Consider the following 56051-nt stretch of genomic DNA (forward strand, 5'->3'; position numbering starts at 1 on the left):
TCCAGCGGCGGGTTGGTGACCTGGGCGAACGACTGCACGAAGTAGTCGAAGAGCAGCCGCGGCCGCTTTGACAGCACGGCCACGGGCGTGTCGGAGCCCATGGCGCCGAGCGGTTCGGCGCCGGTGCGTGCCATCGGGCCCAGCAGGATCTTCAGTTCCTCGGTGGTGTAACCGAAGGTGCGCTGGCGGATGTTGACCGAGGCCGCGGTGTGGACCACGTGCTCGCGTTCGGGGAGGTCCTTGAGGTCGATCAGGTTGTCCTTGAGCCATTCGGCCCACGGGTTCGCGGCTGCGACCTCGGCCTTGACCTCCGCGTCGTCAATGATCCGGCCGGCCCCGGTGTCCACCAGGAACATCTTGCCCGGCGATACCCGGCCCTTCTTGACCACCTTGGAGGCTTCGACGTCGATCACGCCGACCTCGGAGGCGAAGATGATGAGGCCGTCCTCGGTGATCCAGTACCGGCCCGGGCGCAGCCCGTTGCGGTCCAGTGTGGCGCCGACCAGGTTGCCGTCCGTGAAGGAGACGGCCGCCGGGCCGTCCCACGGCTCCATAAGCATCGAGTGGTACTCGTAGAAGGCGCGGCGGGCCGGATCCATGGTGGCGTGGTTTTCCCACGCCTCCGGGATCATCATCATGATCGAGTGCGTGATGGGCCGGCCGGAGAGCCAGAGCAGTTCCGCAACCTCATCGAACGAGGCGGAGTCCGAGGCGCCCGGGGTGCAGATCGGGAACAACTCTTCGGGTGAGTCCCCCAGCAGCGGGCTGGACAGCTGCGATTGGCGTGCCCGCATCCAGTTGCGGTTGCCCTTGACCGTGTTGATCTCGCCGTTGTGCGCGATGGTGCGGAACGGCTGGGCCAGGGGCCACGACGGGAACGTGTTGGTGGAGAAGCGCGAGTGGACGATCGCGAGCTTGGTCTTGAAGCGCTTGTCCGAAAGGTCCGGGTAGAACGGCTCCAGCTGCGCGGTGGTGAGCATGCCCTTGTAGACGATGGTCCGGGAGGACAGCGACGGGAAGTACACGCCGAACTTGTTCTGGGCGCGCTTGCGGATCCGCCAGGCGCGGGAATCGAGCTCGTTGCGCTCGAGGGTTTCGCCGGTGCTGGAGGCGAAGAAGGGCTGCGAGAAGTACGGCATGCAGGCCCGGGCCATGGCCCCGACCAGGTCGGACATGATCGGAACTTCGCGCCAGCCAAGGACGGTCAGGCCCTCGTCCGCGGCGAGGCCTTCGATGCCGGACCGGGCGGCGTCGGATTCGCGCTGCTCGGCGGGCAGGAAGGCGGTTCCCACGATGTACTGGCCTGGGGCCGGAAGTTCGAAGTCCGTGACCGCGCGGAAGAATTCGTCCGGCACCTGCATGAGGAGGCCGGCGCCGTCGCCGGTACCTTCATCGGCGCCCACGGCACCGCGGTGCTCGAGGTTGCGCAGGGCGGTCAGGGCGGCGTCGACGATGTCATAGCCGGGCTCGCCGCGGAGCGTGGCGATGATGGCCAGGCCGCAGGCGTCCTTTTCGTTCTCCGGGTTGTAGAGACCGGCAGCGGCCGGGATCGCCGCGAACCGGCTGAAGGGTGACGCGGCAGCCGAGGTCGGGTCCGGATCGGACCAGCTGGGGCTGTGAAGAGTTTGGGTCATTGGAGACGTCCTTCCTCCTGATCGTGCGTATGGGAGGGACAACATTGGCCCCACTCGGCACGCCGGTGTGATGGGCGCAACAGAGTGTTTTTCTAACTGGAATTGTAGGCCAGCCCGGCCTCCTGTAGTAACAGTTACGCAGGTGCTGGCCCGGGCTTGCACGGACAGCGTCGATCTGCTGTCCGCAGTAAGCCCTCTTGCCACGACGCTGTGGAGTCGGGTCCTGCGAGCGGTGGCTCCGCAACCCGAGATACCGGCGCTGAGCTACTTGGTGCCCTCAGCCTCCGGCGCGGTGCCAGTTCCCTGGCGGCCGGATACTCCGGCTGCCGGAGCTCCGGCGGCGGGCGCGGTGCCGCCGGTGGAGTCCTTGTCCGCATCCTCGGATGCGCGAACTGGTCCGCTTTGGTTATTCCGGAGATTAGCACGGGATTCACTATCTGAGACAGCAGAGTCCGCATGCCGGATGGTTGTTGCGTCCGCGGGAACGGTGGCGCGCTCGCCCTCGACGGCGTCGTTCGCCCCGACGTCATTTGCCCCGGCGGTGGTGCTCTCAGCGACGGTGGTGCGGCCGGCGTCGACCGCTTCAGCGTCCGTCTCTGTCTCCGCCGCTTCTGTCTCTGCCGACGTTGTCTCCGGCGGCGTTGCCTCTAGCGCCTTTGTCCCGGCCGGTTCACGGCCCGGGAGGAACGGGGTGTCCGGCCCGGAGGGCTTGCGCAGGCCCAGGAGGATGAAGGCGAGCAGGGCTCCGGCAAAGACAATGATGCTGGTCCAGACATTGAGCCTGGTGGTGATCCCGAAGAGGCTGATCTGCTCGGCGTCGTCGATCCGCATGGCCTCGATCCAGACGCGGCCAAGGGTGTAGTACATGGCGTAGACGCAGAAGAGGCGGCCACGGCGGAAGCTGAATTTCCGGTCCAGGGCCAGCAGGATCAGTACGCCGGCCAGGTTCCATAGCGACTCGTAGAGGAACGTCGGGTGGAAGAGCGTGTCAGCCGGCATGCCCGCCGGGAAGTTCGGGCTGTTGGGATCGATCTGCAGCCCCCAGAGAAGCGTGGTGGGACCGCCGAAGAGTTCCTGGTTGAAGTAGTTGCCCCACCGGCCAATCGCCTGGGCGAGCAGCAGTCCGGGGGCCGCGGCGTCCATGAAGGCGCTCAGCTTCACCCCGGCCCGCCGGCACCCGATCCAGGCGCCCACTGCGCCCAGCACGACGGCGCCCCAGATGCCCAGGCCGCCGCGCTGGATCTGCGGAATCAGTGACAGATCGCCGGTGCCATCGAATCCTGGACCAAAGTAGGCATCGGGCGAGGAGAACACGTGGTAGAGCCGTCCGCCGATGATGCCGAAGGGGATGGCCCAGATGGCGATGTCCCAGACGCTGCCCTCAGGTGCGCCGCGGCGCGCCCAACGGACGGAGGTGAGCCACAGGCCGGCAATGATGCCGGCGAGGATGCACAGGGCGTAGGCGTGGATGCGCAGGGACCCCCACGGCAGCGGGATGTCGAATCCGGACCAGCTCGGGCTCGGAATGCTCGCGGGAATCATCGCCGCCGCGTGGAGGACTGACTGCATTGCTTACGCTTCTTCCTTGGTAAGGCCGGTGCTGAGGTCTTTCGTCAAGGACGCTACCGCATCCACGCCGCCGTCCCGGATGGCCGCGACGAGGGCGGTGCCCACAATCACGCCGTCCGCATACTCGGCGATCTCGCGGACGTGGCCGGCGTTGGAGACGCCGAGGCCCACGCAGACGCGTTCGGCGCCCGCGGCATGCGCGGCTGCGACAACGTTCCTGGCCGCCGAGCTGACCGAGGTCCGGGCGCCGGTGACGCCCATGATGGAGACGGCGTACACGAAGCCGCGGCTCGCATCGACTGTGCGCTTCATGCGTTCCGGGGAAGAGGAGGGTGCCACGAGGAACACCCGGTCCAGTCCGTACTTGTCGGAAGCTGCCATCCATTCGGCGGCCTCGTCCGGGATGAGGTCGGGCGTGATCAGCCCGGCTCCCCCGGCCTCGGCCAGGCGGCGGGAGAACTCATCCACGCCCATCCGGACCACGGGGTTCCAGTAGGTCATGACCAGCACGGCGGCGTCGGTCTTGCTCGTGATGCCGCGGACGACGTCGAAGACCTCCCGGACGCGGAAGCCCTTCGCGAGGGCCTCCGTCGTGGCCGCCTGGATGACCTGGCCGTCCATGACCGGATCGGAGTACGGGATGCCGATCTCGATGAGGTCAGCGCCGTTCTCGGCCAGGGCGATGCCGGCGGCAATGGTGTCTTCAACGCTTGGGTAACCGGCGGGCAGGTAGCCGATCAGGGCCGCCCGGCCGTGGGCGCGTGCGCGGTCAATCGCCGCTGCCGACTTGCTGGCGTGCTGCGCGGCGTTCTGGTTGCCGTCCTGGCTGGTGCTCACAGCTGTTCCCCCTCTTTGGCGATTTCCGCTTCAGGTGAGTCCTTGTCCAGCAGGTCGAACCATTCCGCGGCTGTCGCCACGTCCTTGTCGCCGCGGCCGGAGAGGTTCACGATCACAATCTTCTCGGCTGCCGTGCCGGCGGCCGCGCCTGCCGCGACCTCCGCCTCGAGCCGCTGCCCCACTTTGATGGCACCTGCTAGGGCGTGGGCAGACTCGATGGCGGGGATGATGCCCTCGGTGCGGCACAGGAGGCGGAAGGCCTCCATGGCTTCGCTGTCCGTGATGGGCTCGTAGCTGACCCGGCCGATGTCGGCGAGGTAGGAGTGTTCGGGGCCGACGCCGGGGTAGTCCAGGCCCGCCGAGATGGAGTGCGACTCGATGGTCTGGCCGTCGTCGTCCTGCATGAGGTAGGAACGCGCGCCGTGGAGCACACCCGGCTTGCCGAGGGTGATGGTGGCTGCGTGCCGGCCGGTCTCGACGCCCTCGCCGCCGGCTTCGAAGCCGTAGATCTTGACCGAGGTGTCATCCAGGAAGCCGTGGAAGATCCCGATCGCGTTGGAACCACCGCCAATGCAGGCGCAGACGGCGTCCGGAAGCCGGCCCGTCTGATCCAGGATCTGGGCCCGGGCTTCCTCGCCGATCACTTCGTGGAAGTAGCGGACCATTGCCGGGAACGGGTGCGCGCCGGCGGCGGTGCCCAGCAGGTAATGCGTGTTGCCCACGTTCGCGACCCAGTCGCGCAGGGCCTCGTTGATGGCGTCCTTGAGCGTCTGGGATCCGTTGGTCACGGGGATGACCGTAGCGCCCAAAAGCTCCATCCGGGCCACGTTGAGGGACTGCCTGCGGCAGTCCTCGGCGCCCATGTACACCACGCATTCCAGGCCCAGCAGGGCTGCCGCCGTGGCGCTGGCAACACCGTGCTGGCCGGCACCGGTCTCGGCGATGACGCGGGTTTTGCCCATCCGCTTGGCGAGCAGCGCCTGGCCCAGGACGTTGTTGATCTTGTGCGAGCCGGTGTGGTTGAGGTCTTCGCGCTTGAGGAAGATCCGCACCCCGCCGGCGTGCTCGGCGAAGCGCTTGGCCTCGGTCAGCAGCGACGGGCGGCCCGAGTAGTTCTTGTTCAGGTCGGCGATCTGGGCCGTGAACTCCGGATCGGCCTTGGCCTTCTCGAAGGTGTCCTCGAGCTCGTCAAGGGCCGCGATGAGCGACTCGGGCATCCACCGGCCGCCGTAGTTCCCGAAGTAGGGACCAGGGGCGTGCCGCAGGGACGGTTCGCCCTGCGCGGGATGCTCCTGGGGGCGGCCGCCGTGCAGGAACGCGTCCACGGCACTTTCGTCAGAGCTGGCTGCTGGCGCATCGACCATCAGTCTCACCATCCTGTTCCACTGCTAGCTTTGCGGATCTGCAGACGAGATCCGCCCATTGTCCGGGCAAATTGCGGGCCCGGTACCGCTTACGGTCCGGACGGAGGCGCCAGGACCGGCCGGTCTCAGGCGCGCGCGGCGATTGCCGTTGCGCCGGCAGCCATGAATTCGGCGATCCGCTCGCGGGGCGTCGCGTCACTGACCAGCGCCTCGCCGACCAGGACCGCGTTGGCGCCGCGGGCCGCGTAATGTTTGACGTCCTCGACGTCGCGCACACCGGATTCGGCGACCACGAGGGCGCCGGCGGGAATGCCGCCGGCCAGCTCCGCGAACAGGGAACGGTCGACGTCGAGCGTCTTGAGGTTGCGAACGTTGACGCCGATGATCCGGGCCTCCGCGGCTACCGCGCGCTCGATTTCCTCGGCGGTATGCGTCTCGACCAGCACATTCATGCCGAGTTCGCGGCTGAGGGCGGCAAACTCGTGCAGTTGGGCGTCCGAGAGCGAGGCCACGATCAGCAGAATCAGGTCGGCACCGTGGGCCCGGGCCTCCCAGATCTGGTACTCGTCAACCATGAAGTCCTTGCGCAGCACCGGAATGTCCACTGCGGCCCGGACCGCGTCGAGGTCGGCGAGGGAGCCGCCGAAGCGGCGCTCCTCGGTCAGGACGCTGATCACGGCGGCCCCGCCGTCGGCGTACTGCGCGGCGAGGGACGCGGGATCGGCGATGTCCGCGAGCCGGCCCTTGGACGGGCTGCGGCGCTTGACTTCGGCAATGACCTTAAGCTGGTCCCGGGTGCTGGAGGTCCCGCCCAGGGCGCCCCAGGCGTCACGGGCGGGCGCCGCCGCGGCGGCACGCTCCTTCAGTTCCGCGAGCGTGACCAGACGCTGGCGCGCCTGCATATCCTCCCTGACACCGGCATTGATGTCGTCGAGAACGCTCACGCTCAGTGGCCGGAGTTCTTCAGCTTGCTGCCGCCGACGCCGTAGCCGGCCTTGCGCATGGCCCAGCCGGCGAGCAGGCCGATCACCATGACTACCGCGCCCGCGACAAAGATCGGGGTGTTGGCGATGACGAAGGCGATGGCCGCAATGAGCGCGCCGACCAGCATCACGATCACGCAGGTCCATGCGGCCGGGCTGTTGCCGTGGCCCGGCGCTTCGCTGTGGTCGACGTCGTCGTAGACGCCCCTCGGCGCAGCGGACGTGGATGCGGAAACAGTGGCTTTGCTCATTGAAATCTCCTCAGGATGAATACTGCTTACATTCTGCCATTTTTTGACAGTGTTGTTGCCCGCGTTACTGGGCGCGCCCGCGGCACCGGTTCAGGTGGGGTCGTCACCGCGGGACAACCGGTCCCAGCTGTCAATCTCGTCCGCGGGGGCGGCGGCGGCAGTACCACCAACTGCAGTCCCGCCGGCGGGGCCGGCGGCTGCCGCGTCATATTTGGTGCGGCTCTTCCAGTAACGGCCGGCCGGCACGATCGCCAGGGCGCTAATTCCCAGCAAGGCACCGGCGACGACGGCGAGAACAGGGAACACCGTCACGTCCACCTGGACGCTGCTGCCACTGATCCCGGTGGCAGCCGCGATCGATCCCTGTGCAGCGGACAGCGGGTCCGCCAGCACGACGGCCGCCGCGGCGACGATCCCCGCGGCTGCGAGGAGGATGATCGCCGTGATCAGCCAACGGGACACGCGGCCGGCGATGGAGGCAGCGAGGCCGCCGGCGAGGGCAACCAGGGCCAGGGCAGTTACGGAGGTCGCTGCCTTGCTGCCCTGGACCTGCAGGCCGTCCTGGCTGGCCACGGCCCCGCCGAGCTGCGTGGGGTCAAGGTGCACGGTGAGCCAGGTCTGGGTGGTGGTCCCGAACACGGCCAGCGCCAGGGCGGCGATCACCAGGACCAGGGTGGACTTGCGGGCCCAGCCGGGGACGGCGGACCGCTTGGTGATCTTCACCGTGTTCTTGGCGGAGGCTTCCGGCTTCCCCATCAGAGATCCTTCCCGGCGTCGGGTGCTGAGTCGGTGACTGCGTCAGCGGTGATGTTGTGCAGCGAACTGGCCGTGTGCACGGCGCGGAGCGGGGCGGCGGCCTTGTTGACGGTTTCCTGGGCCTCGGTGGGGTTGACCGAATCTGCCACGATCCCGCCGCCGGCCTGGACGTAGGCGCGTCCTTCCCGCAGCAGGGCCGAACGGATCGCGATCGCCATGTCCATGTCCCCGGCGAAGTCCAGGTAGCCCACCACGCCGCCGTAGATGCCGCGCCGGTGCGGTTCAAGTTCGTCCAGGAGGCGCAGGGCCCGCGGCTTCGGGGCACCGGAGAGGGTGCCGGCCGGGAACGTGGCCTTGAGGACGTCGTAGGCCTTGGCGGCCGGGGCCAGTTCTCCGACCACCGTGGACACCAGGTGCATGATGTGGCTGAAGCGTTCCACTTCCATGAATTGCGTGACGTCGACGGACCCGGCGACGCAGACCTTGGAGAGGTCATTGCGGGACAGGTCGACGAGCATGAGGTGCTCGGCGCGTTCCTTCTCGTCCGCCAGCAATTCCTCGGCCAGCGCCTTGTCCGCCTCCACCGTCTTGCCGCGCGGCCGTGAGCCGGCGATGGGGTGGGTGATGACCTCGTCCCCGGTCACGGTGACGAGGGCCTCCGGCGAGGAGCCGACGATCGTGTACTCGTGGCCCGCGGCGTCCTCGAAGCTGAAAAGGTACATGTAGGGGCTGGGGTTGGTGTTCCGCAGGACCCGATAGACGTCGAGGGGATCGGCGCCGCACTCCATTTCGAAGCGGCGGGAGATCACCACCTGGAAGACCTCGCCGTCCACGATCGCTTCCTTGCCGCGGTCCAGGGCGGCAAGGTACTCGGATTCGTCCCAGCGTTCCTGCACGCTCGACGCGAAATCCAGGGCGGCGGTTTCGAGTACGGAGACAGGCTGCTCCACGGGACGGCTGATCTTTTCCAGCAGGGCTTTCACGCGGGCGACGGCGTCGTGCCAGGCGTCATCGACGCGTTCGGTGCTGTTGTCGAAGTTGATGGCGTTGGCGATCAACAGGACGGTGCCGTCCATGTTGTCGTGGACCGCCATGTCCGTCACGAGGTTGAGGGCCATTTCCGGCAGTTGGAGGTCGTCCTCCGGCGGGCTGGTCAGCTTCTCCCAGTGCCGGACGGTTTCCCAGCCCAGGAACCCGACCAGGCCGGACGTGAACGGCGGGAGCCCGTCGAAGCGCTCGGTGCGGAGCGCCGCGACGGTGTCGCGGATGGCGTCCACCGGGTTGCCGTCCAGCGGCACACCGACCGGGGGCTCACCCAGCCAGTGCGCGCTGCCGTCCTTGGTGGTCAGGGTGGCCCGGGAGCGGGAGCCGATGAAGGAATAGCGGGACCAGGCTCCGCCGACCGCCGCCGATTCCATCAGGAACGTCCCGGGCTGGCCCTGGGCGAGCTTGCGGTAGAGCCCGATCGGGGTTTCGGCGTCAGCCAGCACCTTGAGCCGGACGGGGATGACGCGGCTGTGGCCTGCGAGTTCACGGAACTCTTCGAGGCCGGGGCTGATGATTCCAAGGTCCTGCATGGCTGTACTTTCCGCCTGTTCTTTAGGTGGACCTGCCACCGGATCCGGTTATGGGATCCTGCCTTGGGTCCGGTTCGTGAAGCTGTGGCAGCGCCGGAGCGCTCTGCCTGTGTCCTTTGCCTGTGTCCTTTTGCGAGAGGCGCTTAGCCCCCGTGGCCGACGACGGCGTCGAGTTCGCGGCCGTCGAAGCAGGTCCGGGTTCCCGTGTGGCAGGCCGCGCCGACCTGGTCGACCCGGACCAGCAGGGCATCGCCGTCGCAGTCCATGGCGAGCGATTTGACCCATTGCACATGCCCGGAGGTGTCTCCCTTGCGCCAGTACTCCTGGCGGGACCGCGAGAAGAAGGTCACGCGTCCGCTCGTCATGGTGCGGTGCAGCGCCTCGTCGTCCATCCAGCCCAGCATCAGTACCTCGTGGGTATCGAACTGCTGGACGATCGCGGCCACCAGGCCGGCACTGTCCCGTTTGAGGGCGTCCGCCAGTCCGGCCGGAAGGGGGCTGCCGTCGACGGGGCTGCCGTCAACGGCGCTGTCATTGACGGGGCTGGGGGCGGGGGCGGGCTGCTCAGACATCAGATCAAGTCTAGTGCCTCCGGGCTGGCCGCCGGCCTGCTGGCCATCCCGCCGCTTAACACTGGCGCGCCAATCGGGCTGCCCGTCACGGTCCCCCGCCAGATGATGCCGCCAGGCACGGTTGCAGCGGCGATTCCTGTGCCCACGCACGGCCGTCTCGTGCTAGTTTCACAAGTGATGCATTTCGTCGAACCGTCCCGAGAAGTCCTGGCCGAAACCCTGCTGGCGGCCGGCCCTGATGCCGCCACGCTCTGCGCAGGTTGGCTCACCCGCGATCTTGCCGCGCACCTGTACCTGCGCGAGCGGAAAATCGGCGTCGGACTGGGCCTGCTGATCAAACGCCTCTCCAAGGCCTCAGACCATGCGACGGCCGAGCTGGCGCGCACGCTGAAGACCCCCGAGGACTACGCCAAGCTAATCAACGACTTCCGCGCCGGTCCCCCGGCCCTGTCTCCGCTGCGGATCAAGGCATTGGACGAGAGCTCCAACCTGATCGAGTACTTTGTGCACACCGAGGACGTCCGCCGCGCCGTGGACCGCTGGGCCCCGCGGGCCCTGGACCAGGCCTACTCTGACGCTCTGTGGGATGAGCTCGTGAAACGGGCCGCGATCCTGTACCGCGGCGTGGATCTGGGCATTGTGCTGGTGAGCCCCTCCGGTCCGCGGCATGTGGCCAAACGCGCCCCCGTGTCGGTGGCCATCGTCGGCGAGCCGGGCGAGCTGCTTATGCACGCCCACGGCCGCACCCGCCACGCCCTCGTGACGTTCGAAGGCCAGCCGGATGCCGTCGCGCTCCTGCAGTCCGCCGAAGTCGGTCTCTGACTGCCACGCCCGCCCCCTGCCCGTCCCCAGTCGTGCCCAGGACCTCCGCAGAACCAAACAACGCGGGCGGGTGGGGATTAGCGGACTTCGAAGCCTGCCTCGCGGATCGCGGCCTTGACCTGCGCGATCATGTCCAAGGGGCCGAAGTGGAAGACCGAGGCCGCCAGGACGGCGTCTGCCCCTGCTGCCACGGCCGGCGGGAAGTGCTCCGGCTTTCCGGCGCCGCCGGAGGCGATGAGCGGGACCTTGACCCCTGCCCGGGCCAGGCGGATCAGTTCCAGGTCGAAGCCGTCCTTGGTGCCGTCGGCGTCGATCGAGTTCAGCAGGATCTCACCCACCCCGCGGTCGGCCGCCTCCCGTGCCCAGGCGATGGCATCGATTCCGGTCCCCTGCCGTCCGCCGTGCGTGGTGACCTCGAAGCCTGACGCCGTGGGCTGCGAGCCCGGACGGGTGCGCCTGGCGTCGAGGGACAGCACCAGGACCTGGGAACCAAAGTGCCGGGTGATCTCGTCGATCACGTCCGGCCGGGCCACGGCCGCGGTGTTGATGGCGGCCTTGTCCGCGCCGCAACGCAGGAGTTTGTCCACCTCAGCCACGCCGCGGACGCCGCCGCCGACCGTCAGCGGGATGAAGACTTCCTCGGCGGTGCGGCGAACGACGTCGAACGTGGTTTCCCGGTTGCCGGAGGACGCCGTGACGTCAAGGAAGGTCAGCTCGTCGGCGCCGCTGTTGTCGTAGCGGTGCGCCAGTTCCACCGGGTCCCCGGCGTCGCGGAGGCCCTCAAAGTTGATGCCCTTGACCACGCGGCCGGCATCGACGTCGAGGCACGGGATGACGCGCACGGCAACAGTCATGACTTCTCCTGGTAATTGCTGGCGGGGTAATTGCTGCAGGGTGATTGCTTGAGGGTATTTCTGGCGGGGACCCGGCGGGTGGGGCGCTCAGATCCGGAATGCTCAGATGCGGCAGGCGTGGATGCTGCTGACCAGGATGGCGCGGGCGCCGAGGTCGTAGAGCTCGTCCATGATCCGGTTGGTTTGCCGCTTGGGCACCATCGAGCGGACGGCCACCCAGTCCGAATCGCGCAGCGGCGAGACGGTGGGCGATTCCAGGCCCGGGGTGAGTGCGGCGGCCTGCTCCACGAGTTCCTTGCGGATGTCGTAGTCCATCATCACGTACTGCCGCGCGACGAGAACGCCCTGGAGCCGTCGGATCAGCACCTCAGTGGCCGGGTTCTGCTCGCCCTTGCGGCCGATGAGAACCGACTCTGAATTCAGGATCGGCTCGCCGAAGATCTCCATGCCGGCGGCCCTGAGCGTGGTGCCGGTCTCGACGACGTCGGCGATCGCGTCCGCGACGCCGAGGCGGACGGAGGATTCCACGGCGCCATCGAGGCGGACCACCTTGGCGTTGATGCCGCGCTCGGCCAGGTAGCCGCGCAGCAGTCCGTCGTAGCTCGTGGCCAGGCGCTTGCCCTCCAGCTGGGCGACGCTGCTGAAGTCGCCTATCGGGCCGGCGAAGCGGAAGGTGGAAGCGGCGAAGCCCAGCGGCAACAGCTCTTCAGCCTCGACCTCTGCGTCGAGCAGCAGGTCGCGGCCGGTGATGCCGACGTCGAGCGTTCCCTGGCCCACATACACGGCGATGTCGCGGGGGCGCAGGAAGAAGAACTCAATATCGTTGTCCGGGTCCACCATGACCAGCTCGCGGGTATCGCGGCGCTGGCGGTAGCCGGCCTCGGCCAGCATGGCCGCGGCAGCTTCGGACAGGGATCCCTTGTTCGGGACGGCAACTCTAAGCATGGGAAAAGTCTCTCTTGGGTGCGGAAGGGGTCTGTTGGGGCACGTCGGCCACGCGGTGCACGGGGTCCGCCAGCGAAGTCATGGCGGTTTCCGGTGCGGGCGCGGCTAAAGATGCTTGTAGACGTCTTCCAGGGTGAGTCCTTTGGCGAGCATCAGAACCTGCAGGTGGTACAGCAGCTGCGAAATTTCCTCGGCTGCGGCTTCATCGGATTCATACTCGGCAGCCATCCAAACCTCGGCTGCTTCCTCCACGACCTTCTTGCCGATGCCATGGACTCCGGAATCCAGTTCGGCGACGGTGCGGGAGCCTTCCGGGCGGACGGCTGCCTTTTCACTCAGTTCTGCGAACAGCGACTCGAAATTCTTCACGCCCCCAAGCCTACTTGCTCCCGGCGCGGGAACGTCCGCCGGGCCGTTGCATGACGGCGAGGATGTGAGGCGACACACATTCAACACAGCCAAATCAGCCAACACGGCCAACACAGCCGGCGCGGGGGGGCCAGGGTGGCGCCCGCGCCCGCCGTGGCTGCAGCTTGGGGGCTCAGCCGAACTGCTTGAGGGTCACTGCGGTGGCCAGGGCAGCGGTAACCGCCTCGTGCCCCTTGTCCTCGGTGGATCCCGGCAAGCCGGCCCGGTCGATCCCCTGCTGCTCGGTGTCGCACGTCAGCACGCCGAAGCCGACAGGGACGCCGGTGCGGACGCTGACCTCGGTCAGGCCCAGGGTGGCTGCCTCGCAGACATATTCGAAGTGCGGCGTGCCGCCCCGGATGACGACGCCGAGCGCCACGACGGCGTCGAAGTGCGGTGCCAGCCGGGCCGCAGCGACGGGGAGCTCAAAGGTGCCGGGCACGCGCAGGACTGTCGGCTCGCTGATCCCGGCGTCCTTCGCGGCGCGCAGGGCGCCGTCGAGCAGTCCGTCCATGATCTGGGTATGCCAGCTCGCGGCCACAATGGCCAGCTTGAGCCGTGAGGTTTCCTCCGGCTTGAAGGTGCTGAGGTCGATCTGGGGGGCGCCGTGGCCGCTCATAGGGTATCCCTTGCTGTTGAGGTCTGGTGGTTGGGCCGCTGGCCGGCCGCCCTCCCGGCCGTCCTGGGCAGGACAGCCGGGATGGCTGGCAGGTGAAGCGGGCGAAGCGGGTCGGGGCGGCCTGCGGTGGCCGCCCCGGTCAGTCGCGGTCGGGCTCGAATCCGGGCACGCCGGCCGCGGGCGCGGTTTCAACGTCCAGGACAAGGCGGTGGTCCATCCGGTCCTTCTTCGTCTGCAGGTAGCGGAGGTTCTGCTCCCGGGACGGAACCTCCGTAGGGACCATCTCCACCACCTTGACGCCTGCCTGGGCGAGCCGGTCCTGCTTGTCCGGGTTGTTGCTCAGGAGCCGGATCTCGTGGAGTCCCATCTCCGCGAGGATCTGGGCCGCGGCCTTGTAGCACCGCGCGTCGACCGGCAGCCCGAGCTGCTCGTTGGCCTCCACGGTGTCAAACCCGGCCTCCTGCAGGGCGTAGGCCTTCATCTTGTTCGCCAGGCCGATCCCGCGGCCTTCCTGGCCGCGCAGGTAGAGCAACGTGCCGCCGAGTTCGTTGATCAGCTCGAGGGCATAGGCCAGCTGTTCGCCGCAGTCGCAGCGGTAGGAACCGAACACATCGCCTGTGAGGCACTCAGAATGGAGGCGGACCAGCGGGGGCTGGCCATCCGCCGGGGCCATCGGTGAACTGACCGCCAGATGTTCCGCGCCGGTGACCAGATCGGTCCAGGCCTGCGCCACGAAATCTCCAAAGGCGGTGGGCAGCTGGACGATGGGTCCTGCGCTGACCGGATGCGGCTGACGCGCCATGGCCGTCTCTTCTCGGGTCTCCGAAGTCGTCACTGTTTCTCCTCCATCAGACGGGGTCCGTTGTGTGGCTGCCGTGCTGTCTCGCTTCAAGGTACGCCACCAGATCCGCAATAGAAATCAGGGGGCAGCCATGCTCAATCGCGAAGCCGCGCAATCCATCCAGCCGCATCATTTCTCCGTTGTCGTACACAAGCTCTGCTATCACTCCCGCGGGCTCCAGTCCGGCCAGCCGGCACAGGTCCACGGCCGCCTCGGTGTGGCCGGGACGTTCCCGCACTCCCCCCTTAACGGCGCGGAGCGGAAAAACATGCCCGGGACGGGTCAATGAATTTGGCTGGCTTTGCGGGTCCGCCAGAATCCGGGCCGTCAGGGCGCGGTCCGTGGCGGAAATTCCGGTGCTGATACCCGCCGCGGCATCGCAGGACACGGTGTAGGCGGTGCCCTTGGCATCTTCGTTGATTGCCACCATCGGCGGCAGGGCCAGGGCGTCGGCCCGGTCGGCGTCCAGCGGTACGCAGATCACTCCGGAGCTGTAGCGGACTGTCCAGCCCATCAGCGCCGGAGTCGCGTGCTCAGCGGCGAAAATGATGTCGCCTTCGTTCTCGCGGTCCTCGTTGTCCACCACCAGGACGGGGCGCCCGGCTGCCATGGCGCTGATGGCATCCTCGATCGGATCGAGGCCTACCCGGCCGGTGCCGGCAGGCGCGGCGCGAAGCGCCTCTGCCAGGCCGTTTTCGTCTTTGACGTGGTCTTTGACCCGGCTCACTTCGCGGCCCCTTCCGTGCGTGCGGATTCTCCTGCAGTACCTTCGGTCGCCCGGTGCGCGGCGGGCGACGTTCCGCCGGCAAAGGACAGCAGACGCTCGGTGTACTTCGCCAGGACGTCGACCTCAAGGTTTACGTGGCCGCCGAGTGGTTTCTGGCCCAAGCCGGTCTCGGCCAGTGTGGTGGGGATCAGCCCAACTTCAAACCAGGGCGCCGGCTCGCTGGCCGGGCTGACTGCCGTGACGGTGAGGGAGACGCCGTCGACGGCGATGGATCCCTTTTCGGCGATGTACCGGGCCAGGCCGGCCGGCACAGCGAACCGGAGCCGGTCCCAGTTGCCCAGCCCTTCACGCTCCACGAGCTGGCCGACTCCGTCGACATGTCCCTGCACCACGTGACCGTCCAGCCGTCCCCCGGCGGGCACGCAGCGTTCCAGATTGACCGGATCGCCCGCAGCGAGCTCTCCGATGGTGCTGCGGTCAAGGGTCTCGCCCATGACGTCGACGCTGAAGTCCCTGCCATCGATCTGCGTCGCGGTGAGGCAGACGCCGTTGACCGCTATGGAACCGCCCAGGGCGAGGCCGGCCGTGGTGCCGGGCGCGTGGAGCCGAACGGTGGCGCTGCTGTCCCCGTTGCGCTCAACGGACAGCACCTTCCCCTGCTCGGCGATAATTCCGGTAAACATCAATTGCCTCCTGCGGCGGTGTCCGCGCCGGTGCGGTGCGGGGTTGTATCGGATGAAGTAGAGGTGGCGTCCGGGGTAGCCGGAGTAGCCGGGCGAAGATGGAGCCGGAGGTCGCGGCCGAGGACCTGGACGGCGCCTCCGGATGCCGGGTCCCATTCCCACTGTTGGGCATCGGCCAAGGTGGTGATGCCGAGGCCCTCCAGGGCGGCCGTGCCGGAGCCGAGCAGTGTCGGTGCCAGGTAGACGATGAGTTCGTCGACCAGGCCGCCCGCAAGGAACGCGCTCAGGATCCGGGAGCCGCCTTCCACCATGAGGTGCCGGACGCCGCTTGCGAACAGCTGGTCCAGGGCCTCGCGCGGATCGCGGGTGGCCAGGTGCAGGACGTTGCCGTCCGCTCCGTGGACGGCGGCGTCGTCGGGAATGCCCCGGTACCCCATGACGGCGCGCAGGGGCTGCTTGCCGTCTGCTTCGCCGTCGGCGTTCCGGGCGGTGAGCCGGGGGTTGTCGATCAGCACCGTCTGGGTGCCCACCAGAATGGCATCGATCCGGCCCCGCAGGGCGTGGTTGTCGGCGAGCGATTCCGGGCTGGAAATCCACTGGCTGGTGCCGTCGCTGGCAGCGATGCGGCTGTCGAGGGTCTGCGCGATGTGCAGGGTGACGAAGGGCCGTTTGGTGGCGACGGCGTCGAACCAGCGCCGGTTCAGGTCCAGCGCGGCGTCGGCCGCCAGCCCGGAGCGGACCCGGACGCCCGCGGCGCGGAGGGTCAGGGCCCCGCCGGCGGCCGGATCATGGGGATCGTCGACGGCGTAGACGACGTCGGTGATACCGGCTTCGATGATCGCCTGCGCGCAGGGGCCGGTGCGCCCGCAGTGGTTGCAGGGCTCAAGGGTCACCACAATTGTGGCGCCGCGGAGGTCCAGGCCCGCCGCCTTCGCCTGGGCGATGGCGTCCGCCTCGGCGTGGGCAGTCCCGGCTCCGCGGTGGTATCCGGTTGCAAGGAGCGTTCCGTCGGTCCCAACGACGACGGCGCCCACGAGCGGGTTGGCGCCCCGCGGGCCCTGTGCCGCGGCGGCCAGGGCAGCCTGCATGGCAGCATTTTCGGCAGGGCTGAACGGGGCGGCGTCGAACGGGGCAGCGTCGAGCGGGGCAGCGTTGAATCCGGCGCTCAAGCCGGCGCTGTTGGGGGCACTCACTTGGCCACCAGCGGATCGGGGAAGGCGGTTTCGACCGTGACCGGCCGGTTCGCCAGCTTCGACGCACGCCACCAGACGAAGAATCCGGCGAGCGTGAAGAAGCCGTAGAAGAGGTACATGACGGCGCTGGCGTAGTAGCCCGCGCTGAACAGCAGCGGCACACCGACGATGTCCACGGCCACCCAGATGAGCCAGAACTCCGTCCAGCCGCGGGCCATGCCGTAAGTCGCCAGCAGCGAGCCCATGAACGTCCAGGCATCTGCCCAGACCGGCGGGTAGGAGCCCAGCGAGTCGAAGAGCGGCGTCAGCGCGGCGGTCCCGACCACGAGGCTGAGACCCAGGATTACCCGGGTCTGCGTACTGGCCCAGCGCGGCGCGACAGCTGCCCCGCCGCTGGCGGACTGCCTGCCCTGCTGCCAGCGGTACCAGCCGTAGAGGGCGACGCCTATGAACATGACCTGGCGTCCGGCCTGGCCCCACAGTGTGGCGGGCGTGGCGGAGCCGAAGACGTTGCCCAAGAAGACCGTCAGGAGCAGTAAGTTGCCGGCGATGCCGACCGGCCACGCCCAGACCCGGCGGCGCATGCCGCCGAAGGCGCTGGCGAGGCCAAAGATGTTGCCTAGCACTTCACGAAGAATCAGGACAGATCCGCCTACCGGGATCTGCGCTTCGAAGAGCCATCGCAAGAGGTCCATGCGTGTGTCGTTCCTTCCCTCAAGAACCGCGATGGCTCCGGGGGTATACGACAGCACAATCATGCGGCGCCTTCTGGGCGCCACCGAAACAGCTGTACGTGCTTCTCTCATCCAGACTTTAACTGTCGGTACCGGAATTTCACCGATTCAACCGTTTGCCGGCATCCTTCCCGAAGAAAGGCGCTGGCGCGCGGGTCGCGGACTGTCACCGCCGGTTCGGACTTACACCGACCCCGGAGCACGTATGTGTGTTGTTATTGTGACACAACTGCCGGCCAGCTCGGGCTATTCCCGCCCGCGCACGTTACGGTCTGAGTCATCTTGCGGCAATTCCCTGCCGGAGCCGGGCTGCCTCAGCGGCTTCCGGCCGCCCGGAGCCTTTCGACGGCCTGCGCCGGATCCGCGGCGCCGTACACGGCTGACCCCGCCACAAAGACGTTCGCTCCCGCCTCTGCGGCACGCACGATCGTCTCCTCGGTGATGCCGCCGTCGACTTGGAGCGCCACTTTAACGCCGGAGCCGTCAATGGCCGCGCGGGCCCGCCGGATCTTGGGCAACGTCAGGTCCAAAAAGGACTGCCCGCCGAAACCTGGCTCCACCGTCATGATCAACAACAGGTCCAGTTCCGGGAGCATGTCCAGATAGGGCTCCACGGGAGTGCCCGGGCGCAGCGCCATGCCGGCCTTGGCACCGCGGGCGCGCAGTTCCCGCGCGAGTTTGATCGGCGCGATCGAGGCTTCGGCGTGGAACGTTACCGAGGCCACCCCGGCGTCGGCGAAGCCCGGCGCCCAGCGGTCAGCGTCGGCGATCATCAGGTGGGCGTCCAGCGGCACCGGGCTGACGGCCTGGATGCGCTGCACCACGGGCAGCCCGATCGTCAGGTTGGGCACGAAGTGGTTGTCCATGACGTCCACGTGCACCGCATCGGCATTGCTGATCCGGCGCAGTTCGGCCTCAAGATTGACGAAGTCAGCGGAAAGGATGCTCGGGTTGATGCAGCACTGGGCCATGGATTTCCTTCTCGTTCGTACTTAGCTGGTTCGTTTTTAGCTGGCAGTGCCCCAGTATCAGTGAAACTCAGGCCAACTTGCGAATCAGCGCCAGGAACATGGCGTCCGTCTGGTGCACGTGCGGCCAGAGCTGGGCGGTGAGCTCGTGCCCGGCCTCGAGGTGGCCGGTGAGGCTGACGCTGTCCAGCACGGCACCGGCGTCGAGGAGCTCGAGGTCCTCGCGCTTGCGCAGCACATCACTGACAACGGCGGTTGTCTCTGCCGGGTGCGGCGAGCAGGTCACGTAGGCCACCACGCCGCCGGGCTTGACGGCGTCGATCGCTGAGTTGAGCAGCTGGCGCTGCAGCGGGCCCAGGTCCACGAGGTCCTTGGGCGTGCGCCGCCAGCGCGACTCCGGGCGCCGGCGCAGGGCCCCCAGGCCGGTGCACGGGACATCGACGAGGACACGGTCGAAGGACTCCGGCTGCTCGGCGCCGATGTCGCGGCCGTCCCCGGTCCGGACCTCCCAGGCGTCCCGTGGGACCGCGGACAGGGCTTGGCGCACGAGTTTGGCACGGTGCGGGGCGAATTCGTTGGCCAGCAGATGGGCGCCCCGCTGCCGGGCGAGGGCAGCGAGCAGGGCGGCCTTGCCGCCGGGGCCGGCACAGAGATCCAGCCAGCGCTCCCCCGCATCCTCGCTGTCCGTCTCCGCTTCCGCGTCGAGGTCCGCGCTGGCTTTTGTGCCGAGGCCCGTGCCGGTTTTTGCGCCGGGGCCAGTGCCGAGGTCGACGGCGGCCATGGCCCGGGCCACGAGCTGCGAGCCGACGTCCTGGACACGGGTGCTTCCGTCCCGAACCGAGGCGAGCCGGCCGAGGTCCCCACCGCTGGAGAGCGCGGATCCCTCGACAAGCTCACCCGGGGTGGCCCCAATTTCCAGGGCCTCGTCCAGGCTGCCCACGCCGGGCAGCGCCACGAGGTTCACCACGGGCGCGGCGTTGTCGGCTTCGAGGAGCCCGTCAATCTCAGCAGCCGGGCGGCCGTGGGCCACGAGCGACTGGCGGAGCGCACGGACGATCCACTCGGGGTGGGCATAGCGGATGGAGGCGATTGTGGTGGCATCGGTCTCGGTGCTGAGCAGCAGGTCGAGCCACTCGTCGAGGGTGCGGGCGGAGACTTTACGCAGCACGGCATTGATCAGGGCGGAGGGACCGGCCCCGATCACGGCGCGGGCCAGCCCCACAGTCTGGTCCAGGGCGGCGTGGGCGGGCACGCGCATGGCGAGCAGCTGGTGCGCGCCGATCCGCAGGGCATCGAGGATCGCGGGATCCAGTTGGTCCAGCGGCCGGTCGACGCAGCGCGCCAGGATGGCGTCGTACGTGCCCTGGCCCCGTAGGGCGCCGTAGCTCAGCTCGGTGGCAAATCCGGCGTCGCGCTTGTCCAGCCCGTGGTGCCGGATCCGGGCAGGCAGCACCAGGTTCGCGTAGGCGTCCTCGGCTGCCACGGCGCGGAGCACTTCAAAGGCAACCAGCCGGGCCGGATCGGCGCGGCGGGTCCGCTGGGACGGGGCGCTCTCGGTGAAGCCGCGCTGCGGGCCGCGGTTGCGTTCCCTGCCCTGGGCGTTCCGTCGGCTGCCGCCGCGGGCGCCTTGGCCACTGCCCCGGCTGCTGCCGCTGGTCCCGGACTCGCTCATTCGAATACCACGCTTTCAAGTGTTGCCTGCCCACGCGCCCAATCAGCGGCGGCCATCATTTTCTTGCCCGCGGGCTGGACCCGCGTCAATTCCACCGGGTGCGAACCCGTCCCGACGAGGACTCGTTTCCCGTCCATGCCCAGCTGTCCGGGCCGAAGCGCGGCGGACTCCGGCGCCGGCAGCACCGGTTCCAGCTTGATCCGCTGGCCATCGAGCATGGTCCAGGCGCCGGGCTCTGGCGTGACTCCGCGGGCCCGGCGGCCGATCGCCAGTGCGGGCTGCTGCCAGTCGAGCCGGCCGTCCTCGAGGCTGAGTTTGGGTGCCAGGCTGACGTCGCCCTGTTGCGGCAGCGCGGCGGCCTTGCCGTCGTCGATGGCGGACAGAGTTTGGGCCAGCAGGACCGCACCGCTGTGGGAGAGCCGTTCGAGCAAGGCACCGGCGGTATCGCCGGCGTGCACGGTCTCGGTAAGGGTTCCGAAGACCGGACCGGTGTCCAGCCCCTCCTCGAGACGGAAGGTGACGGCGCCGGTGACGTCGTCGCCGGCGATGACGGCACGCTGCACGGGGGCGGCGCCGCGCCAGGCCGGAAGCAGGGAGAAGTGCAGGTTCACCCAGCCATGGCGGGGAACAGCGAGGGCAGCACTGGGAATGAGGCCGCCGTAGGCAACGATCGCCGCGACGTCCGGCGCGGCGGCGGCAATGCGGGCGGTGACCCCGGCGTCGACTTTGGCGGCGTGGATGATCTCGATGGCGAGCTCGGCTGCCCGGGCCGCCACGGGCGACGGCGTCAGGACCCGCTTGCGTCCCAGCGGGGCGTCCGGGCGGGTGAGGACAGCGACGACGTCGAACCCGGCGTCGATCAGGGCATCCAGGGACGGCACGGCGACGGCCGGGGTTCCCGCGAAAAGGACCCTCACGGGGTGATTCCGAAGCTGGAGCCGCCAAAGCTCGTCCCGACGCTCTTCGCGCGCTTGCTTGTGGTCTGTTCCGTAATGGCGTCGTAGTTGGCATTGCGGATGGCGCGCAGGGCGGCCTTGCGGTCATCGCCCTCGAGCCGGTCGGTGTAGAGGATGCCATCCAGGTGGTCGGTCTCGTGCTGGAAGCAGCGCGCCAGCATGTCCTCACCCTCTACGGTGACGGGGTTGCCATGGAGGTCCACGCCGGTCACCCGGGTTTGGCGGTATCGGCGGACTGGGAAGCCGAGGCCCGGGATGGACAGGCATCCTTCGACCTGGTCCGGTTGGAAGTCCTCGCTGTTTTCCAGCACGGGGTTGATGATGTGACCCTCGACGCCGCCGATCCGGTACGTGAAGACGCGCAGGCTGACTCCGACCTGGGGTGCGGCCAGGCCGGCGCCCTCGACATCCTCCATGGTTTCGGTCATATCGGCGACGAGCTTTGCCAGTTCAGGCCCGAATTCCGTCACGGGATCGGCGACTGTGCGCAGCACAGGATCCCCGATGATGCGGATATTCAAAATGGCCATGTGCAGTCTGTCCTCACGGTGAGCGGTTAGGGATCCAGTCCAGTTTAGTTGCAGCTGCCGGGCTCCTGCTCTGGGATGCCGGTTCAGTGCTCCGGTTCAGTGCGGCCCGTCCAGTGCTGCGCGTTCAGCGCCTCACGGGCGGCGCCAGCGGGAGCAGTGCTGCTCCGGCGGTGGCCGTGTCGGCTGACATCTCCCACACGCGGCGCAGTGCACAGAATTTCCACCAGTGGTGTTTCAGGACCTCGGGGTTGGCCCGCTGCGGACGGACTTCGGTTTCCCCCACCGCCACGGCCAAGAGGATGGGGGATTCGCCGTGCTGCCATGCCTCCCACTCCCCCGCCACGGGATCGACCAGGCTTTCTTCTGCCTTCATGCCGGCGACGAGCTGCATGACCACCTTGTCATCCAGCGGTTTGACGGTACCGTCCCGGCTGGTGCCCTTGGTCTTGTAGTCGATGAGGCAGGTCCTGCCATTGATCCTTGCAACAAGGTCCAGGGTGCCGGCGTAGCCAACCGTCTTGTTCCACACCGTAATCTCCGGGGCGATGGGTTCAACCTGGAAGAGCTCCCACCATTCGTCGAAGCGTGCCGCGAAGGCTTCCTCACCGTTGGCGGCCAAGGCCTCCCGCGTTTCCTTCATCTGGTGCGGCCGGCCGAGCGCACGCAGTGCAACCTGCTCGCAGTAGTTGTGGACCCGGTCGCCACGCTTGGCGGCATCGTCCCGGTATGACTCCGCCGCCTTGGCTGCCCGGCTGACCGCCTGACGCAGTTTGGCGGGGCTCCCAAGGATGCCGGGGAGCTCGGGATCCTGGGCCAGGCTGTTCGCACCCATGTATCCGAACCAGCCATCCAGGCCGTGTGGCTGCTGGCCGATCACAGTGGTGATGGAGGGGACGGAGAACTGTGCCGATGTGGAGCGGGCGTACATGCGACCATAGTCCGTGGCGTGGGCGAGGAGTGGAGCGGTCATATGAAGACTCTTTCACGGGGGTCAGACAACGGTGAAAAGCAAAATGGCCCGCCCCGCTGAGTCAGCGGAACAGACCATTTCGTTAGTGGGCGATACTGGGTTCGAACCAGTGACCTCTTCGGTGTGAACGAAGCGCGCTACCACTGCGCCAATCGCCCTAACGACATTGAATGCTAGCCCACCCGGACTGATTTTAGAAATCGGTCCGGGGAACCCGGCTCAGCCACTGATGTGTGGGCCGGTTTCCCCCGCAACAGTCCCGTGCACTGGTCCCGTCCACTGGCCCACCCACTGGCCCTGCGCAATATTCCCGGTTCGGCTTCGAACCGCGGCTTGAGAGGGACGCTAATTACACCGCTGTAATTAACAAAATCGCCTAGAAATCAAGGAAATATGGCCATGGGAAGGGGGCCAGTGCACCTCGATTTGTAGATTCCCTGAACCTCCTATAGAGTTCTTACTCGTTGGAACGCGAGGAAATGCCGAATGCGGCACGGAAACGCACGCCGACAATGCGGACGTAGCTCAGCTGGTAGAGCACCACCTTGCCAAGGTGGATGTCGCGAGTTCGAATCTCGTCGTCCGCTCGCAGGACACTGTCACAGGCAAAGGTTCTTCGGAATCCTGTCTACACGGTGGGTTGGCCGAGAGGCGAGGCAGCGGCCTGCAAAGCCGTATACACGGGTTCGAATCCCGTACCCACCTCGGTGAAAACCCTGGTTTCCGGTTCCGGCCGGACGCAAGGGGCGATTGGCGCAGCGGTAGCGCGCTTCCCTGACACGGAAGAGGTCACTGGTTCGATCCCAGTATCGCCCACCAAAGCAAGGCAACTTGCTTGATGCAGTACCACCGGCCCGGCCGGCATGGACTAAAAATGCGGACGTAGCTCAGCTGGTAGAGCACCACCTTGCCAAGGTGGATGTCGCGAGTTCGAATCTCGTCGTCCGCTCTCTTCATTAAAACTCCACTCCGGATCCTTCCGGTTGCGGGCGATTGGCGCAGCGGTAGCGCGCTTCCCTGACACGGAAGAGGTCACTGGTTCGATCCCAGTATCGCCCACCACAAGAGCAGCTCCCCCGGAGCTGCTCTTTTTTGTGCATTGGGGTCCTTCTACCCTGTGCACCTGGCCCTGGCATCTTTTATCCTTTGGGCGCACACCCTTGGCACTCCCGCCACCTCCCGCTAGGGTAGAAAACGCTAGGAGCGATCTGGCTCCGCGACCGAAGGGAGGTGCCCGTGGGTTTACTTGACGATCTAAGGGGCAAGGCTCAGCAAGTGATTGGTGGCAACGAACAAGCCATCAAGGACGGCATCGAAAAGGCCGGCGATTTCGTCGACTCTAAGACCGGCGGAAAGCACGCCGACAAGATCGATGCCGTGCAGCGGGGCGCTTCGGACTTCGTGGACCAGGCGAACGACCGGCCGGACTCGGCCCCCGTCGCCGATCAGACTCCCGTAGCCGGCGAGCCCCCCGTAACCGGGGAACCCCGCCAGCCAGGCCTCTGACCCAGATACGTCAGCGAGGTGCCGGTCCCGCCGAGAGGTGGCGCCGGCACCTCCGGCATTTAAGGGCGGCTCCGGCGTCGTTGGGGGGGTTGGCGGCTAGGATGGCTCGTGGTTTTGGCCCTCGCGGGCCAGCGCGGTGAGCCGGGAGACGGCGCGGAAGTACTTCTTCATGTACCCGCCGGTCATCATTTCCTCGGTGAAGAGCTGGTCGAACGGCACGCCACTGGCAAGGATGGGCACGTCTTTGTCGTACAGCCGGTCCGCCAGCACCACAAAGCGCAGCGCAACAGCCTGCTCGGTAATCGTGTGCACGTTCTTCCAGACGACGCCTTCGATCCCCTCCAGCAGCTGGCGGTAACGGCTCGGGTGCACGCCGGCCAGGTGGTTGATCAAGGTGCTGAACTCATCGCGCGCCACGGTCTTGCCGTCGAATTCGGCATGCATGTGGTGGGTCAGGTCATCATTGCGCAGCGGCGCGGGCGCGGCCGGCAGGCCACGGTGACGGAAGTCCTCGCCGTCGATCCGTACGACGTCGAACTGGTCAGCCAGCACCTGGATTTCGCGGGCGAAGTCGACGGCGGCGAAGCGCCCGTCGCCGAGGGAGCCCGGCAGCGTGTTCGATGTCGCAGCAAGCTTCACGCCGGCGTCGGCAAGTTCGCGCATGAGCCGGGACATGAGCACGGTGTCCCCCGGGTCGTCGAGCTCAAATTCATCGATGCATACGAGCTTGTAGTGGCTCAGGGCCTCAACGGTCTTGCGGAACGACAGCGCACCGACGAGGTTGGTGTACTCGACGAACGTGCCGAACGCCTTCGGCCCCGGGGCGGCGTGCCACAGCGACGCCAGCAGGTGTGTCTTGCCAACACCGAATCCGCCGTCGAGGTAGATCCCGGCCCGGGACGTTTCCTTCTTGCCGAAGAGCCGCTTGAACAGGCCGTCCCCGTCACGGGCACCCACCCCCGCCGCGAAATGCTCCAGGGCATGGACCGCATGGGACTGGGTGGGCTGGGAGGGATCGGGCCGGTAGCTGGAAAACGACACCTCACCGAACCGCGGCGACGGATAGAACCCGTTGAGGAGTTCGTCCACGGAAACTGCCGGCGTACGGGCGGCGAGCTGTTCGATCTGTACCAAGGTGGTCCGTTCTGCTGGTCTCTTGTCCCCAGCAAGAATACCGGCAAAGCACGCCCGGCCCGTGTGCGCGCTTACGGACCCGCGGCCGGCGTGAGGAAGACCACATTTCCCCGTGTGAACCCGGTGGGGCATTCCCGCTGGCCCGTGACTAGTGTTGTAACAGGCCCGGCGCCGCGCACGCTTTCCGCGCCCGGCCTCCTGACCGTTCCAGTGAAAGGCCATCGCAATGTCCTACCCCGTTGAGCAGAACGAGAAATTCGCCGCCTACGCCCACCCGGCCCGCCTGGTGTCCACGGAATGGCTGGCCACGGCCATCGAAGAGGGGGCCCTCGACGGCGGCAACCTGGTGGTGGTGGAATCCGACGAAGACGTCCTGCTGTACGAGACCGGCCACATCCCCGGCGCGGTGAAAATTGACTGGCACACGGACCTGAACGACGAAGTCGAGCGCGACTACATCGACGGCGAAGCCTTCGCCGCGCTGGCCGCGGCCAAGGGAATCTCCCGGGACAGCACCGTGGTGATCTACGGCGATAAGTCCAACTGGTGGGCAGCCTACGCCCTGTGGGTGTTCACTTTGTTCGGCCACGAGGACGTCCGGCTCCTGGACGGCGGCCGGGACAAGTGGATCGCCGAGGGCCACGCCCTTTCCACACAGACCACCGTTCCGGCCGCCGGCACCTACCCCGTCGTGGAACGCAACGATGCCCCGATCCGCGCCTTTAAGGACGACGTCCTGGCACACTTCGGCAAGCCGCTGATCGATGTCCGTTCACCCGAGGAGTACACCGGCCAGCGCACCCACATGCCGGCCTACCCGGAGGAGGGCGCGCTGCGCGGCGGCCACATCCCCACCGCGGCCTCCATCCCCTGGGCCCGCGCGGCGGCTGGCGACGGCACCTACCGGAACCGCGGCGAACTCGAGGCCCTGTACCTCGGCGAGGCCGGCTTGAAAGAGGGGGACGACGTCGTGGCCTACTGCCGGATCGGCGAGCGGTCCAGCCACACCTGGTTTGCGCTGAAGTACCTGCTGGGCTTTGAAACAGTACGGAACTACGACGGTTCCTGGACCGAATGGGGCAACGCCGTGCGCGTCCCGATCGTCAAGGGTGCCGAGCGTGGCGCGGTTCCGGCCGGCCGTTAGTGCCGGGCAGCATGGACCGGAACTGTCAGCGACAGGGACACAATCGTCGCGCGTGCGTAAGCTGGGAGTGATGAATACTTCAGCCCTCCCCGCCGCGCTGGCGGACATTGTCGACGATTTCCAGGCCCTGACCGAAGCAGAACGGCTGCAGTTGCTCCTCGAGTTCTCGCAGGGACTTCCGGAACTTCCGGAGCGGCTCCGGGACCACCCGGAGCTGTTGGAGCAGGTAGTGGAGTGCCAGACGCCGCTCTTCCTGACCGTCGAGACGGAACAGGCCGACGGCGTCGCGCCCGAACGCGTCCGGCTCTACTTCAAGGCACCCAGGGAAGCCCCGACCACCCGCGGCTTCGCAGGGGTGCTCCATGAAGGACTCGACGGCCTCAGCGCCGCGGAAATCCTGGCCGTCCCGGACGACATGCCCGAGCTGCTGGGCCTCACCCGGGCCATCACCCCTCTGCGAATGCGCGGGATGACGGCCATGCTGGGCCGGATCAAGCGCAAAGTCGTCGCGTCCGGAACCCGGCAGTTGCCGGCGCAGTCCTGACCTAACGCCCGGACAGCCAGAGGATATGGCCCGCAAACTTCCGTCGCAGGGAACTCCGGCCACCGCAGCACTCGCGGCCGCCGGGGTTCCCTTTGTCGCCCACCCCTACACACATGACCCCGCGGTGGCCAGCTATGGCTTGGAAGCGGCGGAAGTGCTCGGCGTCGACCCTGCCCGGGTCTTCAAGACACTGATGGTCGACGTCGACGGCCGGCTCGCCGTCGGCGTCGTGCCCGTGAGCGGAAGCCTGGACCTCAAGGCGATGGCCGCAGCCTTGGGCGGCAAGAAGGCAGAGATGGCGGACCCGGCCGCGGCGCAGCGGCGGACCGGATACGTGCTCGGGGGCATCTCACCGCTCGGGCAGCGCCAGCCCTCCCCCACGGTGGTGGATGACAGTGCCCTGGAGCTGGAGACCATCCTCGTTTCGGGCGGACGGCGTGGCCTGGACATCGAACTGGATCCGGCCGAGCTCATCCGGCTCACGGCTGCCCGCACCGCCAGGATCGGGACCCGGCGCGACTGACCGCCGTCCTTGACGACACGACAGATCATGGCAGTCTTCATGCGAAACACTGCCGTGAACTGCTAGTTGGGTGTGGCGTTCCCGGCCGCCGGCTCCTGGTCGCCGGGGTTGGCACGGGGCGCCAGCTGCTGCCGAAGCCAGGCCACGACCTGCCGCTCCCAGCGCTCCGGATCCACATTCCATTCCTTGGTGTGCAGGGCCCTGTCGAAAGGCTCGAACGTGACCATCTCCGGATTCTTCTCGGCCAGCGCGGCGGACGGCCCGAAAGGCACGTATTCGTCGTCCACGCTGTGCACAATGAGGGTCGGCGTCCGCAGCTCCACGGCCCGCGAAACCCAGTCCATCGCCTTGAAGTCAACGGGCGCGGCCAGCCCGGTCAGCCGCCGGCCGAGGCGGTGGCTAAGCATCAGCTGTCCGTAGCGGCCCACGGACGACGGGATCCGGTTCAGCTCCGCGTGGTGGGCCAGCACGTTGACCCAGTTGATCACCGGCGCGTCCAGGACCATCGCCCGGATCAGGTGGCGGTGCCGGGAGAGGTCAGCCGTCTGCAGGCAGATCGCGCCGCCCATCGACCAGCCGAACAGGACTACCTCGCGGGCGCCCTGTTCCAGGGCATAGCCGATGGCGGCCTCGACGTCGCGCCATTCAGTCGAGCCCAGTCCGTAGCGCCCGTCGCTGGCTGACGGGGCCAGGCCGTCGTTTCGGTAGGAGATCAGCAGGCTGGACATGCCCAACTCCCGGGCGGTCCGGAGGGCCCTGAGGCCCTCCTGCCGGGTGGCGCCGCGCCCGTGCACCATGATCGCCCAGACGTCCGGGGCCAAATCCTCCGCCGCCGCCGTGGCGCGGACCAGCCAGGCCGGCGCGGTCCCGGCATCGACGTCGATCAGCACGTCCTCCACGGGCAGCCCCAATGCGGCCGGATCCGGATAGGCCGCTCCGCTCCACCAGCCGCGCCGGGCGGTGGCAATGTCCCCGCTGTAGACGTGCTCGACCTCGCGCAGCACGGTGCGTTCGGCCGGCGAGTAGGACAGGATCCGGCCGATCCGCGCATGGCCGCGGCCGCCATCGAAGAAGAAACCGTAGACCCCGTCCACCGTGGAATCCTGGGTGGCGGCGAGAATGACCTGCAGGGCGCGCCCCTCGCGGATGACGGCCAGGACTTCCTGGTCCTCTGCGCGGAACCGGGCCGGGGTGATGACGCGGCGGGCGAAATAAAGCGCGAGGGCGGAGGACCCGGCGGCCAGCACGCCCGCAGCGGCGCTGCCGCCGATGATGCCCCCCAGCGCCCACTTGGCGCTTCCGGACGGGGCGGCGCCAGGGCCCGCCGCAACGGGAACTGCTGTTCCGCGGGCAGCGGTCCGGCGAAGGTCCGGGCGGAGGTCCGGGCGGAGGTCCGGGCGGAGGCGCAAGGAGGATGCCATGGCACCATTCTGACTGAACCGCAGCCCGACCATGGCATTGGCACGGTTCTGCAGCACGGCCGCCGGCCTGGACACGCCGGGCTCCCCGGGACACAACCATGCGGGGCAACACGAGCGCGACTAGGCTGGGGTCATGAGTGATCCAATCGTCATTTTGACAGAAGAGCCCCTCGGTGCGGATGACCGCGTCAATATTGAAACCCTGATTGCCGGCGGTGATGCGCCCCTGCTGATCCTGGTGCCGGCCAACACCGAGCGTCACCTGGTGGTGGATTTCCTGGAAAACCTTTCCTTGCTTGAAATCGCCAAAGCCTTCCGTGAACTGACGGCACATTCTGACCCCGCCGAGGAGCGGGCCGAAGCCGCCGACACCCTGGCCGCTTCGCTGGCCGCACTGGCCGGCCTGGGCGGCGGCGTCTCGGGCGAAGTCGTCGAGGGCAAGGCCGTCGACGGCCTGGTTGCCAAGGTCAAGGAACTCAGCGCCGGCCAGGCTGTGGTCATCACGCGCCCGCACGCTGTCGCAGACACCTTCCACACCGACTGGGCCACCAAGGCACAGGACAAGCTGGGCCTGCCCGTCCTGCATCTGTACGCCGGTTCGGGATTTATCGGGGACTCCTGAGCGTTATTGAGGCTATGAGTATCTTTAACAGGTCCAAATCCATGCCCTCCGCAGTGCCGGCCGCTGACCCCGACGCGGCGCCTGCCGCTTCGCCGCTTGAACAGCCCTCGGGTGGACAGACGACCGCCCAAAAGCCGGTCGAAAAGACCGATGCCCAGTGGCGCGAGGAACTCACGCCCGAAGAGTACCGCGTGCTCCGCCAGGCCGGCACCGAGCGGCCGTACACCGGCGAATACTGGGACACCCACACCCGGGGCGTCTACCAGTGCCGGGCCTGCGGCAGCGAACTCTTCACCAGCAATGAAAAGTTCGACTCGCACTGCGGCTGGCCGTCCTTCTGGGCGCCGCTCGCCGAGGGTACCGTGCGCTACATCCATGACCGCACCATGGGCATGGACCGGGTGGAAGTTCGCTGCGGCACGTGCGATTCCCACCTGGGACACGTGTTCGACGGCGAGGGCTACGGCACCCCCACGGACCAGCGGTACTGCATCAACTCGGTCTCCCTGAAGCTCGTTCCCGCGGACGACGCCGGGCAGTAGCAGGCAGCCCTTCCTCTTCTTCCGCTGGAACGGCTTTTCAGAATCACTTGCCCCAGACTTTCTTATGCTCGAGGCAATTTTGCATTAGAGCATCTGTTTGCTTGCTACGCTCGATTTAGATCCAGCGACACGCTCCACAGCAACCAGAAAGGCGACCGTCGACGATGACCACGACCGCTCTTACCGCCCCCGCCCCGATCACGGCCAGCAACCAGGAATGGCTGCGGCTCAAGGCTGCCGCCACCGCACTGCAGACCCTCCAGATCCAGGACGGTTCCGTGCCGGATGCCGAAGCCCACGAAGCCGCGGCCGGATACGTCGGAACCATCACCGCAGCGGTCTCGGCCCTGGCCCCGTCCTTCCCGCACGACGCCCGCTACCTCGAACTGCTCGTCACCGACTTCGGCCGATGGGCCGATGGCGGCTTTGGCGTGCCGGACTTCCTGGATTCCCTGCAGGCGTTCCAGCCGCAGCAGCACCGGGTCAACGGACTCCAGCACCTCGTCGTGTTCCCGATGTACACCCAGAACGGCAGCAGCAGCCGACTTGTCGAGGCCCTGCTGATCGAGGTCATCTGGCCCGAGTTCGTCGGCGGCCTGGAGCAGTGCGAATACTCCAACAAGCTGTTCGTCCCGATCCGCTTCCTCGACTTCACCCCGGGCTACAACACCAATTCCGCCGTCCTCTTCCCCGAAACCGTCGCCGTCCGCGAGACCCCGACGTTCACGTGGGGCGCGATCTTCGCCGACCGCGAGGCCGCCCGCTTCCGCCGCGTCCTGCGCGCCGCCGCCGAGATCACTTCCCTGCAGCTGCCCGAGGACGCCGCCGGGCTGCTCGAGGACCAGGAGCTGACGCAGGAAACCTTTGTCATGTGGGACCTCATCCACGACCGCACCCACATGCGCGGCGACCTGCCCTTCGACCCCTTCATGATCAAGCAGCGCATGCCGTTCTTCCTCTACTCGCTCGAGGAACTGCGCTGCGACCTCACCGCCTTCCGCGAGTCGGTGAGGATCGAGAAGGACGAGGACGCTGACCCGGAGGCACGCCGCCACGCCAAGCTTGTCCAGTACGCCGTGATCTTCGACCGCATCTTCCGCTTCGCCATCACCGGCACCCGCGTCCGCAACTACGACGGCCTCGGCGGCCAGCTGCTCTTCGCCTGGATGCACCAGCACCACGTCCTGCACTGGACCGACAGCAAACTCAGCATCGACTGGGACGAGGCTGCCGGCGTCGTGGTTGAACTCGGCGCGAAGATCGAGGAACTGTACTGGCGCTCGATCGACCGTCCCAAGATGGCCCACTGGCTCGCCGCCTACGAGCTCATTTCCGGAACGGTCACGCCCAACCCGGCCTCGGTCTGGGCCAAGGGTCCGGACGCCCTCCCCCTGGACGGCCCGCCCCGGGGCCTCACGGACCAGGTCCTCGACGACGAGTTCCCGCTCTCCATGTTCTACGAGGCGCTGGAGAAGAAGATGCGGCCCGTCATCGAATCCACTGCAGGCATCACCGGGTCCTCAGACACCAACAGCGGCGCCCAGGCCCTGAACGCCGGATGAGCAACGGACGCACCTTGAACGTTCTGGTCACGGGCGGCAGCGGGCCGTCCGGGATCGCAACGGCCCGTGCCCTTCGCGACGCCGGCCACAGGGTCTTCACCGTGGGTTCTAATGACGCCCGGATCGAGGCCGCCGCCGCCGAAGCCGGTGGCGGCGTCACCGCGCTTGTGAGCGACCTCGCGAGCCTGGCGGACGTAAAGGCCTTGCGGGCGAGCGTTGCCGGCATGGCCGGAAACGTCGACGGCGTCATCCACTTGGTGGGCGGCTGGCGCGGCGCGAAAGGCATCACGGACCAGAGCGACGACGACTGGGACTTCCTGGAACGCAATGCCATCACGACGCTGCGGAACGTCACGCGCGTCTTCTTCGACGACCTCGCCGCGTCGGACACCGGACGCTTCGCCATGGTGTCCTCCACGGCCGTGAGCTCCCCGACGGCGGGCGGCGCCAGCTACGCCGCGGCCAAGGCCGCCGCGGAAGCCTGGACGCTGGCGGTCGCGGACGGCTTCCGGCGTGCCCACGCCGCGACCGCCGGCGCCCCCGAGCATGAAAGCACGAAGCAGGAAAGCACGAAGCCCGAAAACCCAGAGCTGCGCAGCGCCGCCGCCATCCTCGTGGTGAAGGCGCTCGTCAATGCGGAAATGCGGGCCAAGGCCCCGGAACGGTCGTTCCCGGGCTTCACGGACGTGGCAGACCTCGCGGCTGCCGCAACCGGGCTCTTCAGCACTCCCGCCAGCGAGCTGAACGGCCAGCGGCTGCTGCTCAGCCGCTGAACTGGCCCGGACCCAGTGGCCCGGACTTAGCCGCCGCGGTGCCCCGGGCTTAGCCGCCGCGGCCCGACCTCTTAGACTGAAAGCGTGAGCAAAACGATGACCAGCACAGTTGAAACTGTCCCTGCCAGCACTACGGTGCGGCTCCACGATCCTTCCGTCCGCGGTTTCGCCTCGGACAACTATTCCGGCGTGCACCCGGAGGTTCTCGCGGCCTTGGCCGCCGCCAACGAAGGCCACCAGGTCTCTTACGGCGAAGACGACTACACCGCGCGCCTGCAGCAGCTGATGGAAGAGCACTTCGGTGAAGGCATCGAGTGCTTCCCGGTGTTCAACGGCACCGGCGCCAACGTCCTGTCCCTGCAGTCGCTGCTGCCGCGCTGGGGAGCCGTCGTCTGTGCCTCCACGGCGCACATCAACATGGACGAAAACGGCGCACCGGAGCGGATCGGCGGCATCAAGCTGCTGCAGGTCCCGACCAATGACGGCAAGCTCACGCCTGCACTGATCGACCAGGAAGCCTGGGGCTGGGGCGATGAGCACCGCGCCCAGCCGCTGGCCGTATCCATCACCCAGACCACCGAGCTCGGTACCTGCTACACGCCGGACGAGGTCCGGGCCATCGCGGAGCATGTCCACGCGAAGGGCATGAAACTGCACATGGACGGCGCCCGGCTGGCCAACGCCGCCGCGCACCTGGGCGTCCCGCTGCGGGCGTTCACCCGCGACGCCGGCGTGGACATCCTCTCCTTCGGCGGCACGAAGAACGGCCTGCTGTTCGGCGAGGTTGTGGTTGCCCTGAACCCCGAAGCCGCCCACGGCCTGGTCTACCTGCGCAAGATGAACATGCAGCTGGCGTCCAAGATGCGGTTCATGTCCGCCCAGTTCATTGCCCTCCTCGAGGGTGACCTGTGGCTGCGGTCGGCCGCGCACGCCAATGCCATGGCCGCCCGGCTGCGCGCCGGCGTCGAGGGCATCCCCGGCGTCGAACTGAGCCAGAAGACCGAGTCCAACGGCGTGTTCGCCGTCCTGCCTGCCGGTGTCGCGGACCGGCTGCGCAAGTCCTTCCGCTTCTACGACTGGAACGAGGCGGCCCGCGAGGTCCGCTGGATGTGTTCCTTCGACACCACCGAGGAAGACGTTGATTCGTTCATTGCGGCCATCAAGCGCGAGCTCGCCGCCGCCTGAGCCCTGCACGGCTTCCCCTGCCCGGCGGCGAGCCTGCCGGGCAGGGGCCTGGCCGGTGCATAACCTTCCAAGGTGAGCTCCCTCGATCAGGTTCCGGCAGATTTCCTCTTCGCCCTGGGGACCCTTCGGCAGGCACGCTGCCGCAGCGAGCTGCACCTGGACGAAATTCCGGCCCCGTCGCGGCTGGCGCCGTTCGCGGTGGCCCTGGGGGCCGAGGTGATCGGACCGGGCGAGCCCCCCGCCGGCGGGCCGGTCCACGGCCCGGCTGCCGCGGCCTTGGCACGGGCGTCCGGCAGTGACGACATCGAACTGGCCACAGGCCGCTTTATTCTGCTCCACGATCCCGACGGCTCCGCCGTGTGGGACGGGGAGTTCCGGATCGTCACCTACATCCGTGCCCAGCTGGAGCCCGAGATGGGCAACGACGAACTCCTCGGGTCCGTGGCGTGGACGTGGCTGGTCGAGGCGCTGGATAACCATCGGGCGCCGTACCGCTCCGCCGGCGGCACCGCCACCAGGGTGCTCTCGGAGAGCTTTGGAACGTTATCGGACCGGCCCAATTCAATCGACATTGAGCTCCGGGCCTCCTGGACCCCGGCCACCCCGGACATCACCGCGCACCTGGAGGCGTGGTCGGACATGGTCTGCACCTTCGCCGGACTGCCGCCGCTGCCCGAGGGCGTGACGGCCCTTCCCCGGCGCCCCCGCGGACACGCATGAGGCGGCTGTTCGGCCACGGTCACGGCCTTAGCCGCCATGTTGTCGGTAAACTGTAGAGACCATGACCCCTCAGAATCCGGAAATCAGCACGGCCGGCGCCATTCGCAATACGGCCGAGGCCGCTGACACCACAGCCCACATCACAGTGGAAGGCTTCGACAGCCTGGTCCCTGAAGTGATCGACCTCGACGTTCCCCGCGACGGCGTGCCGCTGGTCATTGAAACCCAGTCCGGACTCGAACGCTGCGCCGCAGCCCTCGCAGCCGGCCACGGCCCTGCAGGCGTGGATGCGGAGCGGGCCTCGGGCTTCCGCTACGGCCAGCGCGCCTTCCTGGTCCAGATCCGGCGCGAAGGCTCCGGGACCTGGCTGATCGATCCAGAACCCTTCGGGGACCTGAGCATCATCAATGACGCATTGCGCGGCGTCGAATGGATCCTCCACGCCGCCAGCCAGGACCTGCCCTGCTTGTCCGAACTCGGCATGTGGCCGGACAAGCTCTTCGACACCGAGCTCGCCGCGCGCCTGGCCGGGCTGCCCCGGGTGGGCCTCGCCGCCGTCATCGAACAGCTCCTGGGCTTCGGCCTGGCGAAGGAACACTCCGCCGCCGACTGGTCCACCCGCCCCCTGCCGGAACCCTGGCTGCGCTATGCGGCGCTCGACGTCGAAGTCCTCACCGAACTCCGCGAGGAACTGATCGAACTCCTCGTGGCGGACGAAAAGCTGGAATACGCCGAGCAGGAATTCGCCGCCATCCTCGAGGCCGGACAGGCCCCGCCTCGCGTTGATCCGTGGCGCAAGACGTCCGGACTGCACCAAATCCGCGACCGCCGCCAACTGGCCGCAGTGCGGGAACTGTGGCTGGAACGCGATTCTCTGGCCCAGAAGCGCGACGTCGCCCCCGGCCGGCTGATCCCCGACTCTGCCCTCGTCTCCGCCGCCAAGGCGATGCCCTCCACGGTCCCCCAGCTCCTCGGCACCAAGGGCTTCCACGGCCGCGCCGCCCAGCGCGAGGCACCCCGCTGGCTGCGCTGTATCGGCCTGGCCAGGGCACTTGAGGACCTGCCGCCGCTGCACCTGCCCACCAACGCTCCCCCGCCTCCCCGCGTCTGGGCGGACCGGGACCCGGAGGCGGCCGCCAGGCTGGCCACCGCCCGCCCGAAACTCCAGGCCAGGGCCGAGGAACTGAACCTGCCGGTGGAAAACCTGCTGACTCCCGACTACCTTCGGCGGGTCGCGTGGCGTCCGCCGGCAGAGCTCAGCGAGGAAGGTGTGGCCGAGGAACTGGCGAACCTCGGGGCGCGCCAGTGGCAGATCGAAATTACTGCTCCGCTCATTGCCGAGGCCTTCCTGCACCCCGCGCCGTTGCCCGCGAAGGAGCCCAAGGCCCCCGCCCAGGCGCCATCGGGCTCCACGGTCTAGCAGGACTTTCCGGGGCCGCCCCTCTCCTCCTTGCCAGCTATGTTACTGGCGAGTAACATTATTCATGATGTCGTTCGGATCCCTCCCGCCTGTGGCAAGCCCTGCCACAGGACGGGTTCCGGCAACCATGTCTCAATGAGGAGTAACACGTGAGCCAGCACCCGAGCAGCGGAAAAGCCAGCAGCGGAAAACCCAGCAGCGCGAGCCCCCGCACCGCGGGTCCCCGCGTCATTCGCGAGGTCGTCTTTGTCGACGGCGTCCGCACCCCGTTCGGCCGCGCGGGCGAAAAAGGCATCTACGCCGGCACCCGCGCCGACGACCTCGTGGTCAAGTGCATCCGCGAACTCATGCGCCGCAACCCCTCGCTTCCGGCCGACCGGATCGACGAGGTCGCGATCGCCGCCACCACCCAGACCGGCGACCAGGGCCTGACGATCGGCCGCACCGCCGCCCTGCTGGCCGGACTCCCCCGGTCCGTGCCCGGCTTCGCGATCGACCGCATGTGCGCCGGCGCCATGACCGCCGTAACCACGACGGCGAGCGGCATCGGCTTCGGCGCGTACGACGTCGTGATCGCCGGCGGCGTCGAACACATGGGCAACCACCCGATGGGCGCCGGCACGGACCCCAACCCGCGCTTCATGTCCGAACGGATCGTGGACCCCGCCGCCCTCAACATGGGCAACACGGCCGAGAACCTGCACGACCGCTTCCCGGCCATCACCAAGGACCGTACCGACGCCTATGCCGTCGCCTCGCAGGACAAGCTCGCCACCGCCTACGCCAACGGCCAGATCCAGCCCGACCTCGTGCCCGTCGCCACGATGAAGCCGGGCCGGGGCTGGACCGTCAACACCGTGGACGAACCCCCGCGCCCCGGAACCTCACTCGGGGACCTGGCGGCCCTCAAGACCCCGTTCCGCGCCCACGGCCGGGTCACTGCGGGCAACGCCGCGGGCCTGAACGATGGCGCAACGGCAGCCCTGCTGGCCTCCGCGGATGCCGCCGAGGAACTCGGACTGCCGGTCAGGATGCGCCTGGTCGCCTACGCCTTCGCCGGCGTGGAACCCGAGGTCATGGGCATCGGCCCGGTCCCAGCGACCGAAAAGGCCCTCAAGAACGCCGGACTCGGCATCGGGGACATCGGCCTCTTCGAAATCAACGAGGCCTTCGCCGTCCAGGTCCTCAGCTTCCTGGACCACTTCGGGATCGCCGACGACGACCCCCGCGTCAACCGCTACGGCGGCGCGATCGCCGTCGGGCACCCGCTGGCGTCCTCGGGGGTCAGGCTGATGAACCAGCTGGCCCGGCAGTTCGAGGAGGACCCCTCGGTCCGCTTTGGCATGACCACGATGTGCATCGGCCTGGGAATGGGCGCCACCGTAATCTGGGAGAACCCGCATCACGAGGACTACGGCGCCGAAGCACACGTCACCGAAGCCCACGACACCGAAGCACGCCAGGCAGAGACCACGACCACCCAGACTGGAGCCACAGCATGAGCGCCGCTGATTTCCGCAAGCTTGCCGACCTCTTCCCGAACGAGACGGTCACCCACTCCTATGTCCAGGACATCGAGCTGCCGGCCGTCGACGGCAACAGCCCCGGCACCTTTGCACTGGTCACCCTCTCCAACGGCCTGGACCACTCCAAGCCCACCACGCTCGGACCCAACACCCTGATCGAGCTCGGCACGGTCTTGGAAGGGCTAAAGGAACGCGCCGCCCGCGGCGAGATTGCCGGCGTCGGCGTCACCGGCAAGCCGTACTTCCTGGTGGCCGGCGCCGACCTGTCCACGGTCAAGTCGGTCAGCGGACGCGAGCAGGGCCTGTGGATGGCCCAGCTCGGCCACGACGTCTACTCCACCCTGGCCAGCCTGGGCGTGCCGAGCTTCGCGTTCATCAACGGCCTTGCCCTCGGCGGCGGCCTGGAGATCGCACTGCAGTCCACCTACCGCACGGTCTCCACCGGCGCCGGAGCCCTGGCCCTGCCCGAGGCGTTCATCGGGCTCATCCCGGGCTGGGGCGGGGTCTATATCCTGCCGCGGCTGATCGGGCCGGAGAACGCCCTCAGGGTCATGATCGAAAACCCGCTGACCAACAACCGCACCCTCACCGGGCCGCAGGCCTACGAGCTCGGCATGGCGGACGCGATGTTTGAACCGGCCGACTTTGTGGAACAGTCCCTGGCGTGGGCCGCGAAAGTCATTGCCGGCGCCGTGGCGCCGGAGCGGGCAAACGCCGTGGACCCGTCCGCTCCGGAGGTGGCCGCACGCTGGGCGGCCGCCGTCGCCAAGGGCCGGGCCTTCGTGGAGGCCAAGACCTCCAACGCCTCACCGGCGCCGGCCAAGGTCCTGGACGTCATGGAAGCCAACCGCACCCTGACCCAGGCGCAATCCGCTGAGCTCGAATGCCAGACGCTGGCGGACCTCATGCAGACCGACGAGTTCCGCTCCACCGTCTACGCCTTCCTGGACCTCGTGCAGCGGCGCTCCAAGCGTCCCGCCGGCGCCCCGGACCGCAAGCTCGCCCGTCCGGTGACGAAGATCGGCGTCGTGGGCGCCGGGCTGATGGCGAGCCAGCTGGCCCTGCTCTTCGCCCGCCAGCTCAAGGTTCCGGTTGTGCTGACGGACATTGACCAGGCCCGTGTGGATAAGGGAGTGGGCTACGTCCACGCCGAGGTGGACAAGCTCCTGGCGAAGGGCCGGATCAGCCCCGACGCCGCCAACCGCACCCGCGCGCTCGTCACGGGATCTGTTTCCAAGGAGGCCTTCGCCGACGCCGACTTTGTCATTGAGGCGGTCTTTGAGGAACTCAACGTCAAGAAGCAGGTCTTCAAGGAAGTCGAGGCGATCGTCTCGGCAGAGTGCATCCTCGCGACGAATACGTCCTCGCTGTCCGTGACGGCGATGGCGGAGGACCTGGAGCACCCCGAGCGCCTGGTGGGCTTCCACTTCTTCAACCCAGTGGCCGTGATGCCGCTGCTGGAGATTGTGCGCGCGCCGAAGACCGACGACGCCGTGCTGGCCACCGCGTTCGAGCTCGCCAAGGGGCTCAAAAAGTCTGCTGTGCTGGTCAAGGACGCCCCGGCGTTCGTGGTCAACCGCGTATTGCTCCGCCTCATGGGTGAAGTCACCGCGGCCTTCGACGAGGGCACGCCCGCGGAAGTGGCGGACAACGCGCTGCGGCCGATGGGCCTGCCCATGACTCCCTTTGTGCTCGGTGCCATGGTGGGCCTTCCCGTGGCCCAGCACGTCCAGGAATCGCTGCATGCGGCGTTCGGGGACCGCTTCAGGGTTTCGAGCAACCTGCAGGCGCTGATCGACAACGGCGTGACGTCCATTTGGGCCGTTCAGAACGGGACACCGGTGCCGGGTCCGGACGGCAAGCCGTTCATTCCTTCCGAAACCCTGGCGCTGATGTCCTTCGGCAGCACACCGTCCACCGGCGAGGAGGTGCTGCGCCGGACGCAGGACGCGCTGGCGGAAGAAATTGGGCTCATGCTCGAGGAGGGCGTCGTGGCCGGCCCCGAGGACATCGACCTCTGCATGATCCTTGGCGCGGGCTGGCCGATGTTCCTGGGCGGCATTACCCCGTACCTGGACCGGGTGGGCGCCTCGGAGCGGGTCACTGGGAAGAAATTCCTGGCGCCGGGCGTGGCGTCCGAACCGGCCTAAAGCCGCCTACATCGGTCGCGCCTTGTGGCGCCGCTGCCTGGACTTTGGTCCGGGGGGCGGCGCCGCTTTCGTTGGTGCCAGCACGGAGCTTATTTTCCGGGCGCCAGCGCGGCCTCGAGAAGTGCCCGCTGCAGCCAGGCGAGGTACCGCTGCGGCGTCCAGCCGGCCTGCACCACGAGGTGCTCATATTGGTACGGGGAGGTCAGAAGCCACAGCGTCAAGGCCACCTCTTCCAGCGGAACATCCGACCGCAGCCCGCCGCGCTGCTGCAGCGCTCCGGCGACCTTGCGGAAGTCCGTCCGGATACGCTCCTGCAAGCCGGCATGCGCCGACGCGATCTCCGGGTCGCCTTGCGCCGCGGCCGCCATGGCCTGCCACAGGCGCCCGATCCTGCCGTTGAGTTCCGCAGCGAAGGAGGCCAGACCAAGCAGTCCGGCGCGGGCGTCCTCCTCGGCCAGCACGGCTTGCGCCTCCGGCACTTCGAGGATGGACCGCCCGCCGTCCTCGCCGGCTGACGCCGCCTCCAGGGCAGCCAGCAGCAGCCGCTTCTTGGGCCCGTGGCCCTGGACCGTTTCAACGGAAACACCGGCGTCGGCCGCGATGGCACCCAGCGTCGTTGCCGTGAACCCCTTCGCCGCAAAGCAGCGGCCGGCCGCTTCGAGCACGCGTTGGCGCGTGGCGGAAGCCTGCTCTTCGCGCAATGCGGACCGGTAGCGCCTCGGACGGGAAGTTTCAATTGCCATATTGACTACTGTCCCACAGTAATGAACACTGATGCAACGCACTCACTCAATAAGGAGACACCATGGCATCGGTACTCGTCTGCTCCAGCCCTTTGGTCGGCCACGTCGCGCCGATGCTTGCAGTTGCGGCGGGCCTCGTCGAACACGGACATGACGTCCGCTTCCTCACCGGCAAGCGCTTCGAACGCCAGGTGTCCCGGACCGGCGCCGCGTTCATCCGGCTGCCCCCGGAGGCAGATTTCGATGACACCAGCCTGGACGCCGCCTTCCCAGGCCGCGTCGGCTTGAAGGGGCCAAAGGGGATTCGCTTCGATATCCAGGAGATCTTCATGCGCCCGGGGAAGGCCCAATACCAGGCCATCCTGGCGGCATCCGCGGAACGCCGCGTCGATGCCGTCCTGGCCGAATCATTGTTCATGGGTGCCGCGCTGCTGCTGGCCGGGCCGGCGGCCAACCGTCCGGCGGTCATCAACTGCGGAATCGTTCCGCTCAGCCTCGCCAGCCGCGATACCGCCCCGTACGGGCTGGGCATCGAGCCGATGCCGGGGTTGCCCGGCCGGGCGCGAAATTGGGCCATGCAGGCCTTGACCGAAAAAGTGGTCTTCGGCCCTGTGCAGAAATATGCCAATGCCATCTCCAGGGATGTCACCGGCTCCCCCTTCCCGACCTTCTTCATGGACTGGCCGCGCGCCGCGGACCATATCGCCCAGTTCACCGTTGCGGACTTTGAATACCCGCGCTCCGACCTCCCCGGGACGGTCCACTTTGTGGGCCCGGTGTCCCAGGGCGGGAAGAGCACCACAGACGCGACGGGCAGTACAGGCCGTGCAGGCGAAACGGGCAGTGCAGGCGGGACGCCCGAGGCCGAGCTTCCCGCGTGGTGGGCCGAACTCGACGCCGGCCGCCCCGTTGTCCATGTCACCCAGGGCACCGTTGCCAACAGGGATTTTGATGACCTGGTCCGCCCCACCATCGAAGGGCTGGCGCAGGACGACGTCCTGGTGGTGGTCACCACCGGCGGCCGCCCCGTGGAGGCGCTCTCCGGCCCGCTGCCCGAGAACGTCCGCGTCGGCTCCTACCTGCCCTACGACGAGCTGCTCCCCAGGACCGACGTCCTGGTCACCAACGGCGGATACGGCGGGGTGCAGTTCGCGCTGCGGCACGGCGTGCCCCTAGTCGTGGCTGGTCGGACGGAGGACAAGACCGAAGTATGCGCCCGCGTGGCCTGGTCCGGCACCGGCATCAACCTCCGCACCAACCGGGCCACCCCCGAGACCGTCGCCAAGGCCGTCCGGACCGTCCTGTCCAACAGCTCCTACCGGGAAGCAAGCAGCCGGATCGGCACAGCGATACGCGCCTCCCGCGGCGTAGATGAGCTCGCGGATCTAGTGGAGAGCGTGTGCAGGGATCGCTCGCTCGAACGGGAATAGGCAAACACGGCCGGCGTCAGACCTCGCGCAGCCGGCCGTCGTTGAGTTCCAGGACGCGGTGCGCGTTCATCCGGGCGTAGGCCAGGTCATGGGTGACCATGACGACGGCGGCGCCCCGCGCGGCGGCGCGGACGACGGCGGACCGCAGCGCCTCGAGGCCGTGCCGGTCCAGCCCCACGGTGGGCTCGTCCAGGGCCAACACTGCCGGATCGCGGGCCAGGACCGTGGCCAGGGCGAGCAGACGCTGCCGGGAGGCAGACAATTCGGCCGGGTGGGCCGCCTCGGTACCGGACAGTCCCACCGCGGCCAGCGCCGCCCGGGCCCTGTCCTCGGCTTCGGCTTTCCCGACCAGCTGCCGGAGTCCGAATGCGGCTTCCCGCAGGACGGTCCGTTCGAACAGCTGGTCCCGGGGGTGCTGGAACAACAGGCCCATGGAGGCCGCGACAGTTCCCACCGGCACGCCGGCAATGCTGCGCCCGCAGACCCGCACGTCCCCCTCCGAGGGCCGGAGCAGCCCGTTGAAGTGACGCAGCAGCGTCGACTTGCCGGCGCCGTTGGGCCCGGTCACGGCGATGATCTCGCCCGGGTCCACGGCAAAGTCCACGTCGTGGAGGACCCGGGCCTGCGCGGGGGCGCCTCGGTGCCGCGGGTCCGGGCCGTAGCCGAACCCTACCCCGCGCAATTCCAGCGATGCCGGCCCGGGGCCGGGCGCCGCCACAGGGACCGGACTGAGAATCTCGTCATTGATAGCAGGACCGCGGGCTCCGGCGGCAACACCAGGCCCAAGGACGCCGGGGCCAGATACACCAGGGCCACCAACGCCGGGGCCGCCTACGCCAATCACACCCGCGCGCTCCAACTCGGCCGAGCCCGCCAACTGCGCCGGCGTTCCCGCGGCGGTGACGGTCCCGCCGTCGAGTACTGTCCAGTGCGTGGCTTCGCCGGCGAGGCGGTCCGCCGCCTGGCTCAGCAGGACGACGCCGGTCCCCGTGCCGCGGAGGCTGCGGACCAGGTCCTCAACCTGCGCGGCTCCGGCCGCGTCCAGGGATGCCAGCGGCTCGTCCAGGATGAGTACGTCCGGTTCCGCGATGACGGCGCAGCCCACAGCGAGCCTGCGCAGCTCTCCGCCGGAGAGCGTGGCCGGATCCCGGTCCAGCAGGTCCGAGAGTCCCGTACGCGCGGCGGTGCGCTCCACCGCGCGGAGCATGTCGTCCCGCGGCGTCGCGCGGTTTTCCAAGCCGAAGGCCAGCTCCTCGGCGACTGTGGCGCGTACCGAGGAGAGCATCGCGGCGGCGTCCTGCGGGACGAAGGCCACGCGGCTGGACCATTCGGCGGGATTGATCCGGGGATCGTCGGGAGCGCCGTGGAATTCCAGCAAGGTGCCCTCGAGCTCCAGGCTGCCGCGGAATGCTCCCGCGTAACCGGCACGGAGCCAGCCTGCCATGAGTTTGCCCAGCGTGGACTTTCCGCTCCCGGAGCCGCCCAGGACGGCGGTCAGGGAGCCGGGTGTGACCGAGATCGCCGCACCGCTTAGCACCGGGGTGTTCTCGCCGTGGAACGTGAACGCCTCGATCCGGATCTGCAGCGCCGTCCGGGTGGTCGCCGTCATGACGGCGCTCCGGCAGGCCAGGAGGCCACAATCCGCCCGGCGACGGCGGCCGCCGCGAGCACCAGGGCTACAGCCCGGAAGCGCCGCTGGGCGGGCGGGTCGGCGACTTCGCGGTAACTGGTGCGGGGTCCCGGACTGCCGAAGCCGCGGGCGTCGAGCGCCTGGGCGCGGCTGCCGGCGTCGTCGATCAGGGCCAGGACCAGCGGCACCATCTGCAGGCGGAGGGTGCCGAGGCGGGACAGCAGGCCCCGCCCGACCACCATCCCGCGCGTTTCCTGGGCCCGCCGGATCTGGTCCAAGCGGACCGCGACGGCGGGCAGGAGGGTGAGCGTGGAGGCCAGGACGAAGCCGAACTGCGGCGGGATCCTGCTCCCGGCGAGGGCGGAGACGAGGTCGGGAACGCTCACGGTGAAGGAAAAGAGCAGGAAAACCAGGACGCAGGCGGTTGTCCGCGTTCCGAGCTCCAGCGCGAAGCCCAGGCCCTCGGCCGTGACCCTGGCCGGCCCCCACTGGGCCAGCACGGTCTGGCCTTCGGGGAAGAACAGGCCGTGCAGCACCAGCAGGGACAGGCACAGGGGCGTCAGGATCACCGCTGCGGCAGGCAGGACGCGCCCCGCAACTCCACGGCGCACCGCGAGGAACACTGCGGCGAGGGCCGCGGCGACAGACAGCGGCCAGTACGCAGCCGCCGTCGTGACGACGGCAGCACTGGCGGCGGCGGTCAGCGCGGTGAAGGGGTGGAGACGCGAGGTCATAAGCACGGTGTCATTAACGCGGTGTCAGTGTGTCACTGTCACACGGTCGCAGCGGTCACAGGGGTCAGGCGTCCGGCGCTGCCGGGGCCTTGCCGGCGAGCACCCGGTAGCGCCGCACGAAGGGGAACTGGAAGGTAGTGCGGCGGGGCAGGGCGTAGGCGAGCAGCGCTGCGATCGTGAAGACGATCGCCTTGTCCATGGGATCGGAAATCAGTGCCTGCTTGGTGATGGCGGCAAGGAGGGTGTCCCCCATGGCCCGGAAGGCGCCGACGATCGCCCCGGTGCCCAGGCCTGAGGTGCCGCCAAAGACGAACGCGGCGATCGGGGCGGAGACGACGCCGGCCAGGATGCCGGTGAAGAATCCTGCGACGGGGGCGAAGTAGAAGCGGCGGAACAGGCCGCCGCGGGCGGCCATGCCGGCGAGGAAGCCGATGAGGGCAGCACCGGCGGCGAAGGGCAGGACGGTCGGGTTGAAGAAGGACCAGACGATGCTGCTGAGCGCGCCCGTGGCGGCGCCGGCGGCCGGCCCGGCGAGAACGGCGATCAGGACGGTGCCAATCGCGTCGATGTAGAACGGCAGGCCCGTGCTGCCCATCAGCTGTCCGAGGACCACGTTCAGGACCAGCGCCACGGGGATGAGGACCACGGTGGAAGTGGGGAGAACGGGCAGGACTGCCACAATCAGCAGTACCGCGCCGAGCAGGAAACCGCCGAGGGCTACGAGGGCCGAGAAACTGGCCGGGCCGTTGGCAATGTCCGCGGGCTGGGTCAGCACCAGGAAGATGTACGTGGCGGCAATGGCGGCGGCGCCCGCGATTTCGAGCAGGCGGCGCCTGCGGGCGGCCGCCTGTCCAGGGGCAGTGACGGTGAGGGCTGGCTGTGACATGGGGTGTTCCTTTGGCTGGGTGCAACAAGTTCCGCCTCATGTCACCTCGGCGCAGCTACCATCCTAGCGATCGGCGACCATTCTAGCGATCTGCGGACCCGCGCGGGAACTCCCTCCGTTGACTCAGCAAAGAAGTCCGGCGTCAGGGCGTCGAGGACCGGGGGCCCACCGCGCGGGCGAGGGCGCCGACCGAGGAAATCAGTTCGTCGAAACACTGCCCGGGGTTGTTGTCGGAGACAATTCTCGCGTTCGGCGGCAGCCCCCACAGCCCGCGGAAGTCGGCCACCGTGGTACCGATCAGCAGCGGGGAGTCCGTTTCGACGTCGACCGTGGCCAGCCGGGTGGCGAACGGAGTGCGTCCCGCGGCAGCGCAGGCCGCGAAGGCATCGTGCACGTGCGCCACATAGCCCTGGTCGTAGAGCCGGTGAAATTCCATATAGAAGCGCAGGGCGTCGGACAGGCAGGCGACGAGGGGGCTGCCGGACACGCTGCGCTGGCCTTCGGGCTGCTCCGGGAGGACGAGTTCAGGCTCCGGCGCGCCCGCGGCCTCGCCGAGGCGGCGCAGGTGCTCCGGGCGCATCTCGATCCGCTCGGTCATTTCCAGGGCGCACAGGATCGGCAGTTTGTCCTCGGGCATCCCCCGGTAGGCGGCAAACACTTCCTTGGCGGCATGCGGGTCCACCGAGGTGTTCCATTCGGCCGTCGGGGTCGTGTTGCCCTGGTAGTAGAAGCTGCCGCCCATGATGACGAGTCCCTTGAGCAGCCGGGGCAGCTCCGGCTCGCGGCGCAGGGCGAGGGCGAAATTGGTCAGCGGTCCGGTGATCAGCCCGGTGATCTCCCCCGGGTGCGCCCGTACCTCCTCCACCCAGACGTCGACGGCGTGCCGCGCCGAGATCTGCCGGTGGGGCGGCGGCAGCTCGGCGTAGCCGATCCCCTGCGGCCCGTGGGTCTCCTCGGTGGTGACCAGCGGGATCTCCAACGGGACCTCGGCACCAATGGCCACCTCGATGTCCTCGCGGCCGCACAGCTCCACCAGGGCCAGGCTGTTCAGCGCCACCTGCCGGGCCCCGACGTTCCCGGCGGTGCACGTGATGGCCTGAAGGTGGACCTCGGGCCGGGACAGCAGGTAGACCAGGGCCAGGGCGTCGTCGATCCCGGTGTCGACGTCCATCAGGATCGACTGGCTGAGTGCAGCGCCCGCCTCGGGGGTGCCCTCGTTCAGGGCCGGATCGTCTACGGCCGGATCGTTTAGAACAGTGCCACCTTGGGCATACGCGGGAAGAGGTCATCCAGCTCGGCGAGGTCGGCATGGCTGGGGATCCAGGCGACGGCGGCGGCGTTCTGCCGCACCTGCTCCGGCGTGGTGGCGCCGGCGATGACGCTGCTGACGGACGGCTGGGCGGCAAGCCAGGAAAACGCCACCTGGACTTCGTTGAGCCCGCGTGCGGCGGCGAACTTAGCGAAGGCACCCAACTGTTCCCAATCGGCGTCGTGGACCAGGTTGGTGCGGGTGTGGCTGAGTCGGGATCCTTCAGGGGCCTGGCCGGCCGAGTATTTGCCGGTGAGGAGTCCGTTGGCGAGCGGGAAGTACGGCAGGACGCCCAGGCCGTAGGCCTCGGCCGCGGGAGTCACCTCGAGCTCGGCACGTCGGTCCAGCAGGTTGTAGTGGTTCTGGCTGGAGATGAAGCGGGCCCCACCGCGGGCGCGGGCCACGTACTCGGCCTCGGCGATCTGCCAGCCGGCCCGGTTGGAGTGGCCGATGTAGCGGACCTTGCCGCTGGTGACGAGGTCGTCGAGGGCCGACAGCGTCTCATCGATGGGCGTGAGCGGGTCCGGGGTGTGGAACTGGTAGAGGTCGATCCAGTCGGTGCCGAGCCGGCGCAGCGAGGCTTCCGCCGCCTTGATGATGTAGCGGCGGGATCCGCGCGCGCCGAAGTCCTCACCGTTGGCGCCGCGCATGTCCATGCCGAACTTCGTGCCGATGACCGCGTCGTCCCGGCGGGCGCCAAGGGCCCTGCCGAGCATCGTCTCGCTGAGGCCCGGTTCCCGGCCGTAGGTGTCCGCGACGTCAAAGAACGTGATCCCGGCGTCGAGGGCCGCGTGGACGACGGCGTCGGTGCCTTCCTGCGATTCAGTTACGGTCCCGGAGCGGCCCAGGTTGTTGCACCCAAGTCCCACAACCGAGACGGACAGTCCGGAATTTCCTACGCGGCGGTATTCAGTCATGGATTTAGCCTATATCGCCCTGGCGGGCGTCCCGTCCAAGCCTGCCACCGCGGCACTACAGCTAACCTGCCGGCAGCTCGAGCCCGTGCTCGTCCATGGCGTCCTGGAGCTGCGCGAGGGTGCGCGGGCAGACGCCCGGCATCCCGGCAAGCCGGCGCCGGCCAAGCTGCACGAGGTGTTCGAGGGTTTCGACCCCCGCGTGTGCAAGCGACTTGCGCGCGGGCGCCGCCAGTCCTGCGGGGAGTGGAGTGCTGCCTGGTCGAGCGGATTTTCGCGTCACTGCGTTGCCTTCCAGTCGGTTGCCCCCAAACTGATGTGAGCCGTGCCCGGCTCCTTACCGGTGTTGCCTAGAGCGTGAAGCTGTGGGCCGGTTTCGGCGAATGCTTGAGCTTAAAAGTCTCCTCGCCAAACGGCGCGGCGCCAATGCTCAGCTTGGTAAAGTCCAGGTCCTCGCCGCGGATGCAGACTTTGATGGCGCTGACCGTCTTGTTGACGTCCGGGGTGAGGCAGAAGATATTGAGCCTGGAGTCGGAAAACTCGCTGCGGTCCACAATCCCCAGGCCACGCCAGGCAAGGTGGCTGATCAGGGCGTCCTTGGCTTTTTCCTCAAGGTACCGGTCCCGGCTGGTCCCGTCTTTGGTCTTCAGGGCGTACTGGGCCACCACCCAGAACTGTTCCTCCTCGGGGATTTCGGCGTACCCGTCCTCGGCGCACTGCACCGCGAAGGCGTCCATGAGGCGTTCCGCGGCTTCGGCGTCTGCGACGTCGGTCTCGTCCGTCGTGCTCTGGTGTCCGACGACGCCGTGGTTCATCACGAACTGGCTGTAGTCCTCATCAAACCAGGCTTCCCTAAACTGCAGGGTGCCCTCTTCGTCGCGCTTGTAAACCCTGATAATTCCACTCATATGCCAGTTCCTTCCTGGGCCGTCCGGCGTCCAATGGGGCGGCGCAGGACGGGTAGTGCTCAACAGATGTGCTGGCTACAGCAGCGGCAGGCTGCCGGTGCTGGGGTGTTCCTGGCCGGGCAAGGGGCGCGCAAACGGCACCTTGGTGCCCAGGACCTGGGCGACGACGTCGTGCGTGATCTGCTGTGCGGTCAGCCCGACGCGTTCGAGCACCTGGTTGCGGGTGCCGTGGTCGAGGAACTCCACCGGGAGGCCGACCTCGTTGAGGGCGGTGTCCACGCCGGCGGCCCGCATTTCCTGGCGGATCCGGGAGCCGACGCCGCCGGCCCGCACACCGTCCTCGATGCAGATGACCAGGCGGTGGCGCGCGGCGAGATCGATGATGGACCGCCGGACCGGGAGGACCCAGCGGGGATCCACCACCGTGGAACTGATGCCCTGGGCACCGAGCCGGTTGGAGACGTCCAGCGCGAGTTCAGACATGGCGCCCACGCTGACGATCAGGACGTCGTTCTCGCTGGAGCCAGCGGGTCGGCGCGCCAGCACGTCCACGCCGTCGTCCAGGCGTTCGAGCGCCTCGACTTCGGCACCGACGCTGCCCTTGGAATAGCGGATCACGCTGGGGGCGTCTTCGATGGCCACGGCCTCGCGCAGTTCTTCCCGCAGCCGGGAGGCGTCGCGCGGTGCCGCGAGGTGCAGCCCCGGGACGATCTGGACCATGGCCATGTCCCACATACCGTGGTGGCTCGCGCCGTCTGGTCCGGTGACGCCGGCCCGGTCCAGCACGATCGTGACGCCGGCTTTGTGCAGGGCCACATCCATCAGCAACTGGTCGAAGGCACGGTTCAGGAATGTCGCGTAGACCGCGACCACCGGGTGCAGTCCCCCGAACGCCATGCCGGCAGCCGAGGTGAGGGCGTGCTGCTCGGCGATGCCGACGTCGAACACGCGTTCCGGGTGCCGGGCGGCGAACTTGTGCAGCCCGACCGGAATCAGCATGGCCCCGGTGATGCCGACGATGTCCGAGCGCTCGTCGGCGATGTCGGCGATCTCGTCGGCGAACACGGCGGTCCAGGATTTGGCGCCGCCGGCCTCGGTGGGTGCGCCGGTCTCCGGATCGATGATCCCCACGGCGTGGAACTGGTCCGCTTCATGGGCGCGTGCCGGGGCGTAGCCGTGACCCTTTTCCGTCATGGCGTGCACGATCACGGGGCCGGCGTAGTTCCTGGCCGTGGACAGTGCGTTTTCCATGGCCTGGAGGTCATGGCCGTCGACGGGACCGATGTACTTCATGCCGAGGTCCTCGAACATGCCCTGCGGGGCCCACCAGTCCTTGACGCCCTTCTTCATGGCATGGAGGCTCTTGTACGTGAACTGGCCCGCGGGGCCGCCGTTCTGCAGTTTGCGCTTCCACCACTCGAGCGTGCCTTCGTACGAGGGGGCGGCGCGGAGGGAATCGATCGTGGGACGCAGGGAGGCGAGGTAGTCGGCGAACCCGCCCACTGTCGCGGCGTAGGAGCGGCCGTTGTCGTTGACCACAATCACGACGCGGCGTTTTTTGTCCGCCGCGATGTTGTTGATGGCCTCCCAGGCCATGCCGCCGGTCAGGGCGCCGTCGCCCACCACGGCGACGACGAAGCGGTCGCCGTCGCCGGTCAGCTGCCGGGCGCGTGAGATGCCGTCCGCCCAGGACAGCGACGAGGACGCGTGCGAGCTTTCGACGATGTCGTGCTCGGATTCGCCGCGGTCGGGGTAGCCGGACAGGCCGCCCTGCTGGCGGAGCGTGCTGAAATCCTGCCGTCCGGTGAGGAGCTTGTGCACGTAGGACTGGTGCCCTGTGTCGAAGACAATGCTGTCGCGGGGGGAATCGAAGATCCGGTGCACCGCGATGGTGAGCTCGACGACGCCGAGGTTAGGGCCCAGGTGCCCTCCCGTCTGGGAGACGTTGCCGATCAGGAAATCCCTGACCTCGGCTGCCAGCTGATCCAGCTGCGCCCCGGACAACTTACTCAGGTCCTGCGGATTCCGGATGGCGTCCAAGATTCCCAACGGCCCCTCCTTCGGGTGGTAGACATGCCTTTTAACTCTAACGCCTCCGGGCGGGCCGCCGCGCCGGAGCCCAGCACCGGTCCCCCGCCCCCGTCCCGGAACCTGTCCAGACGCGAGAATGCAAAGGCCCCGTCCGGTCAGTGACCGGCCGGGGCCGTTGCATGCGTTGCCGGACCTTGCCAGCGGCTCCGCCTAGTGCGCGGAGATCTGGCGCAGGACGTACTGCAGGATACCGCCGTTGCGGTAGTAGTCCGCCTCGCCCGGGGTATCGATGCGCAGCACGGCGTCGAAGGACGTGACGGTGCCGTCTTCGGCCGTGGCTGTGACCTTGAGGGTCTTCGGCGTGGTGCCTTCGTTCAGGGCGGTGACGCCCTCAACTGCGTAGGTTTCCGTGCCGGTCAGGCCCAGGCTGGCAGCGTTCTGGCCGGCCGGGTACTGCAGCGGCAGGACACCCATGCCGATCAGGTTGGAGCGGTGGATACGCTCGTAGCTCTCGGCCACGACAGCCTTGACGCCCAGGAGCGCCGTGCCCTTGGCTGCCCAGTCACGGGACGAACCGGAGCCGTACTCCTTGCCCGCCAGGACCACCAGCGGGGTGCCGGCGGCCTGGTAGTTCTGCGCGGCGTCGTAGACGTAGGCCTGCGGGCCGTCAGCCTGGCTGAAGTCGCGGGTGAAGCCGCCCTCCACGCCGTCCAGGAGCTGGTTCTTGATGCGGATGTTCGCGAACGTGCCGCGGATCATGACCTCGTGGTTGCCACGGCGTGAGCCGTAGGAGTTGAAGTCCTTGCGCTCCACACCGTTGGCCAGCAGGTACTGGCCGGCGGGGGTGTCCGACTTGAAGGAACCGGCCGGGGAGATGTGGTCCGTGGTGACGGAATCGCCGAGCTTGAGCAGCACGCGCGCACCGGTGATGTCCTGGACCGGCTCCGGCTGGGCCTTCATGCCCTCGAAGTACGGGGGCTTACGGACGTACGTGGACTTCTCGTCCCAGGCGAAGGTGTCGCCGGCCGGGGTGTCGAGCGCCTTCCAGCGATCGTCGCCCTCAAAGACGCCTTCGTAGCCGCGGGCGAACATTTCCTTGTCAATCGAGGAATCGATGACCTGCTGGACCTCGACCGGGTTCGGCCAGATGTCCTTCAGGAAGACGTCGTTGCCGGCCTCGTCCTGGCCCAGGGCGTCGTTGTCGAAGTCGAAGTCCATGGAGCCGGCCAGGGCGTAGGCGATGACCAGCGGCGGGGAGGCCAGGTAGTTCATCTTCACGTCCGGGTTGATCCGGCCTTCGAAGTTGCGGTTACCCGACAGCACGGCGGTGACGGAGAGATCGTTGGCCTGGATGGCCTCGGAGATCTCGGCGTCGAGCGGACCGGAGTTGCCGATGCAGGTGGCGCAGCCGTAGCCCACGATGTAGAAGCCGAGCTTCTCCAGGTACGGGGTCAGGCCCGACTTGTTGTAGTAGTCGGTGACTACCTTGGAGCCGGGAGCCACCGAGGTCTTGACCCACGGCTTGGACGTCAGGCCCTTGTCGACGGCGTTGCGGGCCAGCAGGGCGGCGGCCAGCATCACGGAGGGGTTGGACGTGTTGGTGCAGGAGGTGATCGAGGCGATCGAGACTGCGCCGTGGTCCAGCTCGAACTCGCGTCCGTCCGCGGTCTTGACGCTGACCGTGTTGGACGGGCGGCCGTTGGACTTCGGGCCATGTGCGTGCGGGGCCACATCACTCAGGTGCGAGGCTGAGGCGGTGAACGAGGGCGAGTCCGAAGCCGGGAAGCTTTCGTCGATCGCTTCGTCCAGGCTTCCGTCGGCCAGGTCTTCCTTCACGTAGTTGCGCAGGTCCTCGCGGAACTGGGCCTTGGACTCGGTGAGGATGATGCGGTCCTGCGGGCGCTTCGGGCCGGAGATCGACGGAACAACCGTGGACAGGTCCAGCTCGAGGTACTCAGAGAACTTGATCTCGCGGGAGGGATCGTGCCAGAGGCCCTGTTCCTTCGCGTAGGACTCCACGAGGGCGACGTTCTCGTCGGACCGGCCGGTGAGGCGCAGGTAGTCGAGGGTGACGTCGTCGATCGGGAACATGGCGGCAGTGGAGCCGAACTCCGGGCTCATGTTGCCGATCGTTGCACGGTTGGCCAGCGGCACAGCCGCGACGCCTTCACCGTAGAACTCGACAAACTTGCCGACCACACCGTGCTTGCGCAGCTGCTCGGTGATGGTCAGGACGACGTCGGTGGCCGTGGCGCCGGCGGGGATGGAGCCGGTGAGCTTGAAGCCCACGACGCGCGGGATCAGCATGGAGACAGGCTGGCCCAGCATGGCAGCCTCGGCCTCGATGCCGCCAACGCCCCAGCCCAGTACGCCCAGGCCGTTGACCATGGTGGTGTGCGAGTCGGTGCCGACGCAGGTGTCCGGGTAAGCCCGGACCACGCCGTCAACCTCGCGGGTCATGACGGTGCGGGCCAGGTACTCAATGTTGACCTGGTGCACGATGCCGGTGCCCGGCGGGACGACCTTGAAGTCATCGAATGCCGTCTGGCCCCAGCGCAGGAACTGGTAACGCTCACCATTGCGCTGGTATTCGATCTCCATGTTGCGCTCCAGTGCGCCGGAGTTGCCGAAGGCATCAATCTGGACCGAGTGGTCAATGACCATTTCCGCCGGCGCCAGCGGGTTGACCCGCTTCGGGTCTCCGCCGAGCTCCTTGACGGCCTCACGCATGGTGGCGAGGTCAACGACGCAGGGCACACCGGTGAAGTCCTGCATGATCACGCGCGCCGGCGTGAACTGGATCTCGGTGTCGGGCTCGGCGCTGGGATCCCAGCCTGCCAGCGCACGGACGTGGTCGGCCGTGATGTTGGCACCGTCCTCGGTCCTCAACAGGTTTTCAAGCAATACCTTGAGGCTGAACGGAAGGTTTTCTGCACCTTCGACGGAGTTCAACCGGAAAATTTCGTATTCGGTTCCGGCAACATCAAGTTTGCCTTTTGAACCGAAGCTGTCCACAATGCTCATTCGCAGGACTCCTCTCGCAACAGTTTCATCTTTGTCGCGCCGCAGGACCCTTGCTAGTTAGGTCGGCCTAACTAATACAGGCATCAGTACATCGTGGTACGCAATGCAGGTAAGAAACGCAGGGAACGGCCGCTTCATCAACCGCCGCGTATTTAACGGCGATGGTGATGGAGCGCGACGACGGACTACTACGCCCATCCTAGTGGCATCACGGTTGGGGAGTCAGTAACGCCACAGTCTCCATGTGATGGGTGTGCGGGTACAGGTCGAAGGCACGCAGCCCTGCCATCCCCCAGCCGCCCTGCCGGAAGTAGCCGAGGTCGCGGGCGAACGACGCCGGATCGCAGGAGACATAGGCGACGGCCCGGGGACCGGCGTCGATCAGCTGCTTGACTACCGCTTTGCCCGCGCCGGCCCGCGGCGGGTCCAGGATCAGGGCGTCGAAGTTGCGCGGTTTCTGCCGCAACACCCGTTCCACGCGGCCTTGGACGATCTCCACCTGGGCGGCGTCGTGCAGGTTCTTGCGTGCGTCACGGCTGGTTCCGGGCGCCCCCTCGACCGAGAGCACGGATCCGGTCACGCCCACGGCATCGGCCAGCGGTGCGGTGAACAGCCCGGCGCCGGCGTACAAATCCGCTACCACCGAGCCCGGTTCAATGAAGCCGCCGTCGTGCAGGAAGCCGGTCACGGCCCCGACGAGCGTGTCCGGGCCATCCCGGTGGATCTGCCAGAAGCCGTCGCCGGTAACCCGGTAGTCGTGGCCCGCCGCAGACTCCTGGACATAGGTACGGCCGCGCAACTGCAGCACCTCGCCGGTGGCCGGGTCCAGGCTGGCCACCGAGACGTCGTCCGGCAGCTGGGCCAGGATGCCGCTGAGCCGCTTGGACCGGGTTCCCGGGGCGGGCACCAGCAGTACCAGCGGCCGGGAGCCGTTCGCCGGGGCGGCGACCTCGACGCGGTCGATGCCCTGCAGGTCGATGTCCCAGAGCCGGAGCGCGTTGATGCCCGCCACGGCCAGCGGCATTTCGCGCACGGGCAGGATGGCATCGGAGCGGTGGGCGTGCATGCCGAGCTTGCCGGCCGGCGTCACGGCAAAACCGGCGCGCGTCCGCCAGCCCAGGCCGGGCACGCCAGCGCCAACAGCGCCGTCAGTTGCGTCGGCAGACGCGCCGTCGACTGCCGGCATGCCGACGGCTTCGACTGTGATCTGCCCTGCGGGCGTAAGTTCGACGCCGGCCAGCCGCTTGAGCTGTTCGGCCAGGACGTCGGCCTTGAGGCTGCGCTGGCGGGCCAGCGAAATGTGGCCGAGTTCGGCTCCGCCGACGGGTGGATGCCGGTGCGACCAGGAGCGCGCGGAATCGGCGATGTCCCAGAAGTGGGGCACGCGGTCCGGTGAGGGCTCCAGGACCTCCACCACATCGGCGCGCCAGAATTTGGCGGCGGGACCGTCGTCGGTGAGCCTGACCCGGACCTTCTCGCCGGGAATGCCGTGCCGTACGAACACGACGCGTCCCTCGTGCCGGGCCACGCAGTGCCCGCCGTGGGCGACGGGTCCGACGTCGACGACGAGATCGGTGTGGGTGTGCGTCCGGGTGTCGGGGGTCATTGGATATCCTGCAGTTTCTGGGCTTCTTCGGATGATTTCAGCTGCCACGGCACACTGGCCACCATGACGCCGGGCTCGAAGTGCAGCCGCGTCTTGATGCGCAGCGCGGTCTGGTTGTGGACCAGCTGCTCCCACCATTTGCCCACGACGTACTCCGGGATGTAGACCACGATCAGGTCGCGCGGTGAATCCCGGCGCATGTTCTTGATGTAATCCATGATCGGTGTCACGGTTTCGCGGAACGGACTGGCAAGCACGGTCAGTGGTACTGGAATTTCGAGTTTTTCCCAGTCCGCGACAGTCGCCTCGGTCTCCTCCGAGCTGATATCCACGGTAATGGCGTCCAGCCGCGACGGCCGGGAGGCCCGGGCGTAGGCCAGGGCGCGCAGGACCGGTTTGCGCACGTGGGAGACGAGCAGCACGGCGTGCACCCGGGTGGGCAGCGCGCGCGGCGAGGAGTCCTCGTCGACGGCGAGTTCCTTGGCCACGTTGTCATAGTGCGCCCGGATGCTCCACATGATCAGGAACAGGACGAACATGGCCAGCAGCGCGATCCAGGCGCCCTGCGAGAACTTGGTGATCAGGACGATCACCAGAACCAGGGCGGTCATGCAGAAGCCCACGGTGTTGATGGTCCGGGACTTGATGATGCGCAGCCGCACGGCAGATTCCTTGGACAGTTTCAGTTCCCGGCCCCAGTGCCGGATCATGCCCAGCTGGCTCATCGTGAAGGAGATGAAGACGCCCACGATGTAGAGCTGGATGAGCTTTGTGACATCGGCGTTGAAGGCGATGATCAGGACGAGGGCGCCGGCCGCCAGGGCAAGGACGCCGTTGCTGAAGGCCAGCCGGTCGCCACGGGTGCGCAGCTGGCGCGGCAGGTAGCCGTCCTGCGCCAGGATTGAGCCGAGCACCGGGAAGCCGTTGAACGCCGTGTTGGAGGCGAACACCAGGATGACGCCGGTGGCGGCCACCACGATGTAGAACGGGATGGAGCCCGCGCCGAAGACGGTCTGCGCGATCTGGCTGATGGCCGGGTTCTGGATGTATCCCTCTTCCAGCGGCTTGCCGTTCAGGAGGAACTCCGTCGCCGGGTCCTGCACGATGTGCACCTTGGTGGCGTTGGCCAGGTAGATGATGCCGGCGAGCATGGCGGAGGCAATCACGCCGAGCAGCAACAGCGTGGTGGCCGCGTTCTTACTCTTGGGCTTCTGGAAGTTGGGCACACCGTTGCTGATGGCCTCGACACCGGTCAGGGCCGCGGCGCCGGAGGAGAAGGCGCGCAGCAGCAGGAACGCGCCGGCCAGTCCGACGAGGCCCTGATCGAATTCCGGTTGCGGCACGATCTCGAAGGCCGCCGAGGGCGCCTGTCCCAGTTGGCCGGTTACGGCTTGGAAGACCCCGACGGCGGTCATGCCGAGGATGGAGGCCATGAAGATGTAAGTCGGGACGGCGAACACGCTGCCGGCCTCCCTGATGCCGCGCAGGTTCACGAGGGCCAGCACCACGACGCCGATCGTGGCAATCGCGGCCTGCCGCCCGTGCAGCGAGGGCACTGCGGTGGTCAGGTACGTCGCGGCCGACGACATGGACACGGCC

52 protein-coding genes, 6 tRNA genes and 1 riboswitch (2 of these 59 cut by a window edge) are annotated in these 56051 nt (G+C 67.9%); of the genes, 21 read left to right on the top strand and 37 right to left on the bottom strand.

Annotation, left to right across the window (positions count from 1 at the left end):
• The 9 genes from gltB to hisI all read right to left on the bottom strand — a co-directional run.
• Positions 1-1634: the start of a glutamate synthase large subunit gene (gltB, locus tag BLQ10_RS18575; RefSeq protein ID WP_091564500.1), read on the bottom strand. 2983 nt of this gene lie to the left of the window's left edge; the window shows 1634 of its 4617 coding nt (coding positions 1-1634); it begins with the start codon at positions 1632-1634; the stop codon falls past the left edge of the window.
• 264 nt (positions 1635-1898) lie between these two features.
• Positions 1899-3203 (bottom strand): prolipoprotein diacylglyceryl transferase, encoded by a 1305-nt coding sequence (lgt, locus tag BLQ10_RS18580; protein WP_091564501.1) that lies wholly within the window; start codon positions 3201-3203, stop codon positions 1899-1901.
• Positions 3204-3206: 3 nt separating this feature from the next.
• Positions 3207-4040 carry a tryptophan synthase subunit alpha gene (gene trpA, locus BLQ10_RS18585; protein ID WP_091564502.1) on the bottom strand — a complete coding sequence of 278 codons (834 nt, stop codon included), beginning with the start codon at positions 4038-4040 and terminating at the stop codon, positions 3207-3209.
• Positions 4037-5404, bottom strand: a complete 1368-nt coding sequence (gene trpB / locus BLQ10_RS18590) for a tryptophan synthase subunit beta (protein ID WP_091564503.1) — start codon at positions 5402-5404, stop codon at positions 4037-4039. The genes trpA and trpB overlap by 4 nt, the downstream gene beginning before the upstream one ends.
• A gap of 125 nt (positions 5405-5529) precedes the next feature.
• The gene (gene trpC / locus BLQ10_RS18595) at positions 5530-6348 is read right to left on the bottom strand and encodes an indole-3-glycerol phosphate synthase TrpC (protein WP_091564504.1); all 819 of its coding nucleotides are present in this window, start codon (positions 6346-6348) and stop codon (positions 5530-5532) included.
• A gap of 2 nt (positions 6349-6350) precedes the next feature.
• Positions 6351-6638, bottom strand: a complete 288-nt coding sequence (locus BLQ10_RS18600; RefSeq protein ID WP_091564505.1) for an HGxxPAAW family protein — start codon at positions 6636-6638, stop codon at positions 6351-6353.
• Between the two features lie 90 nt (positions 6639-6728).
• Positions 6729-7394, bottom strand: a complete 666-nt coding sequence (locus BLQ10_RS18605) for a Trp biosynthesis-associated membrane protein (protein WP_091564506.1) — start codon at positions 7392-7394, stop codon at positions 6729-6731.
• Positions 7394-8971: an anthranilate synthase component I gene (locus tag BLQ10_RS18610; protein WP_091564507.1), complete on the bottom strand. Its 1578-nt coding sequence runs from the start codon at positions 8969-8971 to the stop codon at positions 7394-7396. The genes BLQ10_RS18605 and BLQ10_RS18610 overlap by 1 nt, the downstream gene beginning before the upstream one ends.
• Before the next feature lie 143 nt (positions 8972-9114).
• Entirely contained in the window at positions 9115-9543 is a 429-nt protein-coding gene (gene hisI / locus BLQ10_RS18615; RefSeq protein ID WP_091564508.1) for a phosphoribosyl-AMP cyclohydrolase, read from the bottom strand.
• 177 nt (positions 9544-9720) lie between these two features.
• Between hisI and BLQ10_RS18620 the strand changes: the two genes are divergently transcribed.
• Positions 9721-10365 carry a TIGR03085 family metal-binding protein gene (locus tag BLQ10_RS18620; RefSeq protein WP_091564509.1) on the top strand — a complete coding sequence of 215 codons (645 nt, stop codon included), beginning with the start codon at positions 9721-9723 and terminating at the stop codon, positions 10363-10365.
• Positions 10366-10442: 77 nt separating this feature from the next.
• Here the strand turns inward: BLQ10_RS18620 and hisF are convergent, their stop codons facing one another.
• The 15 genes from hisF to BLQ10_RS18695 form a co-directional block, all read right to left on the bottom strand.
• Entirely contained in the window at positions 10443-11219 is a 777-nt protein-coding gene (gene hisF, locus BLQ10_RS18625) for an imidazole glycerol phosphate synthase subunit HisF (RefSeq protein ID WP_090581810.1), read from the bottom strand.
• Between the two features lie 102 nt (positions 11220-11321).
• Positions 11322-12164 (bottom strand): ATP phosphoribosyltransferase, encoded by an 843-nt coding sequence (gene hisG / locus BLQ10_RS18630; protein WP_091564510.1) that lies wholly within the window; start codon positions 12162-12164, stop codon positions 11322-11324.
• Positions 12165-12269: 105 nt separating this feature from the next.
• Complete coding sequence (locus tag BLQ10_RS18635; protein WP_018772463.1) at positions 12270-12533, bottom strand: phosphoribosyl-ATP diphosphatase; 264 nt, start codon at positions 12531-12533, stop codon at positions 12270-12272.
• 172 nt (positions 12534-12705) lie between these two features.
• Positions 12706-13191 (bottom strand): 6,7-dimethyl-8-ribityllumazine synthase, encoded by a 486-nt coding sequence (gene ribH / locus BLQ10_RS18640; RefSeq protein ID WP_090581814.1) that lies wholly within the window; start codon positions 13189-13191, stop codon positions 12706-12708.
• 139 nt (positions 13192-13330) lie between these two features.
• Positions 13331-13993, bottom strand: a complete 663-nt coding sequence (gene ribA, locus BLQ10_RS18645; RefSeq protein ID WP_091564547.1) for a GTP cyclohydrolase II — start codon at positions 13991-13993, stop codon at positions 13331-13333.
• 46 nt (positions 13994-14039) lie between these two features.
• Positions 14040-14720, bottom strand: coding sequence for a 3,4-dihydroxy-2-butanone-4-phosphate synthase (gene ribB / locus BLQ10_RS18650; RefSeq protein ID WP_091564548.1), 681 nt, complete (start codon positions 14718-14720; stop codon positions 14040-14042).
• Between the two features lie 35 nt (positions 14721-14755).
• On the bottom strand, positions 14756-15442 hold the full coding sequence (locus BLQ10_RS18655) for a riboflavin synthase (RefSeq protein ID WP_091564511.1): 687 nt from the start codon (positions 15440-15442) through the stop codon (positions 14756-14758).
• Positions 15442-16530: a bifunctional diaminohydroxyphosphoribosylaminopyrimidine deaminase/5-amino-6-(5-phosphoribosylamino)uracil reductase RibD gene (gene ribD / locus BLQ10_RS18660; RefSeq protein ID WP_091564549.1), complete on the bottom strand. Its 1089-nt coding sequence runs from the start codon at positions 16528-16530 to the stop codon at positions 15442-15444. Before ribD ends, BLQ10_RS18655 begins: the two co-directional genes overlap by 1 nt.
• 101 nt (positions 16531-16631) lie before the next feature.
• Positions 16632-17330 carry a nicotinamide riboside transporter PnuC gene (pnuC, locus tag BLQ10_RS18665; protein ID WP_091564512.1) on the bottom strand — a complete coding sequence of 233 codons (699 nt, stop codon included), beginning with the start codon at positions 17328-17330 and terminating at the stop codon, positions 16632-16634.
• A 94-nt stretch (positions 17331-17424) separates the two neighbouring features.
• Positions 17425-17576: riboswitch (FMN riboswitch) on the bottom strand.
• Between the two features lie 107 nt (positions 17577-17683).
• Positions 17684-18340: a ribulose-phosphate 3-epimerase gene (gene rpe, locus BLQ10_RS18670; protein ID WP_091564513.1), complete on the bottom strand. Its 657-nt coding sequence runs from the start codon at positions 18338-18340 to the stop codon at positions 17684-17686.
• Between the two features lie 67 nt (positions 18341-18407).
• Positions 18408-20009 (bottom strand): RsmB/NOP family class I SAM-dependent RNA methyltransferase, encoded by a 1602-nt coding sequence (locus tag BLQ10_RS18675; protein ID WP_091564514.1) that lies wholly within the window; start codon positions 20007-20009, stop codon positions 18408-18410.
• Entirely contained in the window at positions 20006-20926 is a 921-nt protein-coding gene (gene fmt, locus BLQ10_RS18680; RefSeq protein WP_091564515.1) for a methionyl-tRNA formyltransferase, read from the bottom strand. Before fmt ends, BLQ10_RS18675 begins: the two co-directional genes overlap by 4 nt.
• The gene (gene def / locus BLQ10_RS18685; RefSeq protein WP_091564516.1) at positions 20923-21495 is read right to left on the bottom strand and encodes a peptide deformylase; all 573 of its coding nucleotides are present in this window, start codon (positions 21493-21495) and stop codon (positions 20923-20925) included. The genes fmt and def overlap by 4 nt, the downstream gene beginning before the upstream one ends.
• A gap of 124 nt (positions 21496-21619) precedes the next feature.
• Positions 21620-22465 carry a cytochrome gene (locus tag BLQ10_RS18690; RefSeq protein WP_091564517.1) on the bottom strand — a complete coding sequence of 282 codons (846 nt, stop codon included), beginning with the start codon at positions 22463-22465 and terminating at the stop codon, positions 21620-21622.
• An 86-nt stretch (positions 22466-22551) separates the two neighbouring features.
• A tRNA-Val gene (locus BLQ10_RS18695) sits at positions 22552-22623 on the bottom strand.
• Between the two features lie 356 nt (positions 22624-22979).
• On the opposite strand from BLQ10_RS18695, the gene BLQ10_RS18700 reads away from it, so the two are divergent.
• The 6 genes from BLQ10_RS18700 to BLQ10_RS18725 all read left to right on the top strand — a co-directional run bounded on the left by BLQ10_RS18700 (position 22980) and on the right by BLQ10_RS18725 (position 23971).
• A tRNA-Gly gene (locus tag BLQ10_RS18700) sits at positions 22980-23052 on the top strand.
• A gap of 47 nt (positions 23053-23099) precedes the next feature.
• Positions 23100-23170 (top strand) — tRNA-Cys (locus BLQ10_RS18705).
• Positions 23171-23209: 39 nt separating this feature from the next.
• A tRNA-Val gene (locus BLQ10_RS18710) sits at positions 23210-23284 on the top strand.
• 57 nt (positions 23285-23341) lie between these two features.
• Positions 23342-23414: transfer RNA gene (locus BLQ10_RS18715), tRNA-Gly, on the top strand.
• A gap of 38 nt (positions 23415-23452) precedes the next feature.
• Positions 23453-23527 (top strand) — tRNA-Val (locus tag BLQ10_RS18720).
• A 174-nt stretch (positions 23528-23701) separates the two neighbouring features.
• Positions 23702-23971, top strand: coding sequence for an antitoxin (locus tag BLQ10_RS18725; protein ID WP_091564518.1), 270 nt, complete (start codon positions 23702-23704; stop codon positions 23969-23971).
• A 96-nt stretch (positions 23972-24067) separates the two neighbouring features.
• Here the strand turns inward: BLQ10_RS18725 and zapE are convergent, their stop codons facing one another.
• A complete protein-coding gene (gene zapE / locus BLQ10_RS18730) occupies positions 24068-25105 on the bottom strand; it encodes a cell division protein ZapE (RefSeq protein ID WP_091564519.1) in 1038 nt (345 codons plus the stop codon).
• A gap of 226 nt (positions 25106-25331) precedes the next feature.
• On the opposite strand from zapE, the gene BLQ10_RS18735 reads away from it, so the two are divergent.
• The 3 genes from BLQ10_RS18735 (at position 25332) to ybaK (ending at position 27316) form a co-directional block, all read left to right on the top strand.
• On the top strand, positions 25332-26249 hold the full coding sequence (locus BLQ10_RS18735) for a sulfurtransferase (RefSeq protein WP_091564520.1): 918 nt from the start codon (positions 25332-25334) through the stop codon (positions 26247-26249).
• Between the two features lie 70 nt (positions 26250-26319).
• The gene (locus BLQ10_RS18740) at positions 26320-26793 is read left to right on the top strand and encodes a SufE family protein (protein ID WP_175558691.1); all 474 of its coding nucleotides are present in this window, start codon (positions 26320-26322) and stop codon (positions 26791-26793) included.
• Between the two features lie 25 nt (positions 26794-26818).
• Complete coding sequence (gene ybaK, locus BLQ10_RS18745) at positions 26819-27316, top strand: Cys-tRNA(Pro) deacylase (protein WP_091564522.1); 498 nt, start codon at positions 26819-26821, stop codon at positions 27314-27316.
• A gap of 62 nt (positions 27317-27378) precedes the next feature.
• Here the strand turns inward: ybaK and BLQ10_RS18750 are convergent, their stop codons facing one another.
• On the bottom strand, positions 27379-28737 hold the full coding sequence (locus BLQ10_RS18750) for an alpha/beta hydrolase family protein (protein ID WP_091564550.1): 1359 nt from the start codon (positions 28735-28737) through the stop codon (positions 27379-27381).
• A gap of 133 nt (positions 28738-28870) precedes the next feature.
• Between BLQ10_RS18750 and BLQ10_RS18755 the strand changes: the two genes are divergently transcribed.
• From BLQ10_RS18755 to BLQ10_RS18795, 9 genes are all read left to right on the top strand, one after another.
• Positions 28871-29359 carry a hypothetical protein gene (locus BLQ10_RS18755; protein WP_091564523.1) on the top strand — a complete coding sequence of 163 codons (489 nt, stop codon included), beginning with the start codon at positions 28871-28873 and terminating at the stop codon, positions 29357-29359.
• 14 nt (positions 29360-29373) lie between these two features.
• Positions 29374-29901, top strand: coding sequence for a peptide-methionine (R)-S-oxide reductase MsrB (gene msrB, locus BLQ10_RS18760; protein ID WP_091564524.1), 528 nt, complete (start codon positions 29374-29376; stop codon positions 29899-29901).
• 164 nt (positions 29902-30065) lie between these two features.
• A complete protein-coding gene (locus tag BLQ10_RS18765) occupies positions 30066-31463 on the top strand; it encodes a DUF6421 family protein (RefSeq protein WP_091564525.1) in 1398 nt (465 codons plus the stop codon).
• Positions 31460-32236: an SDR family NAD(P)-dependent oxidoreductase gene (locus BLQ10_RS18770; RefSeq protein WP_091564526.1), complete on the top strand. Its 777-nt coding sequence runs from the start codon at positions 31460-31462 to the stop codon at positions 32234-32236. The genes BLQ10_RS18765 and BLQ10_RS18770 overlap by 4 nt, the downstream gene beginning before the upstream one ends.
• Before the next feature lie 96 nt (positions 32237-32332).
• Positions 32333-33421 (top strand): threonine aldolase family protein, encoded by a 1089-nt coding sequence (locus BLQ10_RS18775; RefSeq protein WP_091564527.1) that lies wholly within the window; start codon positions 32333-32335, stop codon positions 33419-33421.
• Positions 33422-33493: 72 nt separating this feature from the next.
• Positions 33494-34141: a DUF3000 domain-containing protein gene (locus BLQ10_RS18780; protein WP_091564528.1), complete on the top strand. Its 648-nt coding sequence runs from the start codon at positions 33494-33496 to the stop codon at positions 34139-34141.
• Positions 34142-34202: 61 nt separating this feature from the next.
• Positions 34203-35561: an HRDC domain-containing protein gene (locus BLQ10_RS18785; protein WP_091564529.1), complete on the top strand. Its 1359-nt coding sequence runs from the start codon at positions 34203-34205 to the stop codon at positions 35559-35561.
• 230 nt (positions 35562-35791) lie between these two features.
• Positions 35792-37063 carry a thiolase family protein gene (locus BLQ10_RS18790; protein ID WP_091564551.1) on the top strand — a complete coding sequence of 424 codons (1272 nt, stop codon included), beginning with the start codon at positions 35792-35794 and terminating at the stop codon, positions 37061-37063.
• Positions 37060-39237 carry a 3-hydroxyacyl-CoA dehydrogenase NAD-binding domain-containing protein gene (locus BLQ10_RS18795; protein WP_091564530.1) on the top strand — a complete coding sequence of 726 codons (2178 nt, stop codon included), beginning with the start codon at positions 37060-37062 and terminating at the stop codon, positions 39235-39237. Before BLQ10_RS18790 ends, BLQ10_RS18795 begins: the two co-directional genes overlap by 4 nt.
• An 89-nt stretch (positions 39238-39326) precedes the next feature.
• Here the strand turns inward: BLQ10_RS18795 and BLQ10_RS18800 are convergent, their stop codons facing one another.
• Positions 39327-39980 (bottom strand): TetR/AcrR family transcriptional regulator, encoded by a 654-nt coding sequence (locus BLQ10_RS18800; RefSeq protein ID WP_091564531.1) that lies wholly within the window; start codon positions 39978-39980, stop codon positions 39327-39329.
• Between the two features lie 62 nt (positions 39981-40042).
• Here BLQ10_RS18800 and BLQ10_RS18805 point away from each other — a divergent pair, with 62 nt between their 5' ends.
• Complete coding sequence (locus BLQ10_RS18805; RefSeq protein ID WP_091564532.1) at positions 40043-41410, top strand: nucleotide disphospho-sugar-binding domain-containing protein; 1368 nt, start codon at positions 40043-40045, stop codon at positions 41408-41410.
• Positions 41411-41426: 16 nt separating this feature from the next.
• On the opposite strand, the gene BLQ10_RS18810 is transcribed toward BLQ10_RS18805, so the two are convergent.
• From BLQ10_RS18810 to BLQ10_RS18830, 5 genes are all read right to left on the bottom strand, one after another.
• Complete coding sequence (locus BLQ10_RS18810; protein ID WP_091564533.1) at positions 41427-43019, bottom strand: ABC transporter ATP-binding protein; 1593 nt, start codon at positions 43017-43019, stop codon at positions 41427-41429.
• Positions 43016-43774 carry an energy-coupling factor transporter transmembrane component T gene (locus tag BLQ10_RS18815; protein WP_091564534.1) on the bottom strand — a complete coding sequence of 253 codons (759 nt, stop codon included), beginning with the start codon at positions 43772-43774 and terminating at the stop codon, positions 43016-43018. Before BLQ10_RS18815 ends, BLQ10_RS18810 begins: the two co-directional genes overlap by 4 nt.
• Positions 43775-43838: 64 nt before the next feature.
• The gene (locus BLQ10_RS18820; RefSeq protein WP_091564535.1) at positions 43839-44660 is read right to left on the bottom strand and encodes a glycosyl transferase family 9; all 822 of its coding nucleotides are present in this window, start codon (positions 44658-44660) and stop codon (positions 43839-43841) included.
• Positions 44661-44802: 142 nt separating this feature from the next.
• Complete coding sequence (locus BLQ10_RS18825; RefSeq protein ID WP_091564536.1) at positions 44803-45831, bottom strand: nucleoside hydrolase; 1029 nt, start codon at positions 45829-45831, stop codon at positions 44803-44805.
• Positions 45832-45908: 77 nt separating this feature from the next.
• Positions 45909-46886 carry an aldo/keto reductase gene (locus tag BLQ10_RS18830; protein WP_091564537.1) on the bottom strand — a complete coding sequence of 326 codons (978 nt, stop codon included), beginning with the start codon at positions 46884-46886 and terminating at the stop codon, positions 45909-45911.
• Here BLQ10_RS18830 and BLQ10_RS22485 point away from each other — a divergent pair.
• On the top strand, positions 46885-47205 hold the full coding sequence (locus BLQ10_RS22485; protein WP_175558692.1) for a hypothetical protein: 321 nt from the start codon (positions 46885-46887) through the stop codon (positions 47203-47205). The genes BLQ10_RS18830 and BLQ10_RS22485 overlap by 2 nt on opposite strands.
• A gap of 28 nt (positions 47206-47233) precedes the next feature.
• On the opposite strand, the gene BLQ10_RS18840 is transcribed toward BLQ10_RS22485, so the two are convergent.
• The 5 genes from BLQ10_RS18840 to BLQ10_RS18860 all read right to left on the bottom strand — a co-directional run.
• Positions 47234-47791, bottom strand: a complete 558-nt coding sequence (locus BLQ10_RS18840) for a hypothetical protein (RefSeq protein WP_091564539.1) — start codon at positions 47789-47791, stop codon at positions 47234-47236.
• Positions 47792-47866: 75 nt separating this feature from the next.
• Positions 47867-49840, bottom strand: coding sequence for a 1-deoxy-D-xylulose-5-phosphate synthase (dxs, locus tag BLQ10_RS18845; RefSeq protein WP_091564540.1), 1974 nt, complete (start codon positions 49838-49840; stop codon positions 47867-47869).
• 192 nt (positions 49841-50032) lie between these two features.
• Positions 50033-52846, bottom strand: a complete 2814-nt coding sequence (locus BLQ10_RS18850) for an aconitate hydratase (RefSeq protein ID WP_091564541.1) — start codon at positions 52844-52846, stop codon at positions 50033-50035.
• A 208-nt stretch (positions 52847-53054) separates the two neighbouring features.
• Positions 53055-54452 (bottom strand): class I SAM-dependent RNA methyltransferase, encoded by a 1398-nt coding sequence (locus BLQ10_RS18855; protein WP_091564542.1) that lies wholly within the window; start codon positions 54450-54452, stop codon positions 53055-53057.
• Positions 54449-56051 carry the 3' portion of an APC family permease gene (locus BLQ10_RS18860; protein ID WP_175558693.1) on the bottom strand. The gene runs 374 nt beyond the window's last position, so only the last 1603 of its 1977 coding nucleotides appear in the window; the start codon falls outside the window, past its right edge; it ends in the stop codon at positions 54449-54451. Before BLQ10_RS18860 ends, BLQ10_RS18855 begins: the two co-directional genes overlap by 4 nt.

Origin of the sequence: Arthrobacter sp. ok362, from assembly GCF_900102785.1 — a bacterium.
In the GTDB taxonomy this organism is placed as follows: Bacteria; Actinomycetota; Actinomycetes; order Actinomycetales; family Micrococcaceae; genus Arthrobacter.

What these genes read in the sequence shown, in the direction of transcription:
- lgt (WP_091564501.1), bottom strand. Translation starts at nt 3,203, where the DNA reads ATGCAGTCAGTCCTCCACGCGGCGGCGATGATTCCCGCGAGCATTCCG.
- trpB (WP_091564503.1), bottom strand. Translation starts at nt 5,404, where the DNA reads ATGGTCGATGCGCCAGCAGCCAGCTCTGACGAAAGTGCCGTGGACGCG.
- BLQ10_RS18600 (WP_091564505.1), bottom strand. Translation starts at nt 6,638, where the DNA reads ATGAGCAAAGCCACTGTTTCCGCATCCACGTCCGCTGCGCCGAGGGGC.
- BLQ10_RS18605 (WP_091564506.1), bottom strand. Translation starts at nt 7,394, where the DNA reads ATGGGGAAGCCGGAAGCCTCCGCCAAGAACACGGTGAAGATCACCAAG.
- BLQ10_RS18610 (WP_091564507.1), bottom strand. Translation starts at nt 8,971, where the DNA reads ATGCAGGACCTTGGAATCATCAGCCCCGGCCTCGAAGAGTTCCGTGAA.
- hisI (WP_091564508.1), bottom strand. Translation starts at nt 9,543, where the DNA reads ATGTCTGAGCAGCCCGCCCCCGCCCCCAGCCCCGTCAATGACAGCGCC.
- BLQ10_RS18620 (WP_091564509.1), top strand. Translation starts at nt 9,721, where the DNA reads ATGCATTTCGTCGAACCGTCCCGAGAAGTCCTGGCCGAAACCCTGCTG.
- hisF (WP_090581810.1), bottom strand. Translation starts at nt 11,219, where the DNA reads ATGACTGTTGCCGTGCGCGTCATCCCGTGCCTCGACGTCGATGCCGGC.
- hisG (WP_091564510.1), bottom strand. Translation starts at nt 12,164, where the DNA reads ATGCTTAGAGTTGCCGTCCCGAACAAGGGATCCCTGTCCGAAGCTGCC.
- ribH (WP_090581814.1), bottom strand. Translation starts at nt 13,191, where the DNA reads ATGAGCGGCCACGGCGCCCCCCAGATCGACCTCAGCACCTTCAAGCCG.
- ribA (WP_091564547.1), bottom strand. Translation starts at nt 13,993, where the DNA reads ATGGCGCGTCAGCCGCATCCGGTCAGCGCAGGACCCATCGTCCAGCTG.
- BLQ10_RS18655 (WP_091564511.1), bottom strand. Translation starts at nt 15,442, where the DNA reads ATGTTTACCGGAATTATCGCCGAGCAGGGGAAGGTGCTGTCCGTTGAG.
- ribD (WP_091564549.1), bottom strand. Translation starts at nt 16,530, where the DNA reads ATGCAGGCTGCCCTGGCCGCCGCGGCACAGGGCCCGCGGGGCGCCAAC.
- pnuC (WP_091564512.1), bottom strand. Translation starts at nt 17,330, where the DNA reads ATGGACCTCTTGCGATGGCTCTTCGAAGCGCAGATCCCGGTAGGCGGA.
- rpe (WP_091564513.1), bottom strand. Translation starts at nt 18,340, where the DNA reads ATGGCCCAGTGCTGCATCAACCCGAGCATCCTTTCCGCTGACTTCGTC.
- BLQ10_RS18675 (WP_091564514.1), bottom strand. Translation starts at nt 20,009, where the DNA reads ATGAGCGAGTCCGGGACCAGCGGCAGCAGCCGGGGCAGTGGCCAAGGC.
- def (WP_091564516.1), bottom strand. Translation starts at nt 21,495, where the DNA reads ATGGCCATTTTGAATATCCGCATCATCGGGGATCCTGTGCTGCGCACA.
- BLQ10_RS18690 (WP_091564517.1), bottom strand. Translation starts at nt 22,465, where the DNA reads ATGACCGCTCCACTCCTCGCCCACGCCACGGACTATGGTCGCATGTAC.
- BLQ10_RS18735 (WP_091564520.1), top strand. Translation starts at nt 25,332, where the DNA reads ATGTCCTACCCCGTTGAGCAGAACGAGAAATTCGCCGCCTACGCCCAC.
- BLQ10_RS18740 (WP_175558691.1), top strand. Translation starts at nt 26,320, where the DNA reads ATGAATACTTCAGCCCTCCCCGCCGCGCTGGCGGACATTGTCGACGAT.
- ybaK (WP_091564522.1), top strand. Translation starts at nt 26,819, where the DNA reads ATGGCCCGCAAACTTCCGTCGCAGGGAACTCCGGCCACCGCAGCACTC.
- BLQ10_RS18750 (WP_091564550.1), bottom strand. Translation starts at nt 28,737, where the DNA reads ATGGCATCCTCCTTGCGCCTCCGCCCGGACCTCCGCCCGGACCTCCGC.
- BLQ10_RS18755 (WP_091564523.1), top strand. Translation starts at nt 28,871, where the DNA reads ATGAGTGATCCAATCGTCATTTTGACAGAAGAGCCCCTCGGTGCGGAT.
- msrB (WP_091564524.1), top strand. Translation starts at nt 29,374, where the DNA reads ATGAGTATCTTTAACAGGTCCAAATCCATGCCCTCCGCAGTGCCGGCC.
- BLQ10_RS18765 (WP_091564525.1), top strand. Translation starts at nt 30,066, where the DNA reads ATGACCACGACCGCTCTTACCGCCCCCGCCCCGATCACGGCCAGCAAC.
- BLQ10_RS18770 (WP_091564526.1), top strand. Translation starts at nt 31,460, where the DNA reads ATGAGCAACGGACGCACCTTGAACGTTCTGGTCACGGGCGGCAGCGGG.
- BLQ10_RS18775 (WP_091564527.1), top strand. Translation starts at nt 32,333, where the DNA reads ATGACCAGCACAGTTGAAACTGTCCCTGCCAGCACTACGGTGCGGCTC.
- BLQ10_RS18785 (WP_091564529.1), top strand. Translation starts at nt 34,203, where the DNA reads ATGACCCCTCAGAATCCGGAAATCAGCACGGCCGGCGCCATTCGCAAT.
- BLQ10_RS18795 (WP_091564530.1), top strand. Translation starts at nt 37,060, where the DNA reads ATGAGCGCCGCTGATTTCCGCAAGCTTGCCGACCTCTTCCCGAACGAG.
- BLQ10_RS18800 (WP_091564531.1), bottom strand. Translation starts at nt 39,980, where the DNA reads ATGGCAATTGAAACTTCCCGTCCGAGGCGCTACCGGTCCGCATTGCGC.
- BLQ10_RS18805 (WP_091564532.1), top strand. Translation starts at nt 40,043, where the DNA reads ATGGCATCGGTACTCGTCTGCTCCAGCCCTTTGGTCGGCCACGTCGCG.
- BLQ10_RS18810 (WP_091564533.1), bottom strand. Translation starts at nt 43,019, where the DNA reads ATGACGGCGACCACCCGGACGGCGCTGCAGATCCGGATCGAGGCGTTC.
- BLQ10_RS18815 (WP_091564534.1), bottom strand. Translation starts at nt 43,774, where the DNA reads ATGACCTCGCGTCTCCACCCCTTCACCGCGCTGACCGCCGCCGCCAGT.
- BLQ10_RS18820 (WP_091564535.1), bottom strand. Translation starts at nt 44,660, where the DNA reads ATGTCACAGCCAGCCCTCACCGTCACTGCCCCTGGACAGGCGGCCGCC.
- BLQ10_RS18825 (WP_091564536.1), bottom strand. Translation starts at nt 45,831, where the DNA reads ATGGACGTCGACACCGGGATCGACGACGCCCTGGCCCTGGTCTACCTG.
- BLQ10_RS22485 (WP_175558692.1), top strand. Translation starts at nt 46,885, where the DNA reads ATGGATTTAGCCTATATCGCCCTGGCGGGCGTCCCGTCCAAGCCTGCC.
- BLQ10_RS18830 (WP_091564537.1), bottom strand. Translation starts at nt 46,886, where the DNA reads ATGACTGAATACCGCCGCGTAGGAAATTCCGGACTGTCCGTCTCGGTT.
- BLQ10_RS18840 (WP_091564539.1), bottom strand. Translation starts at nt 47,791, where the DNA reads ATGAGTGGAATTATCAGGGTTTACAAGCGCGACGAAGAGGGCACCCTG.
- BLQ10_RS18850 (WP_091564541.1), bottom strand. Translation starts at nt 52,846, where the DNA reads ATGAGCATTGTGGACAGCTTCGGTTCAAAAGGCAAACTTGATGTTGCC.
- BLQ10_RS18855 (WP_091564542.1), bottom strand. Translation starts at nt 54,452, where the DNA reads ATGACCCCCGACACCCGGACGCACACCCACACCGATCTCGTCGTCGAC.